This window comes from Mycobacterium sp. C31M, from assembly GCF_053345865.1.
In genome coordinates, this window is the sequence record NZ_JBKFAX010000007.1 from 227,735 (window position 1) to 279,313 (window position 51,579).

Consider the following 51,579-nt stretch of genomic DNA (forward strand, 5'->3'; position numbering starts at 1 on the left):
CATGGTGGCGCAGTCCACCACATGCACCAGGACCGCGCAGCGCTCGATGTGACGCAGGAAGTCCAGGCCGAGGCCGCGGCCGTCGGATGCGCCGGGGATCAGACCGGGCACATCGGCGACGGTGAAGGTGTGATCGCCCGCGGAGACCACACCGAGATTGGGTACCAGCGTGGTGAAGGGGTAGTCGGCGATCTTGGGTTTGGCGGCCGAGATGGTGGACACCAGTGAAGACTTACCGGCCGACGGGAACCCGACCAGGCCGACGTCGGCGACGGTCTTGAGCTCCAGCGTGAGATCGCGGATCTGGCCCTTCTCACCCAACAGGGCGAAGCCGGGGGCCTTGCGCGCCCGGGAGGCCAGCGCGGCATTACCGAGCCCGCCGCGACCACCCACGACGGCCTCGAAGCGGGTGCCGACGCCCACCAGATCGGCGATCAGCCGGCCGTCGCCGTCGAGCACCACGGTGCCGTCGGGCACCCTGACCTCGAGATCCGCGCCGGCGGCACCGTCGCGGTTGCTGCCCGCGCCCTGCTTACCGGACGGGGCCACCACGTGCGGATGGAAGTGGAAGTCGAGCAGCGTGTGTACCTGCGGATCGACGACAAGCACGATACTGCCGCCGCGGCCGCCGTTACCGCCGTCGGGCCCGCCGAGGGGCTTGAACTTCTCGCGGTGGACGGACGCGCAACCGTTACCGCCGTTGCCGGCCTGCGCGTGGATCACCACACGGTCGACAAACCGGGGCATGAGGAGATCCTTCCAGACAAAATGAAGCTGCTGCGAGTGTTCTCTGGAGAACTCGCAGCAGCTTCACTGTTCGCGGACGGTCCCGGAGGACCGTCCCGTAAAACCTAGGCCTCCGAGCGCACGAGGCGGACGATGTTGACCGTCCGGCGACCGCGCTTGGCGCCGAATTCGACCACGCCCGGGGCGGTGGCGAACAGGGTGTCATCGCCGCCACGGCCGACGTTCACGCCTGGGTGGAAGTGCGTGCCGCGCTGGCGGACGAGGATCTCGCCGGCCTTGACGACCTGGCCGCCGAAGCGCTTGACGCCGAGCCGCTGGGCGGCTGAGTCGCGACCGTTACGAGAGCTGGATGCGCCCTTCTTATGTGCCATTTCAATGACTCCCTACTGAACTAGTTGGTGACTCGCCTGGCGGCTCGTCACGCGATTCCGGTGACCTTGAGCACGGTCAGCTGCTGACGGTGACCCTGCCGCTTGTGGTAGCCGGTCTTGTTCTTGAACTTGTGGATGCGGATCTTCGGGCCCTTGGTGTGCTCGAGGACCTCGGCGGCGACGGCGACCTTGGCCAGGTCGTCGGCCGAGGTGGTCACCTTGGAACCCGCGACGACCAGTGCCACCGGCAGCGAGACGGAGGAGCCCGGCTCGGACTCCAGCTTCTCGACCTTGACGATGTCCCCGACGGCGACCTTGTACTGCTTGCCGCCAGTCTTGACGACTGCGTACGTGGCGTTATCGGCTGCCATGGTGGATCTACCTCTGCTTCGTTCGTCTGGGCGCGCGCAATATGGAGCATGCACGTGCGGGTCTTGGGTGCGGGCCGAGCCAGCAGTTGCGGCTGCAAGCCCCGCGACAACTGGTCAAGGGTACGTGACCAGCGGGTAGAGGGTCAAACCGCCTGTTGGCGTCAGTCCTCACCCGCCGGAGGGCCGGCCGGCCGGGCCGCCGCACGGCGTCGCGGCCTGCGCGCTGGGGCAGCGGCGACGGGCTGATACTCCTCGTCGTCGTCCGAGTCCTCATCATCGGAGTCCTCGTCCGAGTCGTCCTCGTCGTCCGAATCCTCGTCGTCCGAGTCGTCATCATCCGACTCGTCATCGTCGAACTCATCGTCATCGTCGTCATCGTCATCGTCATCGTCGAGGACGTCGATATCGTCGTCGATCCCGTTCTCGTCATCGTCGTCCGAGTCGTCCTCGTCGTCCGAGTCGTCCTCGTCGTCCGAATCGTCGTCGTCCGAATCGTCGTCGTCCGAATCGTCGTCGTCCGAATCGTCGTCGGCATCCTCGTCCGTGGCGTCGGTGTCCAGCTCCTCGGAATCCGTGACCTCTGCCTGCTCGTCAGTGGCCGCGGTGACCTCGGCACCGTCGACCTCGGTTGACTCCTCGGTCTGCTCCTCGTCATCCTCGTCACGGCCGGCGGCGGCCATCGCCTTGAACATCGGGTGCTCACCGGCGGCATGCGCCGGCACCTTGTTGACGTGGATGTCCTCCTGCGGCTCCTCGGGCTTGGCCGCCTTCTTGCCGCGCTTGCCGCGGCGGCTGCCGCCACCGCCGCCCCCGCCGGACTCGGACTTGCGGCCACCGCCAGACGGTGCCGCCGAGTCGACCGGGTCGACGTGCAGTGTGATGCCGCGGCCCGCGCAGTGCGTGCAGGTGGTCGAGAACGCTTCGATCAGGCCGGTGCCGAGGCGCTTGCGCGTCAGCTGCACCAGGCCCAGTGAGGTCACCTCGGACACCTGGTGGCGGGTGCGGTCCCGGGCGAGCGCCTCGGTGAGCCGGCGCAACACCAGATCGCGGTTGGACTCCAGCACCATGTCGATGAAGTCGATGACGATGATGCCGCCGATGTCGCGCAGCCGCAGCTGGCGCACCGTCTCCTCGGCCGCCTCCAGGTTGTTGCGGGTGACCGTCTGCTCCAGGTTGCCCCCGGAACCGGTGAACTTGCCGGTGTTGACGTCGACGACCGTCATCGCCTCGGTGCGATCGATCACCAGGGTGCCGCCCGAGGGCAGCCACACCTTGCGGTCCATCGCCTTGGCCAACTGCTCGTCGATTCGGTGTACGGCGAACACGTCCGGCCCGTCAGCAGCGCTCGGCTCGTATTTGGTTATCCGCGGAAGCAGTTCCGGGGCAACCGAATTCACGTAGTCGCTGATGGTCTTCCAGGCATCGTCACCGGAGACCACCAGACCGGAGAAGTCCTCGTTGAACAGGTCGCGGATGACCTTGACCAGCACGTCGGGCTCTTCGTAGAGGGCCACCGCCGCGCCGGCCTTCTTCTTGGTCACCTCGGCCGCGGACGCCTCGATCTGTGTCCAGCGCTCCTGCAGCCGGTTGACGTCGGTGCGGATGTCCTCTTCCTTGACGCCCTCGGACGCGGTGCGGATGATCACGCCTGCGCCGGCGGGGACGACCTCCTTGAGGATCTCCTTGAGCCGCTGCCGCTCGGTATCGGGCAGCTTGCGGCTGATCCCGGTCGAGGACGCACCCGGCACGTAGACCAGATAGCGACCGGCCAGCGAAACCTGGGTGGTCAGCCGGGCACCCTTGTGCCCGACCGGGTCCTTGCTGACCTGGACCACCACATAGTCGCCCGGCTTGAGCGCCTGTTCGATCTTGCGCTGGGCACCGCCGAGGCCGGCGGCCTCCCAGTTGACCTCGCCCGCGTAGAGCACACCGTTGCGGCCGCGACCGATGTCGACGAAGGCCGCCTCCATCGAGGGCAGCACGTTCTGCACGATGCCCAGGTAGATGTTGCCCACCAGGGACGCGGACGCGGCCGACGTCACGAAGTGCTCGACGACGACGCCGTCCTCCAGGACCGCGATCTGGGTGTACCGGGCGCCCTCGTGCGGCGGCTCGGTGCGGACCTTGTCGCGGACGATCATGGTCCGCTCGACGGCCTCGCGCCGGGCCAGGAATTCGGCCTCGCTCAGGATCGGCGGGCGGCGGCGTCCGGCATCCCGGCCGTCGCGCCGGCGCTGGCGTTTGGCCTCCAGGCGCGTCGAACCCGAGATGCCCTGGATCTCATCTTTATCGGATTTCGCCGACTTCTCCCGCGGAGCCCGCTCGTGCACCACCGTGTTGGGCGGGTCGTCCGGGGATCCGTTGTCCTCGGTGTCACCCGAACCCGACTTGCGGCGGCGACGGCGCCGGCGACGCCGGTTACCGGCCTCGCCACCCGAACCGTCCTCGCTGCTGTCGTCCTCGGAGTCCTCGGAATCGTCGGAGTCATCCGAGCCGCCCTGCTCGGCGGTCTCGGCCTCGGATTCGGTGTCGGAATCGCCGTCCTCGCCGTCCTCGGCGCTCTGCTCACCACGTCCCCGGCCGCGACCGCGGCGACCGCGACGACGACGCCGGGCTGCGGGCCGTTCGGACTGGTCGTCGTCACCATCGCCATCCTCGGATTCGGCGTCGGTGTCGTCGTCGGTATCGGTGTCGTCGGTGGCAGGGGCAGCAGCCGGGCGCGGCGTGAACTCGACAGGCTGCGGAGCGACGAACAGCGGCAGGTATTGCGCGGGCTCCTGCTCGGATTCGGCGGCCGGCGGGCTGGGCGGTGTCTCCAGCAGCAACCGGGACTCCGGCTCCTCGGTGACCGGATCGGCGGTCGGGGGCGGAAGCTCGGTGATGGTCTCGGCGACCACGACGGTCTCGGTCGGTGTCTCGGTGACCTCGACCACCTCGACGACCGCTTTAGCGACGACCGGTTCGGCACCTGCCGCGGCAGGCTGCTCGGCTGCCTCGACGGGCGGCAACTCGACGGCGGATGCCGCGGCCTCGGCGTTGAGCACCTCGCGGACACGTTCGGCCTGGGCACGTTCGACGGTCGAATGCGGGCTGCGCGCCCGCCCGTCGAGTTGGGCCAGGGCGTCGACGATGCGCTTGCTGGTGGTGCCCAGCACGCGGGCCAGCGAGTGGACTCTCAGCTTCGCCGGCAGTTCCTCGCTGCGCTCGGTGTTTTCGGATAGGTCTTGGGTAGGGGCATCTTCGGCCACAAATTCTCCTCAAGCCCCCGGGCGCGTCGTACGACGCGGCCACGCGAGGGCTTCCGCTATGGGTCCGGGGAACTTCTCCCGAACTTGTTATGGTCTCGCTCCGAGGGGTCCACAACGAACCCGTTCGGCGCCTGGCTGAATGATGGCTGGACGGTCTGGCGCCACATCGAAAATACGATGGTCGCGCTCGTCGAAGTCTTCATCCGGGTTACCGACCCCAGTGTGGCGCCGGTCTCCCGAGCTAAGTATCCCATACCGCGAGGCCTGATCTGACCAAGGCGGCAAAAGCGGGCGCTACGCGCCGGTCAACTCCGGAAACCAGAGGGCGATTTCCCGGGCAGCCGACTCGGGCGAGTCGGAGCCGTGCACCAGGTTCTCCTGGGTCACGAGAGCGTAGTCACCACGGATGGTGCCGGGGGTCGCCTTCTCCACCGGATCGGTGCCACCGGCGACCTGACGGAACGCGGCGATGGCGCGCTCCCCCTCGACCACTGCGGCCACGACGGGCCCCGAGGTGATGAATTCGAGCAGCGAACCGAAGAACGGCTTGCCGTCATGCTCGGCGTAGTGCAGCCGGGCCACCTCTTCGGTGACGTTCTTGAGCTCGAGGGCGGCGAAGGTCAGACCCTTACGCTCGATGCGGCTGACGATCTCACCGATCAGGTTCCGCTGTACGCCGTCGGGCTTGATCAACACGAGAGTCCGCTCAGTCACGGCGCACAGCGTACCTGGCTCATACGAACGGACGACTCCTGGTCCTATTCGGTGTCACCAGCGGACTGTTCGGTGTCACCGGCGGCCTGCTGCCAGGGCAGTTGACCGCGGTCCTGGCGCCGTTTGACCTCGGCGCGCAGGTAGATGATGAGCGCCCAGACGGCGGCGAACACCACCCCGATGAACCCGATCGCGGCGTGCACCAGGGCCCCGGCGATCAGCACGAACTGCACGCCCAGGTTCACCCAGATGATCCCGGGCCTGCCCTGCACACCGGACATCAGGACCAGCACCACCGCCGCGCCGATCAGGAATCCCCCGCTGGTCGCGGTCAGGCCGGCGGCACCGTTGGCCACCACCGGCAGCGCCAGCAGCGCGACGATGGCCTCCAGGATGAGGGTGCCGGCCATGATGCCGCGGAAGCTCTTCCACGGGTCGGACGGAGGTTGAGTCACTGCGGATCCTTACCGAACAGGGTGCGTGCCGCACCGGCGGTGACCACCGAACCGGTGATGACGATGCCGCTGCCGGAGTAGCCCTCACCGTCGTTGCCGGACTCCTCGACCAGGGCGGTGGCGGCCTCGATCGCGTCGGGCAGCGTCGCGGCCGTGATCACCCGGTCCGGGCCGAAGCGCTCTTCCGCCCGCGCATCGAGGGCGTCCACGTCCATCGCTCTGGGCGACCCGTTGCGGGTGACGACCAGAACGTCGAATGCCGGTTCCAGCGCCTCCAGGATCCCGTCGACATCCTTGTCGGCCATCACCGACACCACGCCGACCAGATAACGGAAGTCGAATTCCTCGGCCAACGCCCGGGTGAGCGCGGCGGCGCCGGCGGGGTTGTGTGCGGCGTCGACGAAGACAGTCGGCGCGCTGCGCACCCGCTCCAGGCGACCCGGGCTGGCGGCCGAGGCGAATCCGGCTCGCACCGCATCGATATCGAGCTGGCGGTCGGCACCGGCGCCGAAGAAGGCCTCCACCGCCGCCAACGCCAGTACGGCGTTGTGCGCCTGATGTTCACCGTGCAACGGCAGGAAGATCTCGTCGTACACGCCACCGAGACCCTGCAGGGTCAGCAGCTGACCGCCGATGGCCACCTGCCGATCCAGGACCGCGAACTCCGAATCCTCGCGTGCCACAGCGGCATCGGCACGGACCGTCTCGGCCAGCAGCACTTCCATGGCCTCGGGTACCTGACGGGCGATGACGGCGACGGTATCGGTCGGGATGAGGGCGTCGTCCTGTTTGTGGATGATCCCGGCCTTCTCGCCGGCGATCTCGGCGATGGTCTCACCCAGATAGTCGGTGTGGTCCAACCCGATCGGGGTGATCACCGCGACGGGCGCCGCGACCACATTGGTGGCATCCCAGCGGCCGCCGAGACCGGTCTCGATGACGGCCACATCGACGGGGGCATCGGCGAAAGCCGCGAACGCCATCCCGGTCAGCACCTCGAACTTGCTCATCTTCGGGCCGCCGGCACTCTCCGACTGCTGATCCACCAGCTCGACGAACGGCTCGATCTCGGAGTAGGTGTCCACGTATTGCGCCGGGGTGATCGGCTTTCCGTCGATCGAGATGCGTTCCACCGCGGACTGCAGGTGCGGGCTGGTGGTCCGCCCGGTCCGTCGGTGCAGCGCGATCAGCAGCGCGTCGATGATGCGCGCGACCGATGTCTTGCCGTTGGTCCCGGCGATGTGGATCGCCGGGTAGGCCCGCTGCGGCGAGCCGAGCAGTTCCAGCAGTGCCGCGATACGGGCGGTGCTGGGCTCGATCTTGGTTTCCGGCCAGCGCTGATCCAGCAGGTGTTCGACCTGCAGCAGGGCCGCGACCTCGTCGGGAGTCGGCTCGGTCATTTCAGATCGGCAAGGCGGGCCGTGATCCGCTCGACCTCTTCGGCCGCCAGCTGCTGCCGCCCCTTGATCTTCTCGACGACGGCCTCCGGTGCCTTGGCCAGGAAGTCGGCGTTGCCGAGTTTGCCTGCGGTCTGGGCGAGTTCCTTCTGCGCGGCGGCCAGATCCTTCTCCAACCGACGCTTCTCGGCCGCCACGTCCACGGTGCCCGAGGTGTCCAGTTCGACGGTCACGGTGCCCTGGGTCAGGCGGACCTCGACCGATGCCGACGCGGTGAAACCGTCGCCCGGTTCGGTGAGCCAGGCCAGCGCGGTCACCGCGGGCAGCTGCGATTCGATGTCGGCACCGTCGAGGCCCGCCAGCCGGGCGGGCACCTTCTGACGGTCGGCCAGGCCCTGATCGCTACGGAAGCGACGAACCTCGGTGACCAGCTTCTGCATATCGGTAACCCGCTGGGCGGCAACGGTATCCAACGCGAGACCCGAAGATGTCGGCCAGTCGGCGATGACGATCGACTCTTCTCCGGTGAGCGCCTTCCACAGCGTCTCGGTGACGAACGGCATCACCGGGTGCAGCAGCTTCAGCAGCGCGTCGAGGACTGTGGCCAGCACCGCACCGGTATGCACCAGCCCCTGGCTGAATTGGACCTTGGCCAGTTCCAGGTACCAGTCACAGAACTCGTCCCAGGCGAAGTGGTACAGCGCCTCGCAGGCCCGGCTGAATTCGTAGGCCTCCAGCGCGGTATCCGCCTCGGCGCGCACCTCTTCCAACCGACCCAGGATCCAGCGGTCGGCATCGGTGAGTTGGTCGGCCTCGGGCAGCGCGGTCAACTCCGCACCGTTCATCAGGGAGAACTTGGTCGCGTTGAACAGCTTCGTGGCGAAATTGCGCGAGGCGCGGGCGTGATCCTCACCGATGGACAGGTCACCGCCGGGGCTCGCACCGCGGGCCAGGGTGAAGCGCAGCGCATCGGCGCCGAACTTCTCCACCCAGTCCAGCGGGTCGATGCCGTTGCCCTTGGACTTGCTCATCTTTCGACCGAACTCGTCGCGGATGAGACCGTGTAGGAAGACGTTCTCGAACGGCACCGATCCGGCCGCGATGGTCTCGTCGCCGGCGACGAAGGTGCCGAACATCATCATCCGGGCCACCCAGAAGAACAGGATGTCGTAGCCGGTGACCAGAACCGTTGTCGGATAGAACTTTTCCAGCTCCGGCGTGGCCTCGGGCCAACCCATGGTGGAGAACGGCCACAGTGCCGAGGAGAACCAGGTGTCCAACACGTCGGGGTCCTGCACCCAGCCCTCGGGCGGGGTTTCGTCCGGCCCCAGGCACACCTGCTGCCCGTCGGGACCGTGCCAGATCGGGATGCGGTGCCCCCACCACAGCTGACGCGAGATGCACCAGTCGTGCATGTTGTCGACCCAGGCGAACCAGCGCGGCTCCAGGCTGGCCGGGTGGATCACGGTGTCGCCGTTGCGGACCGCGTCACCGGCGGCCTTGGCCAGCGATTCGACCTTGACCCACCACTGCAGGCTCAGCCGCGGCTCGATGGGCTCGCCGCTGCGTTCGGAATGGCCGACGCTGTGCAGGTACGGCCGCTTCTCGGCGACGATGCGCCCCTGGGCGGCCAGCGCCTCACGCACCGCCACGCGAGCCTCGAACCGGTCCATCCCGTCGAACTGGGTGCCGGTGCCGGTGATGGCGCCGGCGACATCCAGGATGGACGGCATCGGCAGGTTGTGCCGCAGGCCGATCTCGAAGTCGTTGGGATCGTGGGCCGGGGTGACTTTGACTGCGCCGGTACCGAATTCGGGATCGACGTGGGCATCGGCCACGATCACGATGGTGTGGTCGGTCAGGAACGGGTGGGGCAGCGTGCTACCCACCAGCGCCCGGTACCGGTCGTCGTCGGGGTGCACGGCGATGGCGGTGTCGCCGAGCATGGTCTCCAGCCGGGTGGTGGCGACGACGATATGGGGTTCGTCGTCGTTCATCGAGCCGTACCGGAAGGACACCAGTTCACCCTCGACGTCCTCGTATTTGACCTCGAGGTCGGAGATGGCGGTCTGCAGCACCGGCGACCAGTTCACCAGTCGCTCGGCCTGGTAGATCAGCCCGGCGTCATACAGCCGTTTGAAGATGGTGCGCACGGCACGGGACAGGCCCTCGTCCATGGTGAACCGGTCGCGGCTCCAGTCCACCCCGTCGCCCAGGCGGCGCATCTGTCCGCCGATGGTGCCGCCGGATTCGCGCTTCCAGTCCCACACCTTGTCGATGAACAGTTCACGGCCGAAGTCTTCTTTGGTCTTGCCGTCGGCCGCCAGCTGCTTCTCGACCACAGACTGGGTGGCGATGCCGGCGTGGTCCATACCGGGCAGCCACAGCACCTGGTAGCCCTGCATGCGGCGCCGACGGGTCAACGCGTCCATCAGGGTGTGGTCCAGGGCATGCCCCATGTGCAGGCTGCCGGTGACATTCGGCGGCGGCAACACGATCGAGTACGGCGGCTTGTCGCTGCCCGGATCGGCGGTGAAGTAGCCGGCGTCGACCCAGCCCTGGTACAGGTCGCTCTCTACCGCACCCGGCTCCCAGGACTTGGGCAGGGCATCGGCGCGCGAGGAAGGGCTGGCAGTCACCCGGCCATTCTAGGAAGACCCCGGCAGCGGCCGCGTGAGCCCCCGTTTTCCCTGCGATTTGGGGCTACTTCTTGCCGCCGAGCAGCCCGCCCAGGATGTCACCGATCGGATTGTTGCCCTGCCCGCCCGAGCCACCGCCGAGCACGCTGCCCAGGATGCTGCCGAGCGGGTTGTTGCCGCCACCGGAACCGCCGAGGATGCCGCCCAGCACGTCACCGAGCCCGCCGCCGCCCGATGCCTGCGGCTGGGCTGCGCCGCCGCCGAACTGCTTGCCGATATAGGCCAGCACGATCGGCGCCAGGATCGGCAGCAGCTTCTTGATCAGGTCGCTGTTGCCGGCACCGCCGCCGGCGAGCGCCGAGGCGACCTGGTTGCTGTCGTTACCGCCGAAGATGTTGGCGACGATCTTGTCTCCGGCCGCAGCGTCGACATCGTCGACCTTGACTCCCCCGTCCAGCAGACCGCTCGCGGCCTGCGAACCGACGGCCGCCTCCAGGTCGGTCGAGTCGATGTCGTCGGCCTGGACATTGGCCTGGACACCGCCGACCAGGGCGGGGACCAGAGCTCGGATCTGTTTGTCGACCTCACCCTCGTCGGCGCCGAGCTTTGCGGCGATATCCGATACGGGAATCTGTGCGAAGAGTTCGTCCAAACCAGCCATGAACACCCCTTATGTCGCTGTTGGTTACCCAAGATCGACCCTAGTCGAGGTCGGTCGGCGCTGGAATCAATTGAGCCGAGCGGTCTCCAAGGTGACGCCCGCAGCGGGCAGTCGGGTCAGCAGCGCCGATCCCATGGCCGCGGCCGGGGTCAGCACACCCCGCAGATCCGAGAGTCGGTCGCGGTCCAGGGCGAGCGCCAGACCGCATTCGGCGAGCAACACCGCGGTGGCCTTGTAGCCGGGGTCGCCCTGCTGGGCGATGGTCGCGCGGTACCGGGCACCGGTGCTGGTCGTGGTGTAGGTCTCGATGCGGTAGTGCCCCTTGTCGCGGGTCTTCTCGCTGGGGCCGGTGCCGGGCTTGGGCAGGATCCGGTCCAGCAGCCCCGTCGGCACCTTGTTGATATAGCGGCTGCCGAGACCGAACGTCGCGACGCTGGCCGCGGTCTCCAGTGCCGCGGCGGCCGGCGCCAGCACCGAGGATCCGACGCTCATCTGCTCGGCGTAACGGAAGCTGCGACCGTATGCCCAGTCCAGCAGGCTGTTGCTGCGCCGCACGATGCGCGAGTTGGGGGCGGCCATCGCGAACGCGCCGGTCCAGATACCGTCCAGTTCAGGTGCGATATCGCGGCCGCGCCGCCACGGGTTGTCGGATTGGTGACCCAACTCCGGTTCGGCGCCGCGGTCGGTGGTCAGGGTGTAGGGGTCTTCCAGGTCGCGGCGCGACTCCGGGTTCTCCGCGGCGGTCTTCATGAACTCGACCATCGAGGCCGCGGTGCCACCGGACACGCCGCCTGCGAAGGACCGCAGCACCAGATTGGTCTCGGTCAGTTCACCGGCGCCATCGGCGGTGACCCGGTCGTGCAGCGCGAAGACGGTGATATCGGATGGCACCGAATCGAATCCGCAGGAGTGCACGATGCGCGAACCCGTGTCGACCGCCTGCTTGTGGAACTGCTCGGCACTGTCCCGGATGAACAAGGTCTCGCCGGTGAGATCGGCGTAGTCGGTGCCCGCCGCCACACATGCCTGCACCAGTGGCAGCCCGTACTTGGTGTACGGGCCGACCGTGGTCACCACAACCTGGGTGCGTGCCGCCATATCCGCCAACGTCGACGGCTTTCCGGCGTCGGCCTCGATGAGCTGCCAGTCCTGCGCCCCGGGCCCCAGGCTGTCGCGGACATCGCGCACCTTGGGCAGGGAGCGGCCGGCGAGCGCGATCCGAGCCCCCGAGTCAGCGACGGCCAGATACTGCGCGGTGAGCTTGCCGGCGAACCCGGTGGCGCCGTACAGGACGATGTCGAATTCCCGCTGCGAAGAGGTCATGGGTCCCGAAGCTACCCGAGGAGCTCGGGCACAAAGACCTCCCGACCAAATAGATGGTTGCCCAGGAATCCGATGATCACCTGGTACCAGATCTTGGTGTGCTGAGGGGCGGCCACCCAGTGTCCTTCGGAGGGGAAGTACAGGAACCGGTGCGGGCTGTTGCCCTCGCCGTCGGCGGGCAGACCGGACCGGCTGAGCAGCTCGTACCACAGTCGCAGGCCTTCCCCGATGGGGACGCGGTAGTCCTTGTCACCGTGGATGACGAGCATCGGTGTGCGGATCGCCTGCACATGGTGGTGTGGTGAATTCTGTTGTGCCATCTGTGCGGTCATCTCACGTTCCCACCAGTACGCGCCGTCGGTGGTGGGCCCGAACTGATCGAGCGCCCACAGGCTGGCGTGCGTGACGATCGCGGCGAACCGGTCGGTATGCCCGGCGATCCAGTTGGCCATGTAGCCGCCGAAGGATCCGCCCATGGCGGCGGTGCGCGTCTCGTCGACCCGCGGATGCGCGCACGCGGCGTCAGTGGCGGCCATCAGGTCGGTATACGGCGGACCGCCCCAGGCGCCCCAGCCGCGTTGGATGAAGTCCTGGCCGTACCCGGTGGACAGCGCCGGGTCCGGTAGCAGCACCGCATATCCCTGGGCGGCCAGCAGCCACGGGTTCCAGCGCCAGTGCCAGGCGTTCCAGCTGCCGAGCGGGCCGCCGTGTACCCACAGCAGCAGGGGCGCCGGCGCATCCCCGGCCGGCAGCACCAGCCAGGAGTGCACCGCCGTGCCGTCGGCGGCCGTGGCGGTCAGCTCGGCCACGGTGCCGGGCAGCGGCGGGCGCGCGACGCAGGGCAGTTCGGTGACCGTCCCGTCGACGTCGATGCGCACCGGGTGCGGCGGGCTCAAATAGGAATTGCGCAGCGCGAAGATCAGCCCGCCCGGTGCGGTGTGCACATCGGTATAGGTGAAGTCGTCCTCGGTCAGTCGGGTCACCACGCTGGTCGCAGTATCCACCGCGAATATCGGGCCGCGGCCGTTGTCATCGGCGGTCACGATCAGTTGGGTGCCGTCGGCGCTCCAGGTGACCGAGGTGGGCCAACGATCCCAGTGGGCCAGCTCGGTCCAGTTTTCGCCGATATCCGCCCAGCACAGCGTGATCCGCGGTGCAAGCTCAGGCGTCGAGGTGGTCTCGCGGACGAAGGCGATCCGTCGCCGGTCCGGTGACATGACCGGACCGTCCAGGTCTGCGTCGGTGTCGTCGGCCACCACGGCGCGTTCACCGGTGGCGGTATCGATACGCACCAGCCGGGAGCGCAGCGCCACCCCCGGTGCCGGCGCGTGCCAGGCGGTGATCACGAACTCGCCGTCGGGGTCGATATCGAATGCGGCATCGCGCAGTGCCGCACCCGGATTCGGGGTGAGGTCCCGCCGACCGTCGGCGTCGATGAGGTGGGGCTGGTCCGGCCCCAGGTCGTGATCCCAGTGCCGGACCGGGTATCCGGTGTGCAAAATCGCCGAGACCTTGTTGTCCTTGCGCAGCGACCGCAGTCGCTTGTCGTCGTCGATCCCGGTGGCCGAGGGCAGCAGTGGGGCGGTGACGATCGTCCGGTCCGCCCGTCGGGCGGTGTGCACACCGCCGACACCGCCGGGGGTGCTCAACTCCTCGATCGCCTCGCCACCGGCGCGCGGCAGCCGCCACAGTGCGGCCGGCGGGGCTTCCTCCCCCGGCGCCGGCCGGGCGGCGACGAACAGCAGGTCACCGTCGGCGGTGAACACCGGACCGGCCTCACCTTTGGCGCCCCGGGTCAGGCGCCGCGCCGGCTGCACACCGGCGGGGTCCAATTCCCATATCGCCGTGACGTACTCGGTGCCTTCGGCATTGAGCTCACTGATCGTGGTCACCAGCCGGTCACCGCCCGGGGTGACGGCCAGGCCGGCCACCCGGGGCAGTGCCAGATAGGAATCCAGGTCGTCGAACGGCGTCATGTGCCCACCGTAATGCGGTTACTGGACGACCTCGGTGACCGCTCCGGTCACATCGCCACGGACCTGCTTGCTGCTGCGCTCACCCTGCACGTTGAGCAGGATCTGCACGTCGCCGGAGAATGGCAGGTTTCGCTGGACCACCACCGACTGCACCGCACCGTCGGCGATCGCGCTGGCTGCCACGGCATTGTCGATGGCGGTCATGATCGCCGACGTCGGCACCTCGGCGATGGAGAACAGGTTCTGCCGCAGCGCATCGGCATCGTCGCCATAGTCCACCGGTCGCAGCGGTCCGACGTTTCCGCTCGCGTAGGTCCACTGGTTGAGCTCGGTGGGCGCGTTCGGATCGATGGCTTGGACCGTCACCGAGATGTCGGTGAGGACCAGTTCCACCACCTGCATCGGGTTCGCACCGACCTCGGCGGTGATGGCCGCGAGCGCCTTGTCGATGGACTCCGCGGTGAGCATGTCGGCGGTCGCGGCGTCGACCAGTCCGCCGGCGGTATCGCTGAGTTGCTCGACGGCGGTGCTCGCGACGTCGGTGAGCTGCTGGATCTCGGCGACCTTGGAGCATCCGGTGAGCAGGGAGATGGACAGGGCGGTGGCGGCCAGGCCGACACCGAAGCGGGTGTATGTCGTCATGGCGACGACTTTGGCCGTGTGTGGTCGCTACCGATCCCAAGTTCCGCGTAACACGCTGCGTTACGGGTCTTCACGCGGATTTAACGCGCGATGACAGCCGGGACACATTGGCGCGGTTACTTTCATCTCGGTACACCGTCAGTACCTCACGGTCACTGTGAATAAACGCAGTGTCGTGTCACTCACCCCCAAAATTGAACGGCGGAGGTTCTTTTGACACCGGAAGTCGAGGACGCCATCTCTGTGATGGTGTCCATGAGCAACGAGTTCTACTACTGGGTATCGATTGCGCTGATGATGCTCATTCACGCGGGATTCCTCGCCTACGAGGTCGGGGTATCGAGGTCGAAGAATGTACTCGCGACGGCGATGAAGAATCTGCTGGCATTCGCGACGATCATCGTCTCGTTCTTCTTCGTCGGCTGGTTCCTCTACAACGCCATGCCAAGCGGTTTCATCGAATTCAACGATGCCGCCAAGGCAGCATTGCCGTGGTCGGACAACATGGGACCCAACGTCGACGATGCCGCGAGCGGTATCTTCTGGGGCGCCTTCGCGTTGTTCGCAGCGACCACCGGCTCGATCATGTCCGGTGCGGTGCTGGAGCGCATTCGGACCAGCGGCTTCCTGGTGCTGACAATCTTCGTCGGATCGGTCGTCTGGATCATCGGCGCTGCCTGGGGGTGGCACGGCGCCGGCTGGATGCTCACCCAGCTCGGCTTCCACGACGTCGGCGCCGCCGGCTGCGTGCACATGATCTCGGGCTTTGCCGCATTGGGCATCCTGATCAACCTCGGGCCGCGCATCGGTCGATTCCTGCCCGACGGCACCGCCGTGACGATCCGCCCACACAACCTGCCGTTGACGCTGCTCGGCCTGTTCCTGATCTTCACCGGCTTCTTCGGCTTCCTGATGGGCTGCATCATCTACGGCGCAGGTGGATTCAGCACCATCTACGCAAGCCCGACCAACATGTCCGCCTTCGCGTTCAACACCCTGATGGGTCTGGCCGGTGGCATCATCGGCGCCTATATCACCTCCAAGGGCGAACCGTTCTGGACGATCTCCGGAGGCCTGGCCGGTGTCATCGCATGTGCCGCCGGGCTGGATCTGTACTACCCGGGCCTTGCCTTCGTCATCGCGATGGTGGGCGGCATGCTGATCCCCTACATCGGCCAGCTCCTGGAGAAGTTCAAGATCGACGATGTCGTCGGCGCAGTGACCGTGCACGGCGGAATGGGCTTGTACTCCCTGCTGGTTGCCGGGATCTTCCTGCATGGGTACCCGAACACCGACGGCAACCCTTCGATCACGTTCTGGGGCCAGGCCATCGGCGCTGTCACGTTCGCAGCATTGGGATTCATTCCCGCATATCTGCTTTCGCTGCTGTTGAAAAAGGTCGGACTGCTGCGGGTTCCGGCCGAGGTGGAGCTGCAAGGTCTCGACCTCACCGAGATTCCCGCCACTCCGTACCCGGAGGGCATCCCGGTCACCGCCATGCGGGTCAATGGCACCACTGTTGTGATCGAGGAGGTCAAGTAAATGTTCGCACCATTTGACAGCTACGACGATGCCGGCGTCGTGTACACATTCGGCGGCGACTCGTTGGGCACATGGGTGTTCTTCCTGCTCGCCGTGGCGATGTTCATCGGTTTCTTCGTCCGGATGGTCACGCACGAGAACCACGCGTATAAGCAGATCATCGAGCACGAGCCGGTGGAGCCGGGCCCCGCGGCCGAGGGTGAACCCACGGCCTACTGAACCCAGCATGGAAAGTGCCCGGACCCGGAAGGGGCCGGGCACTTTTCGTGTGGAACGACTCAGCGCGAGCCGTCAGCCGGCGTCACGCAACCATTGCACCGCACGGTCGCGGTAGCTGATGATGCCCTTGTAGTCGGCCATATCGTCGGGCAGATCGGCCAGCACCGTCGCGGTGCGCTCCCGCCAGGGCTCGAATGCGGCGAGATCGGCGAATGGCAGCATGTAGGTGCGGATCAGGAAGCAGATGGACCCGGACTCCGGCAGCCGGATCAGATGCTGCACCTCCACCCGCAGATGCACCAGCCGACCGAACTCCTCGTCATCGACGGTGCCGATCATCGGTCGGTCCGGACCCCACTCGTGGTACAGCTCTGTCGACACATCCAGTCGGCGTCCGATGGTCAGTGTCCAGTTGGTCCGCCGGTAGGTTTCGCCGGGCTGTAGCCGCATCAGGAACTCCCGAGCCCGGGTGATGACGCCGGTGGCCCGCAATCGCGGTACCGGGCCATGGATCTCCAGGAAGGTCATGCCGACGTCGAAGCCGAACGACCAGTCCGCGGCAAACGTCACCACCCCGGCATCACCGAACAGGTCGCCGTCGCGCTGGTCGAGCAGCACGATGTCCTCCTGGACCTGACCGGCGATATAGGCCAGCGGTTCGGCGGGCAGGGTGCTGTCGTCGCCGAGCACGAAGGTCTGCTCGATGCCCAATCGGTCGTTGCGCCAATGCCATCGGCCACCATCACGATGCAGCGACATGCTGTCCGGGTAGGACTTCGCCAACTCCCGCATCAGCGTCAGCATGGTGTCCCAGCAGGCCGCCCGCATGTGGCCGAGCACGGCATATCGGGTCGGATCGGCGACCAGGATCTCGGCTCGCTCGGCCAATTCGTGTTCGTACTCGCTGTCGACATCGACCACTCGCTCACCCCAGCGCCCGGCCGGGGTGATCACCGCCGCGCCGGCCGGCTCGACATTGGTCGTGTAGCGGTAACTGTCGGTCGGGAACGGGAACGGAAACGTCTCGATCAGGTCGGATTGTGATATCACACTGCTACCTCCAAAATTTCGCCATCACCGCGGGACACACACGCCATCAACGAGTCCCCCGCACGCTTCTCGTCCTCAGCCAGATAGAGATCACGATGGGTGATTGCACCGGCGGTCACCGGTATCCGGCACTCGCCGCAGACACCTTTACGGCACAGATTCGGGATGTCGATGCCGCGCTGTTCCAGCGCCTCCAACAGCGACATCCCCGAATCGACGGTGATCTGCTCGCCCGTCGACGCGATCCGGGCCTCGAACGGCTCCCCCGGGTCCAGGGCCGCGGAGCCGAAGTGCTCCAGGTGAATTCGGCTGGCCGGCCAGCCGAATTCGACGGCGGCCGCCGTGATGTCCTCGATGAACGCCACCGGACCGCACATGTACAGATGTGTCCCGAACGGCTGATCGGCCAGCGCTTCCCGAAGCTCGGCGACGAACCCGGCCCGGTCGGTATGAACCGCGACCTCGTCGGCCAACGCCGTGACGGTGTCGACATAGGCGCCGCGGCCCGGCCGATGGATGTAGAGCAACCGGGTGTCACGCCCCCACACCCGGGCAGCCCGCAGGTGCGACACCATCGGGGTGATGCCGATGCCCGCGGCGACCAGCAGGTGCCGTCGCGCCCGCAGCACGGGCGCGAACGCGCTGCGCGGCAGACCGGCGATCAGGGTGTCCCCAAGCGTCACGTCATCGTGAATCCACTGTGAGCCACCGGAACCGTCCGCGCATCGCAGCACCGAAATCACATAGGACTCGGGCGCGGACCCGTCCCCGGTGAGCGAGTACGCATTGGACACCGGTCCGCACTCGACGACGATGTGCGCGCCGGCGGGAAACGACGGCAGTGCCGCACCGTCGGGATCGGTGAGGGTCAGGGTGCGAATACCGTCGATCGTGTCGTCGATCGCGGTGACCACCAGCTTGAGGGTGTTCACGCCGGAGTCGCCTCGGCGTCGACCATGAAGCCCAGGTGTGCTCCCACGCGACGTGAAACATGGTAATAGACAAGAAGGTTACGACCACAACCAGCGCAGGGCAGCACATCTTCCAGACTCACCTCGGCGTGGGTGACGGCACGGCAGTGCACACATTGCACCGATCGCGATTCGACATCGCCGGAGGCCACCGTCATCTCGTCGTCGGCGACGCCCAGAGCGACCGCCTCGGCACGCAGCACCAGGCAGGCGTGTGCCGGTCCGGCCATCAGCAGACGCCAGCCGACACGGGCGTCGGCCAGATCATCGCGCAGCGCCGTGATCGCCTCTGCCGTGTCGGCCGCCTGATGCACGCGCACCGCGGATTCGCCTCCGGCGGCGGCGACCTGCTGTCGCCACTGCTGGGCGACCTCGGCCCCCTGCGCACCGAAGGCGATGACGGTCCACGATCGACCGGACAGATCGGCCGGCGGCCGACTGGGGTTCACCGCCCAACCGGGCACGCTCGTCACATCGAGATCAGGTTTCATGAGCCCTTCCGAGTACACCTGGGGTTGACAGGGTTACCTTCCAGGAAACCAGGGTCACGTTTCGTCGATGTGACCCGAGTGTCTCGGGTGGTTGACGCCTAACCTGTCGGCCATGCACATCACGGTCATCGGCGCCGGGATCGCCGGACTGGCCACCGCTGTCGCACTGCGCGGCGCGGGGCACGAGGTGGGCATCATCGAGCAACGCGATGACACCAGCACCGGTGCCGGCATCAGCATCTGGCCGAACGCGCTGGCCGCACTGGACGCCCTCGGGGTCGGCGACCAGGTCCGCGCCGCGGGCGGGCGGGTCAGCGCGGGTGCGATCCGGTGGCGCGACGGGCGCTGGCTGCGCCGGCCCGCACCCGATCGGATCGTCCGTGCGCTCGGCGAGCCACTGGTGGTCATCCACCGCCGGACGCTGACCGACATCCTGGCCGCGGCACTGCCGGCCGGCACGGTCACCCGCGGTATCGGCGCCACCGCAGTGCAGGTGTCACCGGTCACCGCCCGGGTGACGCTCTCGGACGGTTCGGTTACCACCGCGGACGCGGTCGTCGGGGCCGACGGCGTGGATTCGATGGTGGCCCGTCACCTCAACGGGGACCTACCGCGTCGTTATGCGGGATACACGGCCTGGCGCGGAATCGCCGACCATGCACTGGATCCCGCTCTGGCCGGCGAGACGATGGGACCGGGCCTGGAGGTCGGCCACGTTCCGCTGCTGGGCGAGCGCAGCGACGCGCACACCTATTGGTTCGCCACCCAGCGTGCGGCGCCGGGGGCGTCCTCACCCGCCGGCGAATTGGTGCACCTGCAGCGGACATTCGGGGCCTGGCCGGACCCCATCCCGGCGCTGCTGGCGAGTACACCGCCCGACGCGGTGCTGCGCAACGACATCTACGACCGGGCACCCGCGAACTGTTGGGCGCGCGACCGTGCCGTCATCGTCGGTGACGCGGCCCATCCCATGCGCCCGCATCTGGGCCAGGGTGGCTGCCAGGGTGTGGAGGATGCGGCGATCCTGGCGACGCTGACCGCGGGTGGCGCCGATCTGTCCGCGGCATTCCAGCGGTTCGCGGCGTTCCGGGGGAAGCGGGTACGCGCGCTGGTGGCGGAGTCGCGAGCGATCGGGCGGATCGTCAATCTGCGCCCGCCGCTACTGAGCGCGGTCGCCAGTCATGCCTCGGCATTGGTACCGGAGGCGCTCCTGGCGCAGCATCTGGCCGCGGTGGCCGGGCGTTCGGCGTTCACACTGCCGGGCTGAGCTCGTCAGCGCGGCTGGAAGGCACGCACCGCGGACTCCAGGCCCTGGCACATCTGACGGAAATCGAAGATGCCGAGCACCGCGCCGCCGCGGATGGCCGCGCAGCCGGTGGCCGCGGGAGCCGGAGCAGCGGGCAGGCCGGGGGTGCCCCAGACGGCCGGCGTCGCACCACGAGGACCGCACTTGGGCCAGGCCTTCAGCCCCTGGGTGCGCAGCACGTTCTCGGCGACCCGGATCTGCTCGGTGCGCGAGGCCCGGGCCGGGGAGCCCACCCCGCCGTTGGCGTTCCAGGTCGCCTGTTTGAACTGCAGGCCGCCGTAGTGCCCGTTACCGGTGTTGATCGCCCAGTTGCCGCCCGACTCACATTCGGCGATGGCGTCCCAGTTGACGGTGTCGGCACCGGCAGTTGGCGCCAACGCCGTCGGGGCCACGGCGAGTGCGCCGGTCGCGGCGGCCAACATGAGGCCCTTGGCAACGATCTTTTTGGCGGTGTTGCGGATGTTCTGCGTGTAGTTCGACATTTCGATGCGGTCCTTCCCCGACCGGTGACACGAAGACCGCGAACCAAGTGTTGGTGCGTTCTTGCGCCGCGGTTATCCGGTTTCTCGGGTGACGAACCTCACCTGTTACGAACGGGGCTGAAGTTTTAGCGGTTTCTTATGCGACACGCGGTGTTTGTGAGAAAACAATGGCGCCGAGTGTGATCACTCGGCGCCATTGTGATGTTTCTGCTAAGAGCGGGTCAGCCCCGGCCGCCACAGGTCGGCCATGCGCCGATGCCCTGGCTGGCCAGGACGTTCTCGGCAACCCGGATCTGCTCTTCCCGGCTGGCGGCGTGCGGAGCACCCGATCCGCCGTTGGAGCTCCAGGTGCTCATGGTGAACTGCAGGCCACCGTAGTAGCCATTACCCGTGTTGATCGCCCAGTTGCCGCCCGACTCGCAGGCCGCAACGGCATCCCAGTTCACGGAGTCCGCATGTGCGGTTCCGGTCGCCAGCACGACCGGGGCGGCTACGAACGCCCCAGCGATGGCGGCCATACCGAACGTCTTGCGGATGTTCTTCAACGTCAATCCTCTCGCCGAGCGCGCGCCAAAGAACACGTCCACACGAATGCGGACGCGAAAGCCTGAATGCATCAGGCGGCGAGATTGGGGCGTGCCGTCTCGGTCGGGCACGACAGTGGGAGGCGAAACGGTGCCTCGCCGGGCGCTTCGCCCGGCTGCCGGCGAACTACACAACAGTCCGCAATGGCCCACTCACACGCAGGTGCTTGAATGTGAAATTGTTTGCTCCGTACTGGAGTTGAAAATGAACGTACAAAACTCCACCGACGAAGTCACTTCAATGACGAACGTGTCGCACTTTGATCACGAGACGATCACGGTGCAGCGCTTTCGATAACCGCGCAGGTCAACCAGGAATTCGCGGCGTAACCCTTGATCGCAGGTCGAGACGTATTCGGTGAGGCAGATCACACGGATTTTGTGAGCTGCACCACCTGGCCACGCGTCGCCACCCGCGGCCTGCTCCTCTGAGTACCCGAAATCAAGCCTGTGACACACGATTCGGTCCGCCCAATCGTGGATTCAGTTCGCTGCCCGTAGATGTTGGCCCAGGATCTTCCATGTTGACGTAATATGCTGCTGCACAGTCGATTAACTCGACTTGAATACCTACAGCCAACAGTGGCCGCCGACAGCACCTTTCGACGTCAGCGTGTCAGGTTTCGCTCTAAAGCATCTCCGGTGCAACACCTTTCGACACTCCCGGCACCACCTCTGCGCTACGCACAGATGAGGGCACGTCGACAGCACCGCGACGCACCGGCAGCCCGCAACGGCCGCCGGCGACAACGGCAGGAGTTAGACACGTTAACCATCAGCAGATAGCCAATTGCCAACCGTATTCCAATCTTTCGCGTGTCGGCTACGATCGACCAAAGACACTGCAGCACAACAACTTATGGCGACACCGGCGCCACACTGCGTCCACCCGGCCGGCCTCGGCGTGAAGAATTCGTACGTTCACAACCTCGTTATACGAACGTTATCGAACGAATAGAAATTGCATATCGATAAATTCGGACGATTTGGCGTCAGAATTGTGCATTTGCTGCACCCGTGTCAGAAAAATCAGGCCAGCAGGTCGGCCGGGGTGTTGACATTGGTCAGCGCCCGCTGGGGTTCCATGACGATGCGTTGAGTGTCGGCGGCATCCACCAAGGCCCGCATGCTGCGCTCACCCGCGGCGATCAACTCATCGGCAAGACCGGCGAGACCAGTGCGATACAGGCCCGCAAGATAGTGGTCGCGTCCGTCCCACGGCAGCAACACCGCGGCATCGGCAGTGCCGGCGGGTGCCAGCAGCACGTCGATCAGGTCACTCGTCAGATGCGGCATGTCGACCGCACACACAAAAACCCACTCGGCTCCGGCCTCGGCGGCGGCACGCAGACCACGGGCGGTCGCCAGCAGTGGACCGACACCACGGACCTCGTCACGCAGGATCTGCGCGGACAACTCCGGCAGCGCCTGCCCGGGCGCGGCGATCACAAACACCGGTTCACAGCGGGTGCCAACCGTGTCGACCACCCGCTCCACCAGCGTGGATCCTTCGAAGACCAGGGTGGCCTTGTCCCGCCCCATCCGGCGTGACGCGCCACCGGCCAGCACAACGGCGGCCGGTCGCGGGGTCACACCAGCAGGTTAATCCACCGACCAGGTGTCTTTACCGCGAAGCAGAGATTGCAGTGCGGCCGTGTCGTGCGCCTTGGCCTCCCGCGCCGCGGCGATCTGGTTGCGGGCGGCATCGTCGTAGGTCGGCTTGTGCACCTGACGGAAGATGCCCATGACCATGTGATCGAGGTTCTGCTCGCTCAATCGCGACAGGGCGAAGGCATAGGCCGGATCGTCGAGGGTGGCGTCGTGCACCACGATCTGATCGGCCGGCACGTCGGCGGTCTTGGCGACCTCCAGGCCGAAACCGGACTTGATCACCGCATACTCGCCGTCGGCACCGAATGTGATGGGCTCACCGTGGCGGACGTTGATCAGCCGGTCCTCGGCGCCTTCCTTACGCAACGCATCGAAGGAGCCGTCGTTGAAGATCGGGCAGTCCTGCATGATCTCGACCAGCGCGGCACCACGATGCTGGGCTGCACCGCGCAGCACCTCGGTCAGACCCTTGCGGTCGGAATCCAGCGCGCGACCGACGAAGGTGGCCTCGGCGCCCAGCGCCAGCGACACCGGGTTGAACGGGTAGTCCAGCGAGCCCATCGGGGTGGACTTGGTGACCTTGCCGACCTCCGAGGTCGGCGAGTACTGCCCCTTGGTCAGACCGTAGATCCGGTTGTTGAACAGCAGGATCGTAATGTTGATGTTGCGGCGCAGCGCGTGGATCAGGTGGTTGCCACCGATCGACAGCGAGTCGCCGTCACCGGTGACGACCCACACCGACAGATCCTCGCGGGCCAGCGCCAGGCCGGTCGCGATGGTCGGGGCGCGACCGTGGATCGAGTGGAAGCCGTAGGTCTCCAGGTAGTACGGGAAGCGGCTGGAGCAGCCGATGCCGCTGACGAACGCGATGTTCTCGCGGCGCAGCCCCAGCTCGGGCAGGAAGTTACGGATGGTGTTGAGGATGACGTAGTCACCGCAACCGGGGCACCAGCGGACCTCCTGGTCACTGGTGAAGTCCTTGCCCTTCTGTGGCTGGTCGGTGGTCGGCACCAGGGCCGTCCCGTTCAGCGCATCGGTGAGGCCCAGATCGGTCCCAATAAGGTCGGTCATGCGTCAGCCCCCACACCCAGATCGACGGTGGCCGCGGCCAACCGTGCAAACCTTGCCTTGTCAGTTTCCTTCTCACGCAACGTGCCGTCCAACGCGGCGTCGATGATGCCCTCGACCTCGTCGGCCAGGAAGGCCATGCCCTCCACCTTGGTGACGGACTGGACGTCGACCAGATACTTGCCGCGCAGCAGCAGGGCCAGCTGGCCGAGATTCATCTCCGGCACGACCACCTTCGGGTACTTACGCAATACCTCTTCGAGGTTGGCCGGGAACGGATTCAGGTGGCGCAGCTGGGCGTGCGCGACCTTGATCCCGTTGCGCCGGGCCCGCCGGCAGGCCTCACCGATCGGGCCGTACGAGCTGCCCCAGCCCAGCATCAGCAGTTCCGCGTCGTCGGTCGGGTCGTCGACCACCAGATCGGGCACCGTGATGCCGTCGATCTTGAGCTGGCGCAGCCGGACCATGAGGTCGTGGTTCTTGGGCTCATACGAGATGTTGCCAGAGCCATTGGCAGCCTCCAGACCGCCGATGCGGTGCTCCAGTCCGGGCGTGCCGGGGACGGCGAACTGTCGGGCCAGTGTCTCCGGGTCACGCGCGTACGGCTCGAACGGCTCCCCCGACTTGGCGAAGGTGTGCTCGATGGCCGGGTAGGTGCTGATGTCCGGGATGCGCCACGGCTCCGAGCCGTTGGCGATGGCTCCGTCGGACAGGATGATCACCGGCGTGTGATAGCCGATCGCGATCCGCACGGCCTCCACCGCGATGTCGAAGCAATCCGACGGCGAGCAGGGTGCCAGCACCGCGACCGGCGACTCGCCGTTGCGGCCGTACAGTGCCTGCAGCAGGTCGGCCTGTTCGGTCTTGGTCGGCAGGCCGGTCGACGGACCGCCGCGCTGCACGTCGATGACGATCAGCGGCAGCTCGGTCATCACCGCCAGGCCGATGGCCTCGGACTTCAGCGAGACACCCGGGCCCGACGTGCTGGTCACACCCAGCGCGCCGCCGTAGGAGGCACCGATCGCGGCGCCGATGCCGGCGATCTCGTCCTCGGCCTGGAACGTCATGACGTTGAAGTGCTTGTACTTCGACAACTCGTGCAGGATGTCGCTGGCCGGGGTGATCGGGTAAGTGCCGAGCACCACCTGGATCCCGGAGAGTTGTCCGGCCGCGACGATGCCGTAGGCCAGTGCGGTGTTACCCGAGATCTGGCGGTACTCGCCCTGCTTGAGTTTGGCCGGGGCCACCTCGTAGGTGGTGGCGAACGCCTCGGTGGTCTCGCCGTAGTTCCAGCCGGCCTTCAGCGCCAGCACGTTGGCCTCGGCGATCTCGGGCTTGCGGGCGAACTTCTCGCGGATGAAGGCCTCGCTGGCCTCCAGCTCACGGCCGTACATCCAGGACAGCAGGCCGAGCGCGAACATGTTCTTGGCGCGCTGGCCGTCCTTCTTGGTGGCACCGATCGCCTCGACCGCACCCAGGGTGAGGGTGGTCATGGCCACCGACTGCACCACATAATCGGACAGTTCGTCGTTCTCCAGCGGGTTCGCGTCATAGCCGACCTTGGCCAGGTTGCGCTTGGTGAACTCGTCGGAGTTGGCGATGATCAGGCCACCGCGCGGCAGGTCACCGACATTGGCCTTCAGCGCCGCCGGGTTCATCGCCACGAGCACGTCGGGACGGTCACCGGCGGTGAGGATGTCGTAATCGGCGATCTGGATCTGGAACGACGAGACGCCCGGCAGCGTGCCCTGTGGTGCACGGATCTCGGCCGGGTAGTTCGGCTGGGTCGCCAGATCGTTGCCGAAAAGGGCGGCCTCCGAAGTGAAGCGATCCCCGGTAAGCTGCATTCCGTCACCGGAGTCGCCGGCGAAGCGGATGACGACCTTTTCCAGCTTCTGCCGCGGAGCGCCGGTGCTGCCGTTCTGACCCACGACTTCCTGCCTTTCACGCCCAGGCCAGTCGCTGTGGCCGGGTGGGCGTTACGTCACTGAATTTTTTGTGTCACTGCGAGTAACCAGTATGGCACTTCTCTTAGGGTGTCGATTGCCAGACGAACCGGCGACACGCGGGTTGCGTTGGGGCGAACGCCCAGTTCAGCCGCATCTAGCGTGTGTCCGGCGACACATCGTGTGGTTTTCGTCACTTTTGGAGAATGTCATTCTCTAAGGATCTGGTTACTGCGCAGTAGCCGTCGCGTAGCAGCATGACCGCTACCCTTGACACCTGTCAAGTTTGATCAGGGTGTGGTCACGCAGACCGGACCTGGACCCTCTTCTGCAGCTCGCGAGCCACCAACTCGCTGGCGATCTCGACGGCACGGCGCGGGTCGGCACCCATGGCCCGATGTGCGACGTAACTTGCGGTGAACATGTCACCGGCTCCGGTGGTCTGCACATCCATCACGCGCCATGCCGCAGGCACCCGCACCACAGTGCCGTCCTTATATATGTCGCAGCCCTCGGAACCGTAGGTCACCAGGATCTCCGGGACACCCAGCCATTCGGCGGTCGACAGATCGAACGGACCGTCGGCGACGATGACGGCCTCGTCCTCGGCCAGCTTGAGCGTGCTGAGGTGACGCAGCAGTTCGGGCGAAAAGTTACGGTCCAGCGACAGTGGGCCGATGCGATCGGCGCGCACCAGACCCTGCCCGTCGTAGGCGATGCGGTGCCCGCGGGCCGCCAGATGCGCCAGCGTCTCGGCCGGGAAGTCGGTGCGCAGCAGTGGCGCCAGGTGGATCCAGGTGGTGCGCGGGTCGTCGAGATCGACGTCGGCCGGGGTCCACACCGGGCCGATCGCCTGCACCCCCATGTGCCGATGATCGGTGTCGTCGTAGTCCAGGCTGAAACCACTCGTGCGATCCGACGGCAGCAGCCGCACCAGCGAACCGAACCGTTCCAATACCGGGTCGAAGAGCTCGTGGTGCGTCTGCTCGCCCATCGCGACGATATGCGCGACACCGGGGGCGCTCTCCAACGCCACACCCGCGAAGGATGCGCAGCCGCCGGGGGTCGGGGCACCGCCGTTGATGACGTCGATCGCCAGATTGCCCAGCACGGTCACGCCGGGGACGAGCTCTGGCGCCATCAATCGAACTCCCCCGGTCTCGGTCTGGATATGGTCTTCGGCGCACAACGAATGGCCGTGGGCGGAAATGGTAGTCGCCTTGGCTGCGAATCAGCGATTCCGTCGTCGCAGGTCACATCCCGCACATGCCGTGCGCGACGTCATCCGGGCAGGTTGTACGGGGTGATGACCTGGATGGGTGTCGCACGTACCGGTTCCTCGGGCAGCGCCCGGTGCTGGGCCAGGATCACCCGCAGCGCCAGTCGAGCATCGGCACGCAGATCGTTGTGCAGCACCACCGACAGCTTGCCGTCGCGCAGCAGCCGACGATTGTCGACATCGAGATCGTGCGCGACGAAGACGCGGCAGGCCCGGCCCAACTTCTCGAAGGCCGCGACGGTGGCGCTGTTCCCGCCGCCGGGTGAGTACACCGCCTCGATACCCGGATGGCGCCGCAGGGCGTCGAGCACCAGACCCTCGTTGGTGGCGTCGATCCCGTCGCTGTCGCTGACCTCGACGACCTCGCGCCCCGACTTGCGCAGCCCGGAGCGGAACCCGACCTCACGCTCGCCTTCACCACGGAACACCGTGCGGCTCAACGTGATCAACACGTCGCCGGCCGCATCCCCCAGCCACTGGTCGACCAGATAGGCCGCGGTGACGCCGGCACCATGGTTGTCGATCCCGACATACGCGCACCGATCACTGTTGGCGATATCGGTGGTGTAGGTGACCACCGGCACCCCGGACGCGGCCAACCGGTCGACGGCCTCGGCGACCGCAGGCTCGTCCTGCGCCTTGAGAATGACGCCGTGGCTGCCGCGGATCTTGGCCAGCGTCTCCACGGTCTGGGCCGCCGAGCCCGTCTCCCACAGATGGAACCGGGCGCGCAGGGCGGCCGGCGCAAAGGCGGGTAATTCGGCTTCGACGGCGGCGCGGAACGCGTCGGAGAACCGCTGCGGGGTCTGCATCACCACGTCGATCAGGTAGCGGCGCCCGTTCAGCCGCAACTGCGCCCGTTGCTTGTCGAGGTCGGCGATCGCCTGCATCACCTCGGCCCGGGTGTTCTCCCGAACCCCCGGCCGGTCGTTGAGGACGCGATCGACCGTTGCTTCGCTCAGACCGGACTGCTGCGCGATCTCGCGGACCTTGTATCGGTGCATGCGACTCCCGCCTGTCAGACGAATGGTGAGGGTTTTTTGATGGTTTCCTGCTGTTGATTGCGGCTCGTGTCACAGCAAGACTAACGGTCATGTCCGCATCCCTCACCCGCTCCGTCGACTGGATCACCGAGTCGGACTGCGATCTGGCGGCGTTCGGCCGCCAGGTTCTGCGCGACACCGATCTGGCCGAGTATCCGCACGCCGTCGACGTCCGCCGCAATGTGCTGGTCTACTCGGCTGCCTCGATCGACGGCGCCGATCGCCGGGCGCTGCAGGCCGAACTGATCCGCGCCCTGACCGACGGCCCAGGGGTCGTGGTGTTCGAGGGCGCCTTCGACCATGACATCACCGATCGCGCGACGGCGGCCTTCGACGACATCATCGCCGCGCAGCGCGCTGCAGGCGGTGCCGCCGGTGACCACTTCGGCAAGGCCGGCGCCAACGACCGGGTCTGGAACGCGGCGCAGAAGCTCGCCCTGCACTCCCCCGCGGTGTACGCCGAGTACTACGCCGCCGACACGCTTGCGCTGGTGCCGCAGGCCTGGCTCGGCCCCCGCTACCAGGTGACCTCACAGGTCAATGTCGTCAATCCCGGTGGCGCGGCGCAGGTTCCGCACCGCGACTATCACCTCGGTTTCGTCAATGTCGATCAGCTGGCGCTCTACCCGGCGCATATGCACCGCATGTCGGCGGCATTGACCCTGCAGGGCGCGGTGGCGCACTGCGACATGCCGCTGGAGAGTGGGCCGACGATGTTGCTGCCCTATTCGCAGCGCTTCGAGGCCGGCTACATCGCGTTCTACCGGCCGGAGTTCATCGACTTCTTCGCCGAGCACCACGTTCAGGTGCCGCTGCGCAAGGGTGACGCGGCGTTCTTCAACCCCGCGCTGTATCACGGTGCGGGGAGCAATGCTTCGGCCGATATCAGCCGGATGGCAAACCTGCTGCAGATCTCTTCACCGTTCGGCCGGGCGATGGAATCGCTGGACCGCACGGCGATGATCCGGGCGGTTTACCCCACCCTGCTGGCAATGAAAAAAGACGGCCGCTCCGATCGCGATCTGGTCAATATCGTCAACGCCACCGCCGAGGGCTACGCCTTCCCGACCAATCTCGATTCCGACCAACCCATCGGCAGTCTGGCCCCGCCCAGTCAGGTCGACACCGTGCTGGCCGCCCTGGCCGACGGAGCCGACCCCGCCACCCTCGACATCGCACTCAACGCACAGAACGAACGGAGAAACCCATGACCACCATCGGCGTGATCGGACTGGGCCGCATCGGCGCATTCCACACCGAAACCCTTGCCGCCCTTGACGGCATCGACGGGTTGGTGATCACCGATGAACGTCCCGACGTGACCGCAGCGGTGGCCGCCAAGCACGGCGCCAAGGCCGTCGGATCGGTCGATGAACTGCTGACCGCCGGTGTCGACGGTGTCGTGGTGGCCGCGGCCACCCCGGCCCACGCCGAACTCACCCTGGCCGCGGTCGAGCGGGGCATCCCCACCTTCTGCGAGAAGCCGATCGCCTCCACGGCGGCCGAAAGCGCCCGGGTGGCCGAGATCATCACCCGCTCAGGTGTGCCGGTGCAGGTGGGTTATCAGCGTCGCTTCGATGCGGCCTTCGCCGCCGCCAAGGCCGCCGTCGACAGCGGCAGCCTCGGCATCCTGCACACCGTGCGCAGCACCACCATGGATCCCGCACCGCCGCCGATGGACTACATCAAGGGTTCGGGCGGCATCTTCCGCGACTGCGCCGTGCACGATTTCGACATCGTCCGGTGGATCACCGGCCAGCACGCCGTGGAGGTGTACGCCACCGGCACCGTGCAGGGCGACCCGCTGTTCACCGAGTACGGCGATGTGGACACCGCCGCCGTGGTGGTCCGGTTCGACGGCGGCGCGCTCGGCGTGATCTCCAACGCCCGCTACAACGCCCGGGGTTACGACTGCCGCCTGGAGATCCACGGGTTCGACGACAGCGTCGCCGCCGGCTGGGATCAGGGCGCGCCGATCGCGAACATGGATCCGTCCAACGATTTTCCGACCGGGCCTGCGCACAACTTCTTCATGGACCGCTTCACCGAGGCGTTCCGCACCGAGCTCGCCGGTTTTGTCGAGGTCGCCAAGGGCGGTCCGGTCCGCGGCGCGACCGTGGCCGACGCCGTCGAGGTCGCCTGGCTGGCCGAGGCGGCCACCGAGTCCCTACGCCGGGGTGCCCCGGTCCGCATCCAGGAGGTCAAGCAGTGAAAATCGCCGGAGCACCCATTTCGTGGGGCGTATGTGAGGTTCCCGGCTGGGGCTACCAGCTCGACTCGGACCGCGTGCTGACGGAGATGCGTCAGGCGGGCCTGACCGCAACGGAATTGGGCCCGGAGGGCTTCCTGCCCACCGACACGACCGAACTGGTGACGCTGCTCGACGGCTACGGTCTCGCGTGCGTCGGCGGATTCGTGCCGGTAGTGCTGTTCAAGGATGACCATGATCCGGCCGACGACCTCGCCGGGCCGCTGGAATCACTCGTCGCGGCGGGTGCCGGGGTGGTCGTGCTGGCCGCGGCAACCGGCCTCGACGGTTACGACGAGCGTCCCGTCCTCGACGAGAACCAATGGCACACATTGCTTTCCAATCTGGACCGGCTGGCCGAGATCGTGGCGGCACGGGGCCTGATGGCAGTGCTGCACCCGCATGTCGGCACCATGGTCGAGAACCGCGCCGAGGTCGACCGGGTGCTGGCGGGCTCACGGATTCCGTTGTGCCTGGATACCGGACACCTGCTGATCGGTGGTACCGATCCGCTGGCGCTCACCAGGGAGGTCCCCGAGCGCATCAAGCATGCCCACCTCAAGGATGTTGATGCCGCGCTGGCCGCCAAGGTGCAGTCCGGTGAGCTGACCTACACGCAGGCGGTCGCCGCGGGTATGTACGTGCCGCTGGGCGCCGGTGACGTCGATATCGCCGGCATCGTCAAGGCGTTGGAGGACAACGGTTTCGACGGGTGGTACGTGATGGAGCAGGACAACATTCTGGACGGTGAGCCGGCCGGCGACGGCCCGCTCGCCGATGTGGTGGCCAGCGTGGCCTTCCTGCAGGGTGCGGCTGCCAGCGTGACTTCGTGACGGCATTGCGGATCGGCGTCCTCGGCGCGTCACGGATCGCCGAGGACGCCATCGTCGGTCCGGCCGCCGAGCTCGGTCACCGGTTGGTCGCCGTCGCGGCGCGCGACCGGGGTCGCGCGCAGGACTTCGCGCAGAAGTACGGTGTGGAACGCGTCGTCGATTCGTACCAGGACGTCATCGACGATTCTGAGGTCGACGTGGTCTACAACCCGCTGGCGAACGCGCTGCATGCGCCCTGGAACCTGGCCGCGATCGCGGCGGGCAAACCGGTGTTGAGCGAAAAACCGTTCGCCCGAGATCATTCCGAGGCCGTGCGGGTGGCCACGGCGGCGACGGACGCCGGTGTCAGCGTGTTGGAAGGGTTTCACTACTTCTTCCATCCGGTGACTCGGCGGGCCTTCGAACTCACCCGAACCGGTGCGCTCGGCGCGATCGAACGGGTCGAGGTTCGGATGGGGATGCCCGAACCCGCGGCGACGGACCCGCGTTGGTCGCTGGAACTCGCCGGCGGCGCACTGATGGATCTGGGCTGCTACGCCCTGCACATCATGCGGTCGTTGGGCAGCCTCGGCCTCGGCACACCGTCGATCGCCGGTGCCCGAGCCGACCAACGGTCCCCGGGTGTCGATGCGCGCAGTGAGGTCGACATCGCGTTCTCCGGCGGGGCCACCGGCCTGTCCACGAACTCGATGGTGGAGCAGGAGTATTCGTTCACCCTGCGTATCGTCGGCTCGGCCGGCGAGGCACTGGTGCACGATTTCATCCGGCCCAGCCACGATGACCGTCTGACGGTCAGCACGACCGGCGGGACAGTCGTCGAGCACCTGGGCACCCGGGCGTCCTACACGTATCAACTCGAGGCGTTCGCCGCACATGTTCGCCACGGCGAGCCGCTACCGTTCGGTACCGAGGACGCCGTGGCGAACATGGCACTGGTCGACGCGGCCTACCGGGCGGCGGGTCTGGAGCCGCGCTGACTCAGTGCGCGAAGTAGCGGTCGGCCAGCGCGGTCAGGGTCGATTCGATGCCGTCGGCATTCTTCTTCTGCATGCCGAGCAGCTCGATCACGAACGGCACCTTCGCCGTCGAGTAGTCGAAGGTCTCGGTGACCTTGGTGGTGCCCGGGGCGACCTCGGTCAGCTCCCAGCGCCAGCGGTGACCGAGTGGATGCTGCCATTCGACCAGCCGATTCTCCTCGACGGCGGTGGCCGTGGAGGTGATCTTGTAGGGCAGACCGAACTGCGTCATGCCTACGGTGAACTTGTCACCGGTGTTCAGCCGGTGCGGCCCGTGCACCTCGACATCCCGGACCGTCCCCGATCCGTCGAGGTCATGGTGCCGATGCGGGTCGGCGATGATCTCGAACAGCGTGCCGATCGGAGCCGTGACCTGCACGCTGCGACTCACGGCGTGCGGTCCGGCATCTTCTGTCTTCAGTGTCGACGATGTCATCGATATGACGTACCCGGTGGCCGGTCTCGCTACACACCGCCACCGTGTTCGGCGCTGAGCAGCACCTTGACGATATCGGCGCCGCCGCGCAGATCGGTGAATGCCTGCAGGCCGGCGTCGACCGGGGCGATCCTGCTGATCAGCGGGTCGATATCGACAACACCGCGGTCGAGCAGGTCGATCGCCATGGCGAACTCCTGCTCGTAGATGAAGCTGCCGCGGATGGTGATCTCCTTGAACACCAGATCGGGCGCCTGGTAGTGCGGCGGCCTCGGCGCGACACCGGTGACGGTCAGCACGCCGCGCGGACGCAGCACCCGCAGTGCCGTCTCGATGGCGGCGGGCACACCGGAGGCCTCGAACCCGTATGCCGGTGCCTTCGCCGGGTCGTCGAACACACCCCCGAGATCCGCGGTGAGCGGGTCGATCACGGTATCGGCCCCCATCACAACGGCCTTGGCCGCACGCGCCGGGGTCGGCTCCAGGACCGTGATCCGTCCCGTCCCCATCGCGCGCAGCAGAGCGATGATCAACAGCCCGATCGGCCCGGCACCGGAGACCAGAACGTCATCCCCCATGCCGATACCGGACCGGCGTACCCCGCGGAGCGCGGTGGCCAGCGGTTCGACCCAGGCGCCCTGCCGGGTGCTGACACCCTCGGGCAGTCGGTGCAGCACCTTGGTGGGGACCGCCGCATACGGCGCCATGCCACCGTGGCGGGCCACCCCGACGGCGGTCCGGAACAACTCGGTGCACAGGTTGAACTGCCCGGCCCGGCAGAAGGCGCAGCGACCGCACCAGTCTCCGTTGGGATTCACACACACCCGGTCGCCCACCGACAGGTTGTCGACCTCGCGCCCGAGTTCGACGATCACACCGGCGAACTCGTGCCCCAGCGCGACACCGGCGGAGAATCCCTGCGCACTCGCGTGCAGATCGCTACCGCAGATACCGCAGTAGTCGACGCGGACCACCACCTCGCCGGCAGCCGGGCTCGGGTCGGGGATGTCACCGAGATGTTCGACGCCGTCGGATCCGAGCAGAACGGCCTGCATCAGTTGTTCTCCTCCAGTCCGCTGGGCCAGGATTCGGCATGTACCTCGGCGGTGGCGGCCAGCACGTCGGCCAACAGGGTCTCGTCGATCGGCGCGGTGGCGGCCCGCACCGCCGAATCCAGGTGGTGTGCCTTGGTGGTGCCGATGAGAGTGGTCGCGCACCCGCTGCGCTGAATGGCGAACTGATTGGCCAGGAACGAGATATCGGCACCGCGTTCGGCGCAGATCGCACGGGCCCGATCGGCGGCGGCCTGGATGCGCGGGCCGGTCGGGACATCGGCCTTGAGCCCACCCGGTGTGAGCAGACCGAGGGCGACGGCCGCCGCGTTGATGACCGCGGTGCCGTTCATGTCGGCCACCGGCAGCAGACCGGTGGTCAGCTCGGTGTTGAGCAGGGTGAAATGTGCGTAGTTGAGCACGGTGTCGAGATCGGTCTCGGTGACGGCCCGGCGAAGCGTGTGCAACGGGTAACCCGTCATACCGATGAATCGGCACTTGCCCTCATCCCGCAGCCGCACCAGTTCGGCGTAGGCATCCTCGAAAACCGGCTCCAGGCCCACGAACTCGATATCGTGCAGTTGCAGGATGTCCACGTGGTCGCGCTGCAGCAACCGCAAGCTGTGGTGGAATCCCTCCCGAATCCTGTTGGGCGAGAAGTCGAACTCGTCGAAACCGTAGCGACCGGCCTTGGTGCCCACGATCACCGGCTCGGTGATGTTCTTCAGTGCCTTGCCGAGTCGCTCCTCGGCCAGTCCCCCGCCGTAGTACGGCGACGAATCGAAGAAGTTGATACCCGCGGCGATCGCGTCGTGGACCGCGCCGATACCGGCATCCTCGTCGGTGGCACCGAACATGTCCCCCAGCGGTGCGGTGCCGAATGACACCGCGGACACCTCCAGGCCCGTCTTGCCGAGAACCTCGTACTTCATGCGCCGTCCGCCTGGGTCGAATCCGGCAGGGCTGCAGCGATCCTGCGGCGCATCAACGGACACCCTCGGTGGCGTAGGTGGCGATCTGTTCGACGTTGGACTCGTCGATGAAGGACGGCCCGGTCAGAATGGGCTGTCCGCCGCCGAGGATGCTCCGGTTGTTGAGGTAGTTGGCCAGCGTGTCGACGGCCTGGTACCCCTGCAGCCAGGGCTGCTGGTCGACGGCGAAGGCGACCTTGCCGTCCTCGATGGCCTTCATCAACTCGGCATTCGTATCGAAAGTGGCGACGGTGATGTCCCGTCCGGTGGCCTCGACGACAGGCAGCGCCGTCATGGCGTAGGACGCGTTGAGGGTGATGAGGGCATCGATTGCCGGGTCTTGCGCGAGCTTGGCCTCGATCGTCGACCGCGCGGCGGACATGTCGAAGCCCGCCAGATACACCCGCTCGGTGGTACCGCCGCTGGATCCATTTTCGGCACCGCCGAAGCCTGCCTCCACCCCGTTGCACCGCTTGTCCAGTGCGGGCACACCCTGTTCGTGCACCACACACAGCACCTTCTGCGCGCCGGCCTCCTTGAGCCGCTCGCCGGCGGCGGTCCCCGCGATGACCTCGTCCTGGCCGATGTACATCAGCGCATCCGCGCGCTTCCAATCGTCGTAGCCGGAGTTGAAGGCGACCACCGGAATGCCTGCGGCGACGGCCTTCTTCGCGACGTCGATGAGCGCCTCGGGGTTGGCGAGGTCCAGCGCGATCGCATCGACATCGGAGTCGATCGCGTTCTGCACCAACGTCGCCTGCTTGTCCGGCTGCGGATCCGAGGAGTACCGCAGGTCGATGTTGTTGGTCTCGGCGCCCTGCTTCGCACCCTTGCGCAGGATGTCGACGAACGCGTCGCTGGGATTCCAGTGTCCGACCATCGCGACGGTGTGCCGCGGCAGGTTCACGTTGACCGCGCCGACGTCACCGCCCTGGGTATCGGGCTTTCCGCCGGTCCCGCTACACGCGGAGGCACTGAGTGCAATTGCGGCGGCCGCAACGGCCGTCTTCATCCATCGATTCACGGGATTTCCTACTCGGTCGGTGGGATTGCTCCGGTCTATTTGACCGGTCTAAGTTCGACTGCGACAACTATGAGCCCCGTCACACGACCCTGTCAAGAGTTCCGGGAGAACCGATCGGCGAACGACGCAGATCTATTGCAGTCGAGAAGGTTTCAGATCAGTCTTGGGCCGGCGCGACGGTGGTCGCACGGATCGCCAGCTGCGGCTGCAGCACCCAGGACTCCGGCGACGTACGGCCGCCGTCCAACCGCGACACCACGGCATCCACGGCCTTGTCCGCCTGCTCGCGCGGCTGCTGACTGACGGTCGTCAGATCGATATGACCGAGTCGCGCCAGGGCACTGTCGTCATATCCGGTCACCGAGATATCCTCGGGCACAAGCATTCCGGATCGCCGCAAGGTGTCGATGACACCCACCGCCATCCGGTCGTTGGCACATACCACCGCCGTCGCCGTCGAACCCTCGCCGACCAACTGGGCGGCGGCGGCCATCCCGGAATCCTCGGTGAAATCCCCTTCGATGACCCGCGCCTCACCGTCGAGTGCATGCCTGCGCATCGCCCGCAGATAGCCGTTGCGACGGTCCGCCGCGATGACGCCCTCGCCCGCGGCGACGTGCACGATGCGACGGTGCCCGAGTTGGTACAGGTGGTCCACCACGGCACCGATACCGCGACCGTCGGCGGTACGGACCACATCCAGTGAGTCGGCCGAGATACGCCGGCCGATCACGACGGTCGGTAGCCGCGATCCGAGCTCGGCCAGGGTTGTGTTCGGCAGCTCGGTGCCGATCAGCAACAGCCCCTCGGCACGAAAGTCCAGCAGGGTCTCGATCACCTTGGATTCGTCGTGGGTGGGTGTCACCGCACCCAACACCACCTCGTAGCCGGCCCGGTCCGCCGCCGCCACGATGTTCTCGACGATCTCGGCGTGAAAGCTGTTGCGAATATTGGTGGTGACCCCGATGAGGTGGGTTCGCCGCGCGGTCATCATCGCGGCGGTCCGGTTGATCCGGTAGCCGAGCTCATCGGCCGCCGCGAGCACCTTCTCGCGCGTTTCCGCACTGGGGCCGGGCGCCTTACGGAAGACCAACGACACCAAGGCCTTGGACACCCCGACCTTGTCGGCGATGTCCTGCATCGTCGGCCGATCCTGACGCTCTGGCATGCACCGATGATCCGTGACGGCCCTAGACCGGTCAAGCTGACATACGGCTGCGGCGCGGTTTCGCACCCCTCGGAGTGCGCAACCGCGCCGCGAGCGTCGGTGTTACTTGCTGGCGCGCAGCTCGTGAGACAGCGCTTCGAGCTCGTCGCCGCCGGCCATCTGCTGGGTCAGGTGTTCGAGGGTGATCTCGTCGTAGGTGCAGTCGAGCTTCTGCCGACCACGGTTGAGCAGCACGAAGTGGTCGCCGACCATATGTGCGTGATGCGGGTTGTGCGTGATGAACACGACGCCGAAACCGGCTTCCTTGGCCGCGGTGATGTACTTGAGCACCACACCGGACTGCTTGACGCCCAGTGCCGCGGTCGGTTCGTCCAGGATCAGAACCCGCGCCCCGAAGAACACCGCCCGAGCGATCGCGACGCATTGGCGCTGGCCTCCCGAGAGCGACCCGATCGGTGCATCGACATCGGGCAGTTCGATGCCCATCTTGGACAGTTCCGCCAAGGTGGTGGCGCGCATCGCGTTGGCGTCCAACGAGAACGGGAAGGACTTCTTGCGCACCTCCTGGCCGAGGAAGAAGTTGCGCCACACCGGCATCAGCGGAACGACGGCCAGGTTCTGGTACACCGTCGCGATGCCCTTGTCCAGGGCATCGGCCGGTGACGAGAACTTCAGCGCCTCACCGTCGACGAGCAGTTCACCCTCGGTCTGCTGGTGCAGGCCGGCGATGATCTTGATCAGCGTCGACTTTCCTGCGCCGTTGTCACCGAGGATGCCGGTCACCTCACCGGCGTGCACCCGCAGCGAGATGTCCTTGAGCGCAGTGATGTTGCCATAGGTCTTGCCGACGTTACGGAGCTCGACAAGTGGCGTCTTACCGCCGGCGGGAATCTCGCTGTCCGGCTTCTCAACTGAAATCGTCATGGAATCACTTCTTCGCTGCGTAGTTACGGAAGGCGTTGTTGGCGATCACCGCGAACAGCAGCATGCCGCCGAGGAAGAACTTGAACCAGTCCGGGTCCCAGCCCGCGTAGACGATGCCCTGGTTCGTCATACCGAAGATGAAGGCGCCGATGGCGGCCCCGATCGCGGTGCCGTAGCCACCGGTCAGCAGGCAGCCACCGATCACCGCGGCGATGATGTAGAAGAACTCGTTGCCGATGCCCTGCCCGGACTGCACGGTGTTGAAGGCGAACAGCAGATGCATGCCCACGAACCAGCCGCAGAAGCCGACGAACATGAACAGACCGATCTTCACTTTGGTCACCGGGATACCGATGGCGCGAGCACTTTCCGCGTCACCGCCGACGGCGAAGATCCAGTTGCCGATCTTGGTCTTGAACAGCACCCAGGTGGCGATGACGGTGAACACCAGCCACCACAGCACCGTCACCCGGATACCGACCCCGAAGATGGTGAACGTCGAGGAGAACACCTTCTGCGCGGAGTCCCAGCCGGACATGTCGCTGACACTCTGGGTGGCCACCTGACCCGCGACCAGTTTCGTGACCGCGAGGTTGATGCCGGCGAGCATGAAGAACGTCGACAACGTGATGAGGAAGCTGGGGATCTTGGTCTTCATCACGAGGAACCCGTTGAAGAACCCGACGGCCAGAGCCAATACCAGTGCCAGTGCCGCGCCCACCCAGAGATTGAGGTGCAGGTTGTAGGCGAGCATGGATGCCGCCAGCGAGCTGAACGTCACCGCGACACCGGCGGACAGGTCGAACTCACCGCCGATCATCAGCAATGCGACACCGCAGGCCATGATGCCGATGGTGCTGCTGGCATACAGCACAGTCGCCAGCGACGATGCCTCGCGGAACGGCGGCGCCACGATGAAGAAGGCGATGAAGATGCCGATCGCACCGATGCCCGCACCGATCTCGGGACGGATCAGCATGCGCTGCAGCCGGTTCCGTTCCTTCACACGTTCGTCGCGAACCACCTTGTGTTCGGCGACATCAAGGTCTGCTTGGGTAACCATTTGCGTACTCTTCCTGGCTCTTTCCAGTTCCGCTAGCGAGTTCCGCCCTTGGCCAGTTCGGCCACGGCGTCGATGTTGGACTTGTCGATGAACGACGGGCCGGTCAGGGTCGCCTGACCGCCACCGATGAGGTTCTTGTTGGAGTTGTAGAGCCACAGTCCGTCGATCGCCAGGTAACCCTGCAGGTAGGGCTGCTGGTCGACGGCCCACATGACCTTGTCGGTCTGGATGGCGTCCACGAGTGCGGCGTTGGTGTCGAAGGTGCCCACCTTGGCGCTGCTGCCGGCGTTGGCCACCGACTGCACCGCGGTCAGGGCGAACGGTGCACCGAGCGCCACCACCATGTCCACGGCCGGATCCTGCTGCAGCTTCGCGGTGATGGTCGACTCGACCGACGGCATGTCCTTGCCGTTGACGTTGAGGGTCTCGGTGGCCGGGAAGGTGTCCTTGACTCCGGCGCAACGGGATTCGAGTCCGACGTGACCCTGTTCCTGGATGACGCAGACCACCTTGGTGGCGCCATCGGCCTTCAGGCGCTCGCCGACGGCCTGGCCGGCGATGAACTCGTCCTGCCCGAAGTATTCCTTGACACCCATGGCCTGCCAGTCCTGCAGGCCGGAGTTGAAGGCGACCACCGGGATGCCCTTGGCCTCGGCAGCCCGCACCGCGGCGGCCATCGCCTCCGGCTTGGCCAGCGTGACCGCGATACCGTCCACGCCACTGTCGATCGCGGCCTGCACCAGGTTCGCCTGGTTGGGCGCCTCAGGATCGTTGGAGTAACGCAGCTCGACATTGTCCTTCTTGGCCGCCGCCTCGGCGCCCTTGCGGATCAGGTCCCAGAAGGAGTCGCCGGGCACTTCGTGGGTGATCATCGCGATCGTCATCCGCGGCGTATCAACGGTGCCGCCGCCCGAACCACCGTCGCCCGAGCCCTCGGGCGCGCCACCCGTGGACGAACACGCCGCCATGCTCAATGCCACAACGCCCGCTCCGGTAAAGGCTGCGAGCCGTTTGAACGACTGGGTTACTCGGCTCTTCGCGCGAGCGCTCATCGCTGTCTCTCCTCTTTGTCATTTCGCCGCAGCGACAGCACCGGCCAACGAGCCGAGTGCCGGACGCGACGCCTGCGGTATTGATGTAATACGGCTCACACCGGAAAGTCAATAGTTTGTCCTGACATTAGGACTGCACGTCATTTGCCAGGGCCGATCGGGCCAGGTCGCGAGACGCCGGGGCGGCAACGGAGCCGCGCACCACCAGCGTCGGCTCGCAGACCACGTCGACGATGTCGGACGTCGCGTCATCTCCGTCGAGTCGCTCGACCAGGCGGGCAACCGCCGCTTCGGCCAGTCCGGCGGCGTCCTGGCGCACGGTGGTCAGGTCGACGTGAGCCAGTCCCGCCAGCGGACTGTCGTCGAATCCCATGACCGATATCTGTTGGGGCACCGACACTCCCGCACGTATCAGGACGTCCATGACGCCGAGTGCGCAGCGATCGTTGAAGGCGAAGACGGCGGTGGGCAAGTGCGGTTCGGCGAGCAGCCGGGTGGCAGCGGCTGCCCCGTCACGCTCGGTCAGACCGCCGGGCAGCAGCCGTTCGACCAGCCCCGCCCGCCGCACAGAACGGCGGTAGCCGCGTAACCGCTCGGCCGCGCCGGGCGCCCGCCCACCGTCGAGGTAGGCGATCTCGCGATGCCCGAGGTCGATGAGATGATCGGCCCCCAACACGGCGCCGGCGACATCGTCGCTGCGTACGGCGTCGACCCCGCGCACCCGCCGGGCCACCACGACCACGGGCACCCGGGTGGCAAGCTCTGCCAACCGTCGCGGCGCAGCGTCCGGACCGATCAGCACCAGCCCCTCGCAGCGATCGTCGAGCAGTGTCCGCAGCGCACGTGCCTCATCACGATGCGGTGTCACACCGCTGAGCACCACGTCGTATCCGACCCGTTCGGCGGCCAGGTAGACACCGTCCACCAGGTCGGCGTGAAACTCCTGCCCAGGCGTGAACGTCACCCCGAGCAGCCGGGTGCGGTGTTGGCGCAGCCGCCGGGCTCGCGGATCCGGCCGATAGCCGATCTCCTCGGCGGCCTGCCGCACCCGGTCACGCGTCTGATCACTGGCCCCCGGGACATCACGCATCACGATCGATACGAGCGCGGGCGAGACACCGGCCCGCGCGGCCACATCCGCCAGGGTCGGTCTGCGTTGCACGAACTCGATCCTAGATCGTTCTACTTTCGGCCGTTGACGGATTACGCCGGTCGGACCTACCGTCTACTAGAACGTTCTAGTCGATCGGAGCAACTCTCATGTCCCCCACTCTTTCTTTCGGCCTCATCGGTGCCGGCTGGATCGGCAGCTTCCACGCCGAAACGCTGTCGTCGCGACTGCCGAACACCCGGTTGGCCGCCGTCGCCGATCCAGTACCCGGTGCCGCCGAACGCTTCTCGGGTGCGCGCGCCTACCAGGATCCGCTCGAACTGATCGCCGACCCCGGTGTGGCGGCGGTGGCGATCTGCTCGCCGGCCGCCAGCCATGCCGACCTCGTGGTGGCCGCGGCCCAGGCCGGCAAGCATGTCTTCTGTGAGAAGCCGATGGCGCTCACCCTGGCCGATGCCGACCGTGCGATCGAGGCGGCGCGCACCGCGGGCGTGGCGCTGCAGGTCGGCTTCAACCGGCGATTCGCGACGGACTTCGCCACCATGCGCGCCGGCATCGACGCGGGCGAGGTCGGCACTCCACAGCTGCTGCGATCGCTGACCCGAGATCCCGGTATCGCCGCCGAGGTCGCGGCCCGGGTCAAGCCCTGGACGATCTTCAACGAGACGTTGATCCATGATTTCGACACGCTGTGCTGGCTGAACCCGGGCGCCCGGGTCACCGAGGTCTACGCCCAGGCCGACGCCCTGGTGCATCCGCAGTTCGCCGAACAGGGTTTCCTGGATACCTCGGTGGTCCAGCTGCGGTTCGACAACGGCGCATTCGGAGTCGCCGAGGCCAGCTTCCAGGCCGTCTACGGTTACGACATCCGCGGCGAGGTGTTCGGTTCGGAAGGTGTCCTGCTGGCCGGCCGGTCACCGGAGAACGCGGGCAAGCTGAACACCGAGCTGTTCGCCGACGCGTATTCCGCGCAGTTCGCCCACTTCGCCGAGAACGTGCTGGCCGGTACCGAGCCGTCGGTCACCGGTGCCGACGCCCGCGTCGCGCTGGAGATCGCGCTCGCCGCACGGGAATCCATCGAGACGAAGGCACCCGTCGTCCTGAGCGGAGTCCCGGCATGAGGCTCGCGGCGTGTTCGGAGATGGTCTTCACCGACCTGCCGCTGCTGGACCGCGTCAAGCGGATCGACGAGCTCGGTTTCGATGTCGAGATCTGGAGCTGGCATGACAAGGATCTGGACGCGCTGGCCGCGACCGGTGCACGCTTCTCGTCGATGACCGGCTACCTCCACGGCGATCTCATCGATCCGGCCACCGCCGACGAGGTGGTGCGTACCGCCGAGCTCAGCATCAAGGCTGCCGAGACGCTGGGGGTGCCGCGGCTGAACCTGCACACTGCCGAACTGGTCGACGGTCAGGCGGCCCGGCCCCGGCAGCGCACCACCGGCGCGATGTGGCTGACGGCGTTGCGCGCGTTGGAGCGTATCGGCGAGCTGGGCGCGGCGGCCGGCGTGACGTTCTGTGTGGAGAACCTCAACACGATCGTCGACCACCCCGGTGTGCCGCTGGCCCGCGCCAAGGACACCCTCGCGCTGATCGAGGGTGTCGGGCACCCGAACGTCAAGATGATGCTGGACTTGTACCACGCGCAGATCGGTGAGGGGAACCTCGTCGAACTCGTCCGCCGCTGCGGTGACGCCATCGGGGAGATCCAGGTCGCCGACGTTCCGGGACGGTGCGAGCCGGGTTCCGGCGAGATCCATTACCCCGCGGTGGCCCGGGCCTTGCGCGACATCGGCTACACCGGGACCGTCGGCCTGGAGGCCTATGCCTCCGGCGACAGCGAGGCGGCCCTGGAGGCGTTCCGCGCCGCGTTCTCCTGAGCTTTCGGTGCGTTTGCGCTCGTGTGGCGAGCGCAAACGCACCGATCTCAGCGGTCGACCAGCGTGGTCTCGAAGTAGTAGCGCGACGCGCGGTAGCAGTGTGTTCCGAATTCCACCGCGCGGCCCGAATCGTCGAACGCGGTGCGGCTCATGGTCAGCAACGGTGATCCGGCTTTCTCGTCCAGCAGCCGAGCCTCATTGCGGGTCGCCGGCTTCGCACCGATCCGCTGGCGGGCCAGTCGGATGTGCACGCCGCGCCCCCGTAGCGCCTGATAGAGGCCGCTGGCTTCGAGCTCGTCGGCATCCGGGGCGATCTCGACCGGCATGTAGTTGGTCATTACGGCCAGCGGTTCACCGTTGGCGCAGCGCAGCCGCTGGATGGTGACGATCTCGTGGCTCTTGCCCAGGTTGAGCTCGGCCGCGATCTCGTCGTCGGCCAGGCCGATGTGGTACTCCAGCAGCTGGGTCGTGGGCTCCTGGCCGGACTTCGCCAGATCGTCGAACAGACTGGTCAGCTCGACACGTCGATGCACGGGGTTCTGCACCACCTGGGTGCCCACGCCACGCTTGCGGACCAGCAGGCCCTTGTCGACGAGCTCCTGGATGGCCCGCCGCGTCGTCGGGCGGGACAACGCCAGCCGGCTGGCCAGCGCGAGTTCGTTCTCGAAACGGTCACCAGGCGCGAGATCACCGTTGCGGATCGCCGTTTCGATTGCTTGCGCGAGCTGGTAGTAGAGAGGCACAGGGCTGGACCTGTCGAGCTCAACAGCTAGAGGCACATCCACTCCGATCTCGGGCCGGTGATCAGAAAGAGTAGCTGAAGATTACACCCTCATGATCGAAAGTTAGAATGTCAGGACAAACTATTGACATCTATGAGTGATGCAAGGCACAGTCATAGTCGAGCCCAGCCAATCGAAGTTTCGGGAGCCACAGTGTCTGTTGACAGACAATCCAGCACGGAGCCGTTCGACGTCATCGCCATCGGGCGCAGCGGTGTTGACGTCTATCCGCTGCAGACCGGTATCGGACTCGAAGATGTTGAGTCCTTTGGGAAATTCCTCGGCGGCAGCGCGGCCAACGTCGCCGTCGCGGCCGCCCGGCTCGGCAACAAGGCCGCGCTCATCACCGGTGTCGGCGCCGACCCGTTCGGACGTTACGTGCGCGGTGAACTGGCCCGCCTCGGAGTCGACGACCGATTCGTGGCGACGCATGACGAGTACCCCACCCCGGTCACGTTCTGCGAGATCTTCCCGCCCGACCACTTCCCGCTGTACTTCTACCGCAAGCCGTCGGCTCCCGATCTGCAGATCCAGAGCGACGAGTTGGACCTCGACGCCATCCGGTCCGCCCGGCTGTACTGGTCGACGGTCACCGGTCTGTCCGAGGAGCCCAGCCGCAGCGCGCATTTCGCCGCCTGGGCGGCACGTTCGCGCGCACCGCTGACCGTCCTGGACCTCGACTACCGGCCGATGTTCTGGGCCACCCCGGCCGCCGCCAGCGAACAGGTTCAAAAGGCGCTGCAGTATGTCACCGTCGCCGTGGGCAACCGTGAGGAATGCGAGATCGCCGTCGGCGAGACCAACCCGCACAAGGCCGCCGACGCCCTGCTGGATCTGGGTGTCGAACTGGCCATCGTCAAGCAGGGACCGCGTGGCGTGCTCGGCAAGACCAAGCACGCCTCGGTGACGGTTCCGCCCAACGAGGTCGACGTCATCAACGGACTCGGCGCCGGAGATGCCTTCGGCGGCAGCCTCATCCACGGCCTGCTGCACGGCTGGTCGATGGAGAAGACGCTGCGCTACGCCAACGCCGCCGGCGCCATCGTGGCATCACGACTGGAGTGCTCGACCGCAATGCCCACCGCCGCCGAGGTCGCCGACCTGGCCGAGCAGACCGCCGTGGAGGCCGTCAATGTTTGATCAAAACGCAGCGGCGAGTCCGAACGTATCCCCCGTCGCTTCGCTCGCCGCGGCGCAGACGTACGCGGATGTCACCGGGATCCGCACCGCCGACCCGGGCGCGGTCGCCAAGGCCTGGCAGGCCCGCACCACCCGCCCGACGGTGCGCGGCAACGGCCGGCTGATGATCGTCGCCGCCGACCACCCCGCACGTGGGGCACTGGCCGTCGGCGACCGACCGACCGCGATGAACAGCCGCTCCGACCTGCTGGACCGGCTGCGCGCCGCGCTGGCCGATCCCGGTGTCGACGGCGTGCTGGCCACCGCCGACATCCTCGACGACCTGGTGTTGCTCGGGGCGCTGGAGGACAAGGTGGTGTTCTCGTCGTTCAATCGCGGCGGGCTGGCCGGTGCCGGTTTCGAGTTCGACGACCGAATGACCGGCGCCACCGCGGCATCGACGGCGGCCGCACGGATGAACGGCGGAAAGATGCTGTGCCGCATCGCCCTCGACGACCCGGGCACGGTGGCCACCATGGCCGCCTGCGCGCAGGCGGTCGACGAGTTGGCCGCCCACGGCCTGATCGCCATGCTCGAGCCCTTCATGTCGGCACGGGTCAACGGCAAGGTGCGCAATGATCTGACCCCCGATGCCGTCATCAAGTCGATCCACATCAGCCAGGGCCTGGGATCCACGTCCGCCTACACCTGGATGAAGCTTCCGGTCGTCGACGAGATGGACCGCGTGATGGAAGCCACCACCATGCCGACGCTGCTGCTCGGCGGCGATCCGACCGATCCCGACGAGGCGTTCGCCAGCTGGGAGAAGGCGCTGGCGCTGCCCGCGGTCAAGGGCCTGATCGTCGGCCGCACCCTGCTGTACCCGCCCGACGACGATGTCGCCGGTGCGGTGGCCACCGCCGTCGCGATGGTGCGGTGACACGATGAACTCCAAGTGGTACATCCCCGCCCGCACCGCACCGGCACCCTTCACCGTCGATGTGACGCCGGAATCGGCCGGCTGGAGCGAGTCCTCGCTGCAGGTCCTCGAATTGGCCGGTTCGCAGAGCTTGCAGACCGGTGCCACCGAGGTGATGATCCTGCCGCTGGCCGGCGGCGGGACGGTGGAATGTGATGGCGAGACCTTCGAACTCAGCCCGCGGGCATCGGTTTTCGACGGTCCCGCGGACATGGTCTACCTGGGGATCAACCAGTCGTACGTGCTGTCCGGCGAGGGCCGATTCGCCGTCTGTGGCGCACGTGCGTCGCGCTCGTTCCCGAATCGCCGGGTGGCTGCCGCCGATGTGCCGGTGGAATTGCGCGGCGCGGGCAACTGCAGCCGCCAGGTGCACAACTTCGGCACCGCGACGACCTTCGAGGCGGACTCCCTGATCGCATGCGAGGTCATCACGCCGGGCGGTAACTGGTCGAGCTACCCCGCACACAAGCATGACGAGAACAGCGACGTCGAATCCGAGCTGGAGGAGATCTACTACTTCGAGATCGACGACAGCCCGGCCGGTACACCGGGATTCGGGTACCACCGGGTGTTCGGCACTCCGCAACGTCCGATCGAGGTTCTCGAAGAGGTCCGGTCCGGTGACGTCGTGCTGGTACCGCACGGCTATCACGGACCGTCCATCGCCGCACCCGGCCACCATATGTACTACCTCAACGTGATGGCCGGCCCGGGACCCGAACGCGCCTGGCTGATCTGCGACAACCCCGATCACACCTGGCTGCGTGGCAGCTGGGAACACCAGGAAATCGATCCGCGCCTGCCGCTGCGCAAGACCCAAGGAGCCTGAACCGTGGTTTCCACCGCGCCCAAGTCGACCGAGAAGCTGGCCGACACCGAGTCGACCGTGCGACTCACCGTGGCCCAGGCCACCATTCGATTCCTGGCCAACCAGTACATCGAGCACGACGGTGAACGCACCAAGTTCTTCGCGGGCTGCTTCGGTATCTTCGGCCACGGCAACGTGGCCGGACTCGGTCAGGCCCTGCTGCAGGACGAGGTCGAATCGTTGGAAGCGGGCCGCGAGCCCGGCCTGAAGTACGTGCTGGGCCGCAACGAACAGGCCATGGTGCACAGCGCCGTTGCCTACGCCCGACAGAAGGACCGGCTGCAGGCATGGGCCGTCACCGCCAGCGTCGGCCCCGGCTCGACCAACATGCTGACCGGCGCCGCATTGGCCACCATCAACCGGCTGCCGGTGCTGCTGTTGCCCGCCGACACCTTCGCAACCCGGGTCAGCTCACCCGTGCTGCAGGAGCTCGAGCTGCCGTCGTCCGGAGATGTCACGGTGAACGATGCGTTCAAACCGCTGTCGCGGTACTTCGACCGGGTGTGGCGTCCCGAGCAGCTTCCCGCGGCCCTGCTGGGTGCGATGCGTGTGCTCACCGACCCGGTCGAGACCGGGGCGGCAACCGTCTCCATTCCGCAGGATGTCCAGGCCGAGGCGCATGACTGGCCGGAATCGCTGTTCACCGAGCGCACCTGGCACATCGCCCGGCCGCTCCCCGAGCGTTCGGTGACCGCGCGCGCCGCCGAGGTCATCGCGTCGGCGACCAAACCGCTCATCGTGGCCGGCGGCGGTCTGCACTACTCATTCGCCGAAGGGGCGCTTGCCGCGCTGTGCGAACAGACCGGCATCCCCGTCGCGGAGAGCCAGGCCGGCAAGGGGTCATTGCCGTACGACCACCCGCAGAGCGTCGGCGCCATCGGGTCCACCGGTACCACCGCCGCCAACGCGCTGGCCGCCGAGGCCGATGTGATCATCGGCATCGGCACCCGATACAGCGATTTCACCTCCGCGTCGCGCACCGCGTTCAACAACCCGGACGTCCGGTTCGTCAACATCAACGTCGCCTCGCTGGACTCGGTCAAGCAGGGCGGTATCAGCGTCGTCGCCGATGCCCGCGAGACGCTCGAGGCATTGGCGCCGGCCCTGTCCGGGTACACCGTGAGCGACGAATACCGCGCCCGCGTCACCGAACTCGCCACCGAGTGGGAGGACACCGTTTCCGGTGTCTACGCCACCCAGGACGGGGTTCAGCTCAACCAGAACCAGGTCATCGGTCTGGTGAACACGCTGTCCGACCCGCGCGATGTGGTGGTGTGCGCGGCCGGATCGATGCCGGGTGACCTGCACAAGCTGTGGCGGACCCGCGACCGTAAGGGTTACCACGTCGAATACGGCTTCTCCTGCATGGGTTACGAGGTCGCCGGCGGTATCGGCGTGCGGATGGCGGCACCGGATCGTGATGTGTTCATCATGGTCGGCGACGGCTCGTACCTGATGATGGCCACCGAGATCACCACCGCAGTACAGGAAGGTGTCAAGGTCATCCCGGTGCTGGTGCAGAACCACGGATTCGCCTCCATCGGTGGGCTTTCCGAGTCGCTCGGTTCACAACGGTTCGGCACCGACTACCGCTACCGGGGCAGCGAGGGACGCCTGGACGGTGACATACTTCCGGTCGATCTGGCTGCCAATGCCGCAAGCTTGGGCGCCGACGTCATCAAGGTCGCCACCGCCGCCGAGTTCGCGGATGCCGTCAAGGTGGCCAAGGCCGCCGACCGCGTCACCGTCATCTACGTCGAGACCGACCCGCGGATCTACGCCCCGGACAGCTTCTCCTGGTGGGACGTCCCCGTCAGCGAGACCTCCACCCTGGAGTCCACGCAGACCGCCTACCAACGCTATTCGGGCTGGAAAAAGGTCCAACGCCCGCATCTCCGCCCCTCCTAGTCAACTCCTAGTCAACGAGGACACCAAAGCCATGGCAAGCATTCTCGTAGGATCCGCACCCGACTCCTGGGGTGTCTGGTTCCCGGATGACCCGCAGCAGACCCCGTACACCCGGTTCCTCGACGAGGTCGCCGAATCCGGTTACGAGTGGATCGAACTGGGTCCGTACGGCTACCTGCCCGCCGACCCGCAGCAACTGCTCGACGAGCTCGGGTCCCGGGGACTGAAGCTGTCGGCCGGCACTGTGTTCGAGCACCTCCACCAGTCCGAGACCCGCGGCGACGACGCGTGGAACTCGGTATGGAGCCAGATCGAAGATGTCGCGAAGCTGACCGCCGCCGCCGGCGGCAAGCATGTCGTCGTCATCCCGGAGATGTGGCGCGACCCGGCCACCGGTGCGGTGCTGGAGGATCGTAACCTCACCCCCGCGCAGTGGCGCCAGAAGACCCAGGGCATGAACGAACTGGGCAAGGCGATGTTCGAGAAGTACGGTGTCCGTGCGCAATACCACCCGCACGCCGACAGCCATGTCGACACCGAGGAGAACGTCTACCGCTTCCTCGACGGCACCGATGGCGAGTTCGTGAACCTGTGCCTGGACACCGGCCACATCTCCTACTGCGGCGGGGACAACATCGCCATCATCCGGCGCGCCCCCGAGCGCATCGGTTACCTTCACCTCAAGCAGGTCGATCCGGAGGTCCGGGCCAAGGTGGAGGCCGAGGACCTGCCGTTCGGCGAGGCCGTCAAGCTCGGCGCGATGACCGAACCGCCGCTGGGCATTCCGGAGATGCCGCCATTGCTCGCCGAGATCGAGAAGCTGCGCATCGACGTGTTCGCCATCGTCGAGCAGGACATGTACCCCTGCGAGGTCGACGCTCCGCTGCCCATCGCCAAACGCACCCAGAAATACCTGGGTTCCTGTGGCGTCCCGTCTGTTCGCTTCAACTAAGAGGGCCAAACACAATGTCCGATCTGAAGATTGCAGTCCTGGGTGTCGGGATGATGGGCGCCGACCATGTCGCCCGCATCACCGCCCGCATCTCCGGCGCGCGCGTCGTCGTGGTGAACGACTACCTCATCGACAAGGCCGAGGCGATCGCCACGGGGATCCCCGGCTGCCGGGCCATCGTCGATCCGCTCGATGCCATCGCCGATCCCGAGGTGGACGCGGTGGTGTTGGCCACCCCGGGCCCGACGCATGAGAAGCAGCTGTTGGCGTGCCTGGAGCACGGCAAGCCGGTGCTCTGCGAGAAGCCGCTGACCACCGATGTCGAAAGCTCCCTGGCCGTCGTCAAGGCCGAGGCCGCGCTCGGCAAGCGGCTGATCCAGGTCGGTTTCATGCGGCGCTTCGACCACGAGTACGTGCAGCTGAAGTCGCTGCTGGATGCCGGCGAGTTCGGAACCCCGCTGGTGCTGCACTGTGCGCACCGCAACCCGACCGTGCCGCCGAACTTCAACAGCGACATGATCGTTCGTGACTCGCTGGTGCACGAGGTGGATGTCACGCGCTTCCTGTTCGACGAGGAGATCGTCTCGGTCCAGATCATCCGGCCGGGCGCCAACCCGGGAGCACCCGAGGGCCTGCAGGATCCGCAGATCGCGATCTTCAAGACCGCCTCGGGCAAACATGTCGATGTCGAGGTGTTCGTCACCACCGGGGTCGCCTACGAGGTGCGCACCGAGCTGGTCGGCGAAAAGGGGAGCGCCACCATCGGACTCGATGTCGGGCTGATCCGCAAGAATGCGCCGGGCAACTGGGGTGGCCAGATCACCCCGTCGTTCAAGGAACGTTTCGGCCAGGCGTATGACACCGAGTTTCAGCGGTGGGTCGATGCGGTCAAGGCCGGCGTCTATGTCGATGGCCCGAGCGCGTGGGACGGTTACGCCGCCGCCGCGGTGTGCGAGGCCGGTGTCGAGTCGCTGCACAGCGGGTTGCCTGTCGAGGTCAAGCTGGTCGACCGCGCGTCCATCGCGGGGGCATGACATGAAGATTGCACTCGATCCCACCCCGTTCCACCACGACTACGCGCTGCTGGACTTCCCGAAGCTGGTGGCGGAGTTGGGGTATGAATACCTGCAGCTGACACCGCACCGGGATTTCATCCCGTTCTTCAACCACCCGCGTGCCGATGACGATCTGGTGGCGAAGTTCCGCAAGGCCTGTGCCGATGCCGGTGTCGGGATCGCCTCGGTGCTGCCCGTGCTGCGCTGGGCCAGCCCGGACCCCGATGCCCGCGAGGCCGCGGTGCGCAACTGGAAGCGCGTCATCCAGATCACCGTCGATCTCGGCGTCAACGTCATCAACACCGAGTTCTCCGGCCGGCCCGAGAAGGCCGAGGAGTCCGAGCGAGCTTTCTTCCGATCGATGGAGGAACTGTTGCCCGTCATCGAACGCGAGGGCATCGATGTCCGGATCGACCCGCACCCGGACGATTTCGTCGAGGACGGCCTGGAGGCGGTGCGCATCATCCGCGGGGTGAACTCGCCGAACATCGGCATGGTGTACGTGGCCTGCCATAGCTACCACATGGGCGGCAACATGACCGAGATCATGCGGGCCGCGGGTGACAAGCTGCGCCTGGTGCACGTCGCCGACACCATGGATCATCACCGCAGCCACGGCCTGCGCTACATCACCAACCCGCCGGGCAACCCGGTCCGGGTGCACCAGCACCTCAAGATCGGCGACGGCGATATCAACTGGGACGAATTCTTCTCCCGCTTGGCCGAACTCGGCTTCTACGACCGCGATGACACCGTCATGGTGTCCTCGGTCTTCGCCGAGGACGAGACCGCCCACGAGGTGTCCCGCTACCAGCTCAAGACCATGACCGAATACGTCGCGAAGTACGGAAAGTAGACGACACCATGAGCAAGACCATCTCCCACTGGGTGGACAACAAGATCTTCGAGGGTTCGTCTGGTTCGACGGCGCCGGTGACCAACCCGGCCTCCGGGCAGGTGACCGGTCAGGTCGCCCTGGCCTCGATCGACGATGCCCAAG

46 protein-coding genes and 2 pseudogenes (1 of these 48 running past the window's edge) are annotated in these 51,579 nt (G+C 66.7%); 16 read left to right on the forward strand and 32 right to left on the reverse strand.

Going from position 1 to position 51,579, the window contains the following annotated elements:
* The 12 genes from obgE to ACLBYA_RS13250 all read right to left on the reverse strand — a co-directional run.
* Positions 1 to 747 carry the 5' portion of a GTPase ObgE gene (gene obgE, locus ACLBYA_RS13195; RefSeq protein WP_447709852.1) on the reverse strand. 693 nt of this gene lie to the left of the window's left edge, so the window shows 747 of its 1,440 coding nt (coding positions 1-747); the start codon lies at positions 745 to 747; its stop codon lies beyond the left edge, outside the window.
* Between the two features lie 104 nt (positions 748 to 851).
* Positions 852 to 1,118, reverse strand: coding sequence for a 50S ribosomal protein L27 (gene rpmA / locus ACLBYA_RS13200; RefSeq protein WP_019513236.1), 267 nt, complete (start codon positions 1,116 to 1,118; stop codon positions 852 to 854).
* 47 nt (positions 1,119 to 1,165) lie between these two features.
* Positions 1,166 to 1,489 (reverse strand): 50S ribosomal protein L21, encoded by a 324-nt coding sequence (gene rplU / locus ACLBYA_RS13205; protein ID WP_447709853.1) that lies wholly within the window; start codon positions 1,487 to 1,489, stop codon positions 1,166 to 1,168.
* Between the two features lie 161 nt (positions 1,490 to 1,650).
* A complete protein-coding gene (locus ACLBYA_RS13210) occupies positions 1,651 to 4,737 on the reverse strand; it encodes an Rne/Rng family ribonuclease (RefSeq protein WP_447709854.1) in 3,087 nt (1,028 codons plus the stop codon).
* 294 nt (positions 4,738 to 5,031) lie between these two features.
* Entirely contained in the window at positions 5,032 to 5,451 is a 420-nt protein-coding gene (gene ndk / locus ACLBYA_RS13215) for a nucleoside-diphosphate kinase (protein ID WP_447709855.1), read from the reverse strand.
* Positions 5,452 to 5,495: 44 nt separating this feature from the next.
* Positions 5,496 to 5,861 (reverse strand): DUF4233 domain-containing protein, encoded by a 366-nt coding sequence (locus ACLBYA_RS13220; protein WP_447709911.1) that lies wholly within the window; start codon positions 5,859 to 5,861, stop codon positions 5,496 to 5,498.
* Positions 5,862 to 5,902: 41 nt separating this feature from the next.
* Positions 5,903 to 7,306, reverse strand: a complete 1,404-nt coding sequence (gene folC / locus ACLBYA_RS13225) for a bifunctional tetrahydrofolate synthase/dihydrofolate synthase (RefSeq protein ID WP_447709856.1) — start codon at positions 7,304 to 7,306, stop codon at positions 5,903 to 5,905.
* On the reverse strand, positions 7,303 to 9,942 hold the full coding sequence (locus ACLBYA_RS13230) for a valine--tRNA ligase (protein WP_447709857.1): 2,640 nt from the start codon (positions 9,940 to 9,942) through the stop codon (positions 7,303 to 7,305). Before ACLBYA_RS13230 ends, folC begins: the two co-directional genes overlap by 4 nt.
* Before the next feature lie 64 nt (positions 9,943 to 10,006).
* The gene (locus tag ACLBYA_RS13235) at positions 10,007 to 10,603 is read right to left on the reverse strand and encodes a DUF937 domain-containing protein (protein ID WP_447709858.1); all 597 of its coding nucleotides are present in this window, start codon (positions 10,601 to 10,603) and stop codon (positions 10,007 to 10,009) included.
* 66 nt (positions 10,604 to 10,669) lie between these two features.
* Complete coding sequence (locus ACLBYA_RS13240; protein WP_447709859.1) at positions 10,670 to 11,926, reverse strand: saccharopine dehydrogenase family protein; 1,257 nt, start codon at positions 11,924 to 11,926, stop codon at positions 10,670 to 10,672.
* An 11-nt stretch (positions 11,927 to 11,937) separates the two neighbouring features.
* Complete coding sequence (locus tag ACLBYA_RS13245; protein WP_447709860.1) at positions 11,938 to 13,902, reverse strand: S9 family peptidase; 1,965 nt, start codon at positions 13,900 to 13,902, stop codon at positions 11,938 to 11,940.
* A gap of 18 nt (positions 13,903 to 13,920) precedes the next feature.
* Positions 13,921 to 14,544 (reverse strand): hypothetical protein, encoded by a 624-nt coding sequence (locus tag ACLBYA_RS13250; RefSeq protein WP_447709861.1) that lies wholly within the window; start codon positions 14,542 to 14,544, stop codon positions 13,921 to 13,923.
* Positions 14,545 to 14,757: 213 nt separating this feature from the next.
* Here ACLBYA_RS13250 and ACLBYA_RS13255 point away from each other — a divergent pair, with 213 nt between their 5' ends.
* Together ACLBYA_RS13255 and ACLBYA_RS13260 are read left to right on the forward strand one after the other, a co-directional pair.
* The gene (locus tag ACLBYA_RS13255) at positions 14,758 to 16,086 is read left to right on the forward strand and encodes an ammonium transporter (RefSeq protein ID WP_447709862.1); all 1,329 of its coding nucleotides are present in this window, start codon (positions 14,758 to 14,760) and stop codon (positions 16,084 to 16,086) included.
* Positions 16,087 to 16,305 carry a hypothetical protein gene (locus tag ACLBYA_RS13260; RefSeq protein WP_447709863.1) on the forward strand — a complete coding sequence of 73 codons (219 nt, stop codon included), beginning with the start codon at positions 16,087 to 16,089 and terminating at the stop codon, positions 16,303 to 16,305. It abuts the gene before it with no gap.
* Positions 16,306 to 16,377: 72 nt separating this feature from the next.
* Here ACLBYA_RS13260 and ACLBYA_RS13265 read toward each other — a convergent pair whose 3' ends face one another.
* Genes ACLBYA_RS13265 through ACLBYA_RS13275 form a run of 3 tightly spaced genes read right to left on the reverse strand, consistent with a single transcriptional unit; the run spans position 16,378 to position 18,817 of the window.
* Positions 16,378 to 17,355: a heme-dependent oxidative N-demethylase family protein gene (locus ACLBYA_RS13265; protein ID WP_447709864.1), complete on the reverse strand. Its 978-nt coding sequence runs from the start codon at positions 17,353 to 17,355 to the stop codon at positions 16,378 to 16,380.
* The gene (locus ACLBYA_RS13270) at positions 17,352 to 18,287 is read right to left on the reverse strand and encodes a PDR/VanB family oxidoreductase (protein WP_447709865.1); all 936 of its coding nucleotides are present in this window, start codon (positions 18,285 to 18,287) and stop codon (positions 17,352 to 17,354) included. Before ACLBYA_RS13270 ends, ACLBYA_RS13265 begins: the two co-directional genes overlap by 4 nt.
* On the reverse strand, positions 18,284 to 18,817 hold the full coding sequence (locus ACLBYA_RS13275) for a dimethylamine monooxygenase subunit DmmA family protein (protein WP_447709866.1): 534 nt from the start codon (positions 18,815 to 18,817) through the stop codon (positions 18,284 to 18,286). The genes ACLBYA_RS13270 and ACLBYA_RS13275 overlap by 4 nt, the downstream gene beginning before the upstream one ends.
* Before the next feature lie 112 nt (positions 18,818 to 18,929).
* Here ACLBYA_RS13275 and ACLBYA_RS13280 point away from each other — a divergent pair, with 112 nt between their 5' ends.
* Positions 18,930 to 20,084: an FAD-dependent monooxygenase gene (locus ACLBYA_RS13280; protein ID WP_447709867.1), complete on the forward strand. Its 1,155-nt coding sequence runs from the start codon at positions 18,930 to 18,932 to the stop codon at positions 20,082 to 20,084.
* A 167-nt stretch (positions 20,085 to 20,251) separates the two neighbouring features.
* On the opposite strand, the pseudogene ACLBYA_RS13285 reads toward ACLBYA_RS13280, so the two are convergent.
* The 7 genes and pseudogenes from ACLBYA_RS13285 to ACLBYA_RS13315 all read right to left on the reverse strand — a co-directional run.
* Positions 20,252 to 20,482 (reverse strand): annotated as a pseudogene (locus tag ACLBYA_RS13285) (transglycosylase family protein); the annotation flags it as partial.
* A gap of 344 nt (positions 20,483 to 20,826) precedes the next feature.
* Positions 20,827 to 21,060, reverse strand: a pseudogene (locus tag ACLBYA_RS13290) (transglycosylase family protein); the annotation flags it as partial.
* Positions 21,061 to 22,218: 1,158 nt separating this feature from the next.
* Positions 22,219 to 22,782, reverse strand: coding sequence for a molybdenum cofactor guanylyltransferase (gene mobA / locus ACLBYA_RS13295; protein WP_447709868.1), 564 nt, complete (start codon positions 22,780 to 22,782; stop codon positions 22,219 to 22,221).
* Positions 22,783 to 22,791: 9 nt separating this feature from the next.
* A complete protein-coding gene (locus ACLBYA_RS13300; protein WP_447709869.1) occupies positions 22,792 to 23,871 on the reverse strand; it encodes a 2-oxoacid:ferredoxin oxidoreductase subunit beta in 1,080 nt (359 codons plus the stop codon).
* Entirely contained in the window at positions 23,868 to 25,799 is a 1,932-nt protein-coding gene (locus tag ACLBYA_RS13305; protein WP_447709870.1) for a 2-oxoacid:acceptor oxidoreductase subunit alpha, read from the reverse strand. The genes ACLBYA_RS13300 and ACLBYA_RS13305 overlap by 4 nt, the downstream gene beginning before the upstream one ends.
* A gap of 316 nt (positions 25,800 to 26,115) precedes the next feature.
* Entirely contained in the window at positions 26,116 to 26,955 is an 840-nt protein-coding gene (locus ACLBYA_RS13310) for a carbohydrate kinase family protein (RefSeq protein WP_447709871.1), read from the reverse strand.
* A gap of 140 nt (positions 26,956 to 27,095) precedes the next feature.
* A complete protein-coding gene (locus ACLBYA_RS13315) occupies positions 27,096 to 28,097 on the reverse strand; it encodes a LacI family DNA-binding transcriptional regulator (RefSeq protein WP_447709872.1) in 1,002 nt (333 codons plus the stop codon).
* Positions 28,098 to 28,186: 89 nt separating this feature from the next.
* Here ACLBYA_RS13315 and ACLBYA_RS13320 point away from each other — a divergent pair, with 89 nt between their 5' ends.
* Genes ACLBYA_RS13320 through ACLBYA_RS13335 form a run of 4 tightly spaced genes read left to right on the forward strand, consistent with a single transcriptional unit; the run spans position 28,187 to position 32,194 of the window.
* Positions 28,187 to 29,347 (forward strand): phytanoyl-CoA dioxygenase family protein, encoded by a 1,161-nt coding sequence (locus ACLBYA_RS13320; RefSeq protein ID WP_447709873.1) that lies wholly within the window; start codon positions 28,187 to 28,189, stop codon positions 29,345 to 29,347.
* Positions 29,344 to 30,348: a Gfo/Idh/MocA family protein gene (locus ACLBYA_RS13325; RefSeq protein WP_447709874.1), complete on the forward strand. Its 1,005-nt coding sequence runs from the start codon at positions 29,344 to 29,346 to the stop codon at positions 30,346 to 30,348. The genes ACLBYA_RS13320 and ACLBYA_RS13325 overlap by 4 nt, the downstream gene beginning before the upstream one ends.
* A complete protein-coding gene (locus tag ACLBYA_RS13330) occupies positions 30,345 to 31,217 on the forward strand; it encodes a sugar phosphate isomerase/epimerase family protein (RefSeq protein WP_447709875.1) in 873 nt (290 codons plus the stop codon). The genes ACLBYA_RS13325 and ACLBYA_RS13330 overlap by 4 nt, the downstream gene beginning before the upstream one ends.
* Positions 31,214 to 32,194, forward strand: a complete 981-nt coding sequence (locus tag ACLBYA_RS13335; protein ID WP_447709876.1) for a Gfo/Idh/MocA family protein — start codon at positions 31,214 to 31,216, stop codon at positions 32,192 to 32,194. Before ACLBYA_RS13330 ends, ACLBYA_RS13335 begins: the two co-directional genes overlap by 4 nt.
* 1 nt (position 32,195) lies before the next feature.
* Here the strand turns inward: ACLBYA_RS13335 and ACLBYA_RS13340 are convergent, their stop codons facing one another.
* The 9 genes from ACLBYA_RS13340 to ACLBYA_RS13380 form a co-directional block, all read right to left on the reverse strand.
* Positions 32,196 to 32,669 carry an SRPBCC family protein gene (locus ACLBYA_RS13340; RefSeq protein WP_447709877.1) on the reverse strand — a complete coding sequence of 158 codons (474 nt, stop codon included), beginning with the start codon at positions 32,667 to 32,669 and terminating at the stop codon, positions 32,196 to 32,198.
* Between the two features lie 29 nt (positions 32,670 to 32,698).
* Positions 32,699 to 33,724, reverse strand: a complete 1,026-nt coding sequence (locus ACLBYA_RS13345) for a zinc-dependent alcohol dehydrogenase (RefSeq protein WP_447709878.1) — start codon at positions 33,722 to 33,724, stop codon at positions 32,699 to 32,701.
* Positions 33,724 to 34,653: an aldo/keto reductase gene (locus ACLBYA_RS13350; RefSeq protein WP_447709879.1), complete on the reverse strand. Its 930-nt coding sequence runs from the start codon at positions 34,651 to 34,653 to the stop codon at positions 33,724 to 33,726. The genes ACLBYA_RS13345 and ACLBYA_RS13350 overlap by 1 nt, the downstream gene beginning before the upstream one ends.
* Positions 34,654 to 34,705: 52 nt before the next feature.
* Positions 34,706 to 35,704, reverse strand: a complete 999-nt coding sequence (locus ACLBYA_RS13355) for a substrate-binding domain-containing protein (RefSeq protein WP_447709880.1) — start codon at positions 35,702 to 35,704, stop codon at positions 34,706 to 34,708.
* Positions 35,705 to 35,873: 169 nt separating this feature from the next.
* A complete protein-coding gene (locus ACLBYA_RS13360) occupies positions 35,874 to 36,884 on the reverse strand; it encodes a LacI family DNA-binding transcriptional regulator (protein WP_447709881.1) in 1,011 nt (336 codons plus the stop codon).
* Positions 36,885 to 36,986: 102 nt separating this feature from the next.
* On the reverse strand, positions 36,987 to 37,808 hold the full coding sequence (locus ACLBYA_RS13365) for an ATP-binding cassette domain-containing protein (RefSeq protein WP_447709882.1): 822 nt from the start codon (positions 37,806 to 37,808) through the stop codon (positions 36,987 to 36,989).
* 4 nt (positions 37,809 to 37,812) lie between these two features.
* Positions 37,813 to 38,871, reverse strand: coding sequence for an ABC transporter permease (locus ACLBYA_RS13370; RefSeq protein WP_447709883.1), 1,059 nt, complete (start codon positions 38,869 to 38,871; stop codon positions 37,813 to 37,815).
* A 32-nt stretch (positions 38,872 to 38,903) separates the two neighbouring features.
* Positions 38,904 to 39,923: a substrate-binding domain-containing protein gene (locus ACLBYA_RS13375; RefSeq protein WP_447709884.1), complete on the reverse strand. Its 1,020-nt coding sequence runs from the start codon at positions 39,921 to 39,923 to the stop codon at positions 38,904 to 38,906.
* A gap of 127 nt (positions 39,924 to 40,050) precedes the next feature.
* Positions 40,051 to 41,085 (reverse strand): LacI family DNA-binding transcriptional regulator, encoded by a 1,035-nt coding sequence (locus tag ACLBYA_RS13380; protein WP_447709885.1) that lies wholly within the window; start codon positions 41,083 to 41,085, stop codon positions 40,051 to 40,053.
* Between the two features lie 98 nt (positions 41,086 to 41,183).
* On the opposite strand from ACLBYA_RS13380, the gene ACLBYA_RS13385 reads away from it, so the two are divergent.
* Positions 41,184 to 42,155, forward strand: coding sequence for a Gfo/Idh/MocA family oxidoreductase (locus ACLBYA_RS13385; protein ID WP_447709886.1), 972 nt, complete (start codon positions 41,184 to 41,186; stop codon positions 42,153 to 42,155).
* Positions 42,152 to 42,916 carry a TIM barrel protein gene (locus tag ACLBYA_RS13390; protein ID WP_447709887.1) on the forward strand — a complete coding sequence of 255 codons (765 nt, stop codon included), beginning with the start codon at positions 42,152 to 42,154 and terminating at the stop codon, positions 42,914 to 42,916. Before ACLBYA_RS13385 ends, ACLBYA_RS13390 begins: the two co-directional genes overlap by 4 nt.
* 47 nt (positions 42,917 to 42,963) lie before the next feature.
* Here ACLBYA_RS13390 and ACLBYA_RS13395 read toward each other — a convergent pair whose 3' ends face one another.
* Positions 42,964 to 43,701: a GntR family transcriptional regulator gene (locus ACLBYA_RS13395; protein ID WP_447709888.1), complete on the reverse strand. Its 738-nt coding sequence runs from the start codon at positions 43,699 to 43,701 to the stop codon at positions 42,964 to 42,966.
* A gap of 150 nt (positions 43,702 to 43,851) precedes the next feature.
* Between ACLBYA_RS13395 and iolC the strand changes: the two genes are divergently transcribed.
* From iolC to ACLBYA_RS13430, 7 genes are read left to right on the forward strand one after another with little or no spacing between them, the layout of a single operon-like run.
* A complete protein-coding gene (iolC, locus tag ACLBYA_RS13400) occupies positions 43,852 to 44,838 on the forward strand; it encodes a 5-dehydro-2-deoxygluconokinase (protein WP_447709889.1) in 987 nt (328 codons plus the stop codon).
* Entirely contained in the window at positions 44,831 to 45,757 is a 927-nt protein-coding gene (locus tag ACLBYA_RS13405) for a Cgl0159 family (beta/alpha)8-fold protein (protein ID WP_447709890.1), read from the forward strand. The genes iolC and ACLBYA_RS13405 overlap by 8 nt, the downstream gene beginning before the upstream one ends.
* A gap of 4 nt (positions 45,758 to 45,761) precedes the next feature.
* Positions 45,762 to 46,625: a 5-deoxy-glucuronate isomerase gene (iolB, locus tag ACLBYA_RS13410; protein WP_447709891.1), complete on the forward strand. Its 864-nt coding sequence runs from the start codon at positions 45,762 to 45,764 to the stop codon at positions 46,623 to 46,625.
* A gap of 3 nt (positions 46,626 to 46,628) precedes the next feature.
* Positions 46,629 to 48,572: a 3D-(3,5/4)-trihydroxycyclohexane-1,2-dione acylhydrolase (decyclizing) gene (gene iolD, locus ACLBYA_RS13415; RefSeq protein ID WP_447709892.1), complete on the forward strand. Its 1,944-nt coding sequence runs from the start codon at positions 46,629 to 46,631 to the stop codon at positions 48,570 to 48,572.
* A gap of 31 nt (positions 48,573 to 48,603) precedes the next feature.
* Positions 48,604 to 49,524 carry a sugar phosphate isomerase/epimerase family protein gene (locus ACLBYA_RS13420; RefSeq protein ID WP_447709893.1) on the forward strand — a complete coding sequence of 307 codons (921 nt, stop codon included), beginning with the start codon at positions 48,604 to 48,606 and terminating at the stop codon, positions 49,522 to 49,524.
* A 14-nt stretch (positions 49,525 to 49,538) separates the two neighbouring features.
* On the forward strand, positions 49,539 to 50,558 hold the full coding sequence (locus ACLBYA_RS13425) for a Gfo/Idh/MocA family protein (RefSeq protein WP_447709894.1): 1,020 nt from the start codon (positions 49,539 to 49,541) through the stop codon (positions 50,556 to 50,558).
* Position 50,559: 1 nt separating this feature from the next.
* Entirely contained in the window at positions 50,560 to 51,435 is an 876-nt protein-coding gene (locus tag ACLBYA_RS13430; RefSeq protein ID WP_447709895.1) for a sugar phosphate isomerase/epimerase family protein, read from the forward strand.
* Positions 51,436 to 51,579 lie beyond the last annotated feature (144 nt).

Coding starts and splice junctions, on each gene's coding strand:
- ACLBYA_RS13405 (WP_447709890.1), top strand. CDS start 44,831: ATGTTTGATCAAAACGCAGCGGCGAGTCCGAACGTATCCCCCGTCGCT.
- ACLBYA_RS13260 (WP_447709863.1), top strand. CDS start 16,087: ATGTTCGCACCATTTGACAGCTACGACGATGCCGGCGTCGTGTACACA.
- ACLBYA_RS13280 (WP_447709867.1), top strand. CDS start 18,930: ATGCACATCACGGTCATCGGCGCCGGGATCGCCGGACTGGCCACCGCT.
- ACLBYA_RS13425 (WP_447709894.1), top strand. CDS start 49,539: ATGTCCGATCTGAAGATTGCAGTCCTGGGTGTCGGGATGATGGGCGCC.
- ACLBYA_RS13320 (WP_447709873.1), top strand. CDS start 28,187: ATGTCCGCATCCCTCACCCGCTCCGTCGACTGGATCACCGAGTCGGAC.
- ACLBYA_RS13375 (WP_447709884.1), bottom strand. CDS start 39,923: ATGAGCGCTCGCGCGAAGAGCCGAGTAACCCAGTCGTTCAAACGGCTC.
- ACLBYA_RS13220 (WP_447709911.1), bottom strand. CDS start 5,861: ATGGCCGGCACCCTCATCCTGGAGGCCATCGTCGCGCTGCTGGCGCTG.
- ACLBYA_RS13310 (WP_447709871.1), bottom strand. CDS start 26,955: ATGGCGCCAGAGCTCGTCCCCGGCGTGACCGTGCTGGGCAATCTGGCG.
- ACLBYA_RS13360 (WP_447709881.1), bottom strand. CDS start 36,884: ATGCCAGAGCGTCAGGATCGGCCGACGATGCAGGACATCGCCGACAAG.
- ACLBYA_RS13235 (WP_447709858.1), bottom strand. CDS start 10,603: ATGGCTGGTTTGGACGAACTCTTCGCACAGATTCCCGTATCGGATATC.
- iolB (WP_447709891.1), top strand. CDS start 45,762: ATGAACTCCAAGTGGTACATCCCCGCCCGCACCGCACCGGCACCCTTC.
- ACLBYA_RS13370 (WP_447709883.1), bottom strand. CDS start 38,871: ATGGTTACCCAAGCAGACCTTGATGTCGCCGAACACAAGGTGGTTCGC.
- ACLBYA_RS13275 (WP_447709866.1), bottom strand. CDS start 18,817: ATGAAACCTGATCTCGATGTGACGAGCGTGCCCGGTTGGGCGGTGAAC.
- ACLBYA_RS13315 (WP_447709872.1), bottom strand. CDS start 28,097: ATGCACCGATACAAGGTCCGCGAGATCGCGCAGCAGTCCGGTCTGAGC.
- rplU (WP_447709853.1), bottom strand. CDS start 1,489: ATGGCAGCCGATAACGCCACGTACGCAGTCGTCAAGACTGGCGGCAAG.
- ACLBYA_RS13300 (WP_447709869.1), bottom strand. CDS start 23,871: ATGACCGACCTTATTGGGACCGATCTGGGCCTCACCGATGCGCTGAAC.
- ACLBYA_RS13345 (WP_447709878.1), bottom strand. CDS start 33,724: ATGCAGGCCGTTCTGCTCGGATCCGACGGCGTCGAACATCTCGGTGAC.
- ACLBYA_RS13340 (WP_447709877.1), bottom strand. CDS start 32,669: ATGACATCGTCGACACTGAAGACAGAAGATGCCGGACCGCACGCCGTG.
- ACLBYA_RS13240 (WP_447709859.1), bottom strand. CDS start 11,926: ATGACCTCTTCGCAGCGGGAATTCGACATCGTCCTGTACGGCGCCACC.
- ACLBYA_RS13420 (WP_447709893.1), top strand. CDS start 48,604: ATGGCAAGCATTCTCGTAGGATCCGCACCCGACTCCTGGGGTGTCTGG.
- ACLBYA_RS13250 (WP_447709861.1), bottom strand. CDS start 14,544: ATGACGACATACACCCGCTTCGGTGTCGGCCTGGCCGCCACCGCCCTG.
- ACLBYA_RS13390 (WP_447709887.1), top strand. CDS start 42,152: ATGAGGCTCGCGGCGTGTTCGGAGATGGTCTTCACCGACCTGCCGCTG.
- rpmA (WP_019513236.1), bottom strand. CDS start 1,118: ATGGCACATAAGAAGGGCGCATCCAGCTCTCGTAACGGTCGCGACTCA.
- ACLBYA_RS13355 (WP_447709880.1), bottom strand. CDS start 35,704: ATGAAGACGGCCGTTGCGGCCGCCGCAATTGCACTCAGTGCCTCCGCG.
- folC (WP_447709856.1), bottom strand. CDS start 7,306: ATGACCGAGCCGACTCCCGACGAGGTCGCGGCCCTGCTGCAGGTCGAA.
- ACLBYA_RS13430 (WP_447709895.1), top strand. CDS start 50,560: ATGAAGATTGCACTCGATCCCACCCCGTTCCACCACGACTACGCGCTG.
- ACLBYA_RS13245 (WP_447709860.1), bottom strand. CDS start 13,902: ATGACGCCGTTCGACGACCTGGATTCCTATCTGGCACTGCCCCGGGTG.
- ACLBYA_RS13325 (WP_447709874.1), top strand. CDS start 29,344: ATGACCACCATCGGCGTGATCGGACTGGGCCGCATCGGCGCATTCCAC.
- ACLBYA_RS13365 (WP_447709882.1), bottom strand. CDS start 37,808: ATGACGATTTCAGTTGAGAAGCCGGACAGCGAGATTCCCGCCGGCGGT.
- ACLBYA_RS13350 (WP_447709879.1), bottom strand. CDS start 34,653: ATGAAGTACGAGGTTCTCGGCAAGACGGGCCTGGAGGTGTCCGCGGTG.
- ACLBYA_RS13385 (WP_447709886.1), top strand. CDS start 41,184: ATGTCCCCCACTCTTTCTTTCGGCCTCATCGGTGCCGGCTGGATCGGC.